The organism is Dactylosporangium sp. CS-033363, assembly GCF_050942475.1.
GTDB lineage: Bacteria > Actinomycetota > Actinomycetes > Mycobacteriales > Micromonosporaceae > Dactylosporangium.
Window position 1 is genome coordinate 9,618,193 of record NZ_CP192032.1, and the last position, 54,286, is coordinate 9,672,478.

General features: G+C 72.3%; 59 protein-coding genes, 1 pseudogene and 2 riboswitches (2 of these 62 running past the window's edge). Of the genes and pseudogenes, 34 read left to right on the forward strand and 26 right to left on the reverse strand.

Features of this window, described 5'->3' with window-relative positions:
• Positions 1–1,091: the 3' portion of a polyprenol phosphomannose-dependent alpha 1,6 mannosyltransferase MptB gene (gene mptB / locus ACQPZ4_RS44315; protein ID WP_433050520.1), read on the forward strand. Its footprint begins 244 nt before the window's first position; 1,091 of the gene's 1,335 nt are visible here — the last part of the coding sequence; its start codon lies beyond the left edge, outside the window; it ends in the stop codon at positions 1,089–1,091.
• Here mptB and ACQPZ4_RS44320 read toward each other — a convergent pair.
• Together ACQPZ4_RS44320 and dnaG are read right to left on the reverse strand one after the other, a co-directional pair.
• Positions 1,068–1,607 (reverse strand): hypothetical protein, encoded by a 540-nt coding sequence (locus tag ACQPZ4_RS44320; protein WP_433066954.1) that lies wholly within the window; start codon positions 1,605–1,607, stop codon positions 1,068–1,070. The two genes, mptB and ACQPZ4_RS44320, sit on opposite strands and share 24 nt — an antisense overlap.
• A 27-nt stretch (positions 1,608–1,634) precedes the next feature.
• The gene (dnaG, locus tag ACQPZ4_RS44325; RefSeq protein WP_433050523.1) at positions 1,635–3,485 is read right to left on the reverse strand and encodes a DNA primase; all 1,851 of its coding nucleotides are present in this window, start codon (positions 3,483–3,485) and stop codon (positions 1,635–1,637) included.
• 105 nt (positions 3,486–3,590) lie between these two features.
• Between dnaG and ACQPZ4_RS44330 the strand changes: the two genes are divergently transcribed.
• From ACQPZ4_RS44330 to ACQPZ4_RS44340, 3 genes are all read left to right on the forward strand, one after another.
• Positions 3,591–4,304 (forward strand): SanA/YdcF family protein, encoded by a 714-nt coding sequence (locus tag ACQPZ4_RS44330; RefSeq protein WP_433050526.1) that lies wholly within the window; start codon positions 3,591–3,593, stop codon positions 4,302–4,304.
• Positions 4,305–4,505: 201 nt separating this feature from the next.
• A complete protein-coding gene (locus ACQPZ4_RS44335; protein WP_433050529.1) occupies positions 4,506–5,783 on the forward strand; it encodes a polyprenyl synthetase family protein in 1,278 nt (425 codons plus the stop codon).
• A 95-nt stretch (positions 5,784–5,878) separates the two neighbouring features.
• The gene (locus tag ACQPZ4_RS44340) at positions 5,879–6,418 is read left to right on the forward strand and encodes a SigE family RNA polymerase sigma factor (protein ID WP_433050532.1); all 540 of its coding nucleotides are present in this window, start codon (positions 5,879–5,881) and stop codon (positions 6,416–6,418) included.
• 34 nt (positions 6,419–6,452) lie between these two features.
• Here the strand turns inward: ACQPZ4_RS44340 and ACQPZ4_RS44345 are convergent, their stop codons facing one another.
• The 3 genes from ACQPZ4_RS44345 to ACQPZ4_RS44355 all read right to left on the reverse strand — a co-directional run bounded on the left by ACQPZ4_RS44345 (position 6,453) and on the right by ACQPZ4_RS44355 (position 10,339).
• Entirely contained in the window at positions 6,453–7,091 is a 639-nt protein-coding gene (locus ACQPZ4_RS44345; protein ID WP_433050535.1) for a hypothetical protein, read from the reverse strand.
• 241 nt (positions 7,092–7,332) lie between these two features.
• A riboswitch (cyclic di-AMP (ydaO/yuaA leader) is annotated at positions 7,333–7,475 on the reverse strand.
• Positions 7,476–7,545: 70 nt separating this feature from the next.
• Positions 7,546–9,084, reverse strand: coding sequence for a diguanylate cyclase domain-containing protein (locus ACQPZ4_RS44350; protein ID WP_433050538.1), 1,539 nt, complete (start codon positions 9,082–9,084; stop codon positions 7,546–7,548).
• 79 nt (positions 9,085–9,163) lie between these two features.
• Positions 9,164–10,339 (reverse strand): FAD-dependent monooxygenase, encoded by a 1,176-nt coding sequence (locus tag ACQPZ4_RS44355; RefSeq protein WP_433050541.1) that lies wholly within the window; start codon positions 10,337–10,339, stop codon positions 9,164–9,166.
• Positions 10,340–10,406: 67 nt separating this feature from the next.
• On the opposite strand from ACQPZ4_RS44355, the gene ACQPZ4_RS44360 reads away from it, so the two are divergent.
• From ACQPZ4_RS44360 to ACQPZ4_RS44385, 6 genes and pseudogenes are all read left to right on the forward strand, one after another.
• The gene (locus ACQPZ4_RS44360; protein WP_433050544.1) at positions 10,407–11,321 is read left to right on the forward strand and encodes a TetR/AcrR family transcriptional regulator C-terminal domain-containing protein; all 915 of its coding nucleotides are present in this window, start codon (positions 10,407–10,409) and stop codon (positions 11,319–11,321) included.
• Positions 11,322–11,331: 10 nt separating this feature from the next.
• Complete coding sequence (locus tag ACQPZ4_RS44365; RefSeq protein ID WP_433050547.1) at positions 11,332–12,159, forward strand: aldo/keto reductase; 828 nt, start codon at positions 11,332–11,334, stop codon at positions 12,157–12,159.
• A 62-nt stretch (positions 12,160–12,221) separates the two neighbouring features.
• Positions 12,222–13,664, forward strand: coding sequence for a hypothetical protein (locus ACQPZ4_RS44370; protein ID WP_433050549.1), 1,443 nt, complete (start codon positions 12,222–12,224; stop codon positions 13,662–13,664).
• Positions 13,665–13,851: 187 nt separating this feature from the next.
• Positions 13,852–14,256, forward strand: a complete 405-nt coding sequence (locus ACQPZ4_RS44375) for a hypothetical protein (RefSeq protein WP_433050552.1) — start codon at positions 13,852–13,854, stop codon at positions 14,254–14,256.
• A gap of 176 nt (positions 14,257–14,432) precedes the next feature.
• Positions 14,433–14,809: pseudogene (locus ACQPZ4_RS44380) on the forward strand (type II toxin-antitoxin system RelE/ParE family toxin).
• Entirely contained in the window at positions 14,806–15,141 is a 336-nt protein-coding gene (locus ACQPZ4_RS44385; protein ID WP_433050555.1) for an XRE family transcriptional regulator, read from the forward strand. The pseudogene ACQPZ4_RS44380 and the gene ACQPZ4_RS44385 overlap by 4 nt, the downstream one beginning before the upstream one ends.
• Before the next feature lie 45 nt (positions 15,142–15,186).
• Here the strand turns inward: ACQPZ4_RS44385 and dusB are convergent, their stop codons facing one another.
• A complete protein-coding gene (gene dusB, locus ACQPZ4_RS44390; protein ID WP_433066957.1) occupies positions 15,187–16,248 on the reverse strand; it encodes a tRNA dihydrouridine synthase DusB in 1,062 nt (353 codons plus the stop codon).
• A 284-nt stretch (positions 16,249–16,532) separates the two neighbouring features.
• On the opposite strand from dusB, the gene ppdK reads away from it, so the two are divergent.
• Complete coding sequence (gene ppdK / locus ACQPZ4_RS44395) at positions 16,533–19,184, forward strand: pyruvate, phosphate dikinase (protein ID WP_433050558.1); 2,652 nt, start codon at positions 16,533–16,535, stop codon at positions 19,182–19,184.
• 106 nt (positions 19,185–19,290) lie between these two features.
• On the opposite strand, the gene ACQPZ4_RS44400 is transcribed toward ppdK, so the two are convergent.
• The 4 genes from ACQPZ4_RS44400 to ACQPZ4_RS44415 form a co-directional block, all read right to left on the reverse strand.
• Positions 19,291–19,662, reverse strand: a complete 372-nt coding sequence (locus tag ACQPZ4_RS44400) for a hypothetical protein (RefSeq protein WP_433050561.1) — start codon at positions 19,660–19,662, stop codon at positions 19,291–19,293.
• A gap of 89 nt (positions 19,663–19,751) precedes the next feature.
• The gene (locus ACQPZ4_RS44405; protein WP_433050564.1) at positions 19,752–20,180 is read right to left on the reverse strand and encodes a roadblock/LC7 domain-containing protein; all 429 of its coding nucleotides are present in this window, start codon (positions 20,178–20,180) and stop codon (positions 19,752–19,754) included.
• Between the two features lie 28 nt (positions 20,181–20,208).
• Complete coding sequence (locus ACQPZ4_RS44410) at positions 20,209–21,168, reverse strand: ADAM 12 protein (protein WP_433050567.1); 960 nt, start codon at positions 21,166–21,168, stop codon at positions 20,209–20,211.
• Positions 21,165–21,551, reverse strand: coding sequence for a hypothetical protein (locus ACQPZ4_RS44415; RefSeq protein WP_433050570.1), 387 nt, complete (start codon positions 21,549–21,551; stop codon positions 21,165–21,167). The genes ACQPZ4_RS44410 and ACQPZ4_RS44415 overlap by 4 nt, the downstream gene beginning before the upstream one ends.
• 266 nt (positions 21,552–21,817) lie before the next feature.
• On the opposite strand from ACQPZ4_RS44415, the gene ACQPZ4_RS44420 reads away from it, so the two are divergent.
• Genes ACQPZ4_RS44420 through ACQPZ4_RS44445 form a run of 6 tightly spaced genes read left to right on the forward strand, consistent with a single transcriptional unit; the run spans position 21,818 to position 26,692 of the window.
• Positions 21,818–22,171: a VOC family protein gene (locus ACQPZ4_RS44420; protein ID WP_433050573.1), complete on the forward strand. Its 354-nt coding sequence runs from the start codon at positions 21,818–21,820 to the stop codon at positions 22,169–22,171.
• Positions 22,168–23,268: an AI-2E family transporter gene (locus tag ACQPZ4_RS44425; protein WP_433050576.1), complete on the forward strand. Its 1,101-nt coding sequence runs from the start codon at positions 22,168–22,170 to the stop codon at positions 23,266–23,268. The genes ACQPZ4_RS44420 and ACQPZ4_RS44425 overlap by 4 nt, the downstream gene beginning before the upstream one ends.
• Positions 23,265–24,488: a deoxyguanosinetriphosphate triphosphohydrolase gene (locus ACQPZ4_RS44430; RefSeq protein WP_433050579.1), complete on the forward strand. Its 1,224-nt coding sequence runs from the start codon at positions 23,265–23,267 to the stop codon at positions 24,486–24,488. Before ACQPZ4_RS44425 ends, ACQPZ4_RS44430 begins: the two co-directional genes overlap by 4 nt.
• Before the next feature lie 13 nt (positions 24,489–24,501).
• Positions 24,502–25,758: an NAD(P)/FAD-dependent oxidoreductase gene (locus tag ACQPZ4_RS44435; RefSeq protein ID WP_433050582.1), complete on the forward strand. Its 1,257-nt coding sequence runs from the start codon at positions 24,502–24,504 to the stop codon at positions 25,756–25,758.
• 53 nt (positions 25,759–25,811) lie between these two features.
• On the forward strand, positions 25,812–26,135 hold the full coding sequence (locus tag ACQPZ4_RS44440; protein WP_433050585.1) for a hypothetical protein: 324 nt from the start codon (positions 25,812–25,814) through the stop codon (positions 26,133–26,135).
• A gap of 11 nt (positions 26,136–26,146) precedes the next feature.
• Entirely contained in the window at positions 26,147–26,692 is a 546-nt protein-coding gene (locus tag ACQPZ4_RS44445; protein ID WP_433050588.1) for a pyridoxamine 5'-phosphate oxidase family protein, read from the forward strand.
• A 179-nt stretch (positions 26,693–26,871) separates the two neighbouring features.
• Here the strand turns inward: ACQPZ4_RS44445 and ACQPZ4_RS44450 are convergent, their stop codons facing one another.
• Together ACQPZ4_RS44450 and ACQPZ4_RS44455 are read right to left on the reverse strand one after the other, a co-directional pair.
• Positions 26,872–27,624, reverse strand: a complete 753-nt coding sequence (locus ACQPZ4_RS44450; protein WP_433050591.1) for a zf-HC2 domain-containing protein — start codon at positions 27,622–27,624, stop codon at positions 26,872–26,874.
• A gap of 43 nt (positions 27,625–27,667) precedes the next feature.
• The gene (locus ACQPZ4_RS44455; protein ID WP_433050594.1) at positions 27,668–28,663 is read right to left on the reverse strand and encodes a TetR family transcriptional regulator; all 996 of its coding nucleotides are present in this window, start codon (positions 28,661–28,663) and stop codon (positions 27,668–27,670) included.
• 63 nt (positions 28,664–28,726) lie between these two features.
• Here ACQPZ4_RS44455 and ACQPZ4_RS44460 point away from each other — a divergent pair, with 63 nt between their 5' ends.
• Entirely contained in the window at positions 28,727–29,740 is a 1,014-nt protein-coding gene (locus ACQPZ4_RS44460; protein ID WP_433050597.1) for an aldo/keto reductase, read from the forward strand.
• On the opposite strand, the gene cobF is transcribed toward ACQPZ4_RS44460, so the two are convergent.
• From cobF to ACQPZ4_RS44485, 5 genes are all read right to left on the reverse strand, one after another.
• Positions 29,688–30,446 (reverse strand): precorrin-6A synthase (deacetylating), encoded by a 759-nt coding sequence (cobF, locus tag ACQPZ4_RS44465; protein WP_433050600.1) that lies wholly within the window; start codon positions 30,444–30,446, stop codon positions 29,688–29,690. The genes ACQPZ4_RS44460 and cobF overlap by 53 nt on opposite strands.
• A gap of 28 nt (positions 30,447–30,474) precedes the next feature.
• Complete coding sequence (locus ACQPZ4_RS44470; protein ID WP_433050603.1) at positions 30,475–31,530, reverse strand: ABC transporter ATP-binding protein; 1,056 nt, start codon at positions 31,528–31,530, stop codon at positions 30,475–30,477.
• Positions 31,527–32,297 (reverse strand): ABC transporter permease, encoded by a 771-nt coding sequence (locus tag ACQPZ4_RS44475; RefSeq protein ID WP_433050606.1) that lies wholly within the window; start codon positions 32,295–32,297, stop codon positions 31,527–31,529. The genes ACQPZ4_RS44470 and ACQPZ4_RS44475 overlap by 4 nt, the downstream gene beginning before the upstream one ends.
• Before the next feature lie 68 nt (positions 32,298–32,365).
• Positions 32,366–33,175: a molybdate ABC transporter substrate-binding protein gene (gene modA, locus ACQPZ4_RS44480; RefSeq protein ID WP_433050609.1), complete on the reverse strand. Its 810-nt coding sequence runs from the start codon at positions 33,173–33,175 to the stop codon at positions 32,366–32,368.
• Positions 33,172–33,579: a TOBE domain-containing protein gene (locus tag ACQPZ4_RS44485; protein ID WP_433050612.1), complete on the reverse strand. Its 408-nt coding sequence runs from the start codon at positions 33,577–33,579 to the stop codon at positions 33,172–33,174. The genes modA and ACQPZ4_RS44485 overlap by 4 nt, the downstream gene beginning before the upstream one ends.
• Before the next feature lie 91 nt (positions 33,580–33,670).
• On the opposite strand from ACQPZ4_RS44485, the gene ACQPZ4_RS44490 reads away from it, so the two are divergent.
• Positions 33,671–34,645 carry a class I SAM-dependent methyltransferase gene (locus tag ACQPZ4_RS44490; RefSeq protein WP_433050615.1) on the forward strand — a complete coding sequence of 325 codons (975 nt, stop codon included), beginning with the start codon at positions 33,671–33,673 and terminating at the stop codon, positions 34,643–34,645.
• Between the two features lie 44 nt (positions 34,646–34,689).
• Here the strand turns inward: ACQPZ4_RS44490 and ACQPZ4_RS44495 are convergent, their stop codons facing one another.
• Complete coding sequence (locus ACQPZ4_RS44495; RefSeq protein WP_433050618.1) at positions 34,690–35,166, reverse strand: YcxB family protein; 477 nt, start codon at positions 35,164–35,166, stop codon at positions 34,690–34,692.
• A gap of 115 nt (positions 35,167–35,281) precedes the next feature.
• Between ACQPZ4_RS44495 and ACQPZ4_RS44500 the strand changes: the two genes are divergently transcribed.
• Positions 35,282–36,040 (forward strand): potassium channel family protein, encoded by a 759-nt coding sequence (locus ACQPZ4_RS44500; RefSeq protein ID WP_433050621.1) that lies wholly within the window; start codon positions 35,282–35,284, stop codon positions 36,038–36,040.
• Here ACQPZ4_RS44500 and ACQPZ4_RS44505 read toward each other — a convergent pair.
• From ACQPZ4_RS44505 to ACQPZ4_RS44515, 3 genes are read right to left on the reverse strand one after another with little or no spacing between them, the layout of a single operon-like run.
• Entirely contained in the window at positions 36,013–36,729 is a 717-nt protein-coding gene (locus ACQPZ4_RS44505) for a histidine phosphatase family protein (protein WP_433050624.1), read from the reverse strand. The genes ACQPZ4_RS44500 and ACQPZ4_RS44505 overlap by 28 nt on opposite strands.
• Positions 36,730–37,419 carry a TIGR03943 family putative permease subunit gene (locus tag ACQPZ4_RS44510; RefSeq protein WP_433050627.1) on the reverse strand — a complete coding sequence of 230 codons (690 nt, stop codon included), beginning with the start codon at positions 37,417–37,419 and terminating at the stop codon, positions 36,730–36,732.
• 17 nt (positions 37,420–37,436) lie between these two features.
• Positions 37,437–38,435, reverse strand: coding sequence for a permease (locus ACQPZ4_RS44515; RefSeq protein WP_433066959.1), 999 nt, complete (start codon positions 38,433–38,435; stop codon positions 37,437–37,439).
• Positions 38,436–38,512: 77 nt separating this feature from the next.
• Here ACQPZ4_RS44515 and ACQPZ4_RS44520 point away from each other — a divergent pair, with 77 nt between their 5' ends.
• Positions 38,513–38,980, forward strand: a complete 468-nt coding sequence (locus ACQPZ4_RS44520) for an XdhC family protein (RefSeq protein WP_433050630.1) — start codon at positions 38,513–38,515, stop codon at positions 38,978–38,980.
• Here the strand turns inward: ACQPZ4_RS44520 and ACQPZ4_RS44525 are convergent.
• The 3 genes from ACQPZ4_RS44525 to ACQPZ4_RS44535 all read right to left on the reverse strand — a co-directional run bounded on the left by ACQPZ4_RS44525 (position 38,977) and on the right by ACQPZ4_RS44535 (position 41,429).
• Positions 38,977–40,359, reverse strand: coding sequence for a glycine--tRNA ligase (locus ACQPZ4_RS44525; RefSeq protein ID WP_433050633.1), 1,383 nt, complete (start codon positions 40,357–40,359; stop codon positions 38,977–38,979). The genes ACQPZ4_RS44520 and ACQPZ4_RS44525 overlap by 4 nt on opposite strands.
• A 181-nt stretch (positions 40,360–40,540) precedes the next feature.
• Positions 40,541–41,065: a hypothetical protein gene (locus ACQPZ4_RS44530; RefSeq protein ID WP_433050636.1), complete on the reverse strand. Its 525-nt coding sequence runs from the start codon at positions 41,063–41,065 to the stop codon at positions 40,541–40,543.
• A gap of 40 nt (positions 41,066–41,105) precedes the next feature.
• Positions 41,106–41,429: an antibiotic biosynthesis monooxygenase family protein gene (locus ACQPZ4_RS44535; RefSeq protein WP_433050639.1), complete on the reverse strand. Its 324-nt coding sequence runs from the start codon at positions 41,427–41,429 to the stop codon at positions 41,106–41,108.
• 27 nt (positions 41,430–41,456) lie between these two features.
• Here ACQPZ4_RS44535 and ACQPZ4_RS44540 point away from each other — a divergent pair, with 27 nt between their 5' ends.
• From ACQPZ4_RS44540 to ACQPZ4_RS44565, 6 genes are read left to right on the forward strand one after another with little or no spacing between them, the layout of a single operon-like run.
• Positions 41,457–41,705, forward strand: a complete 249-nt coding sequence (locus tag ACQPZ4_RS44540; RefSeq protein ID WP_433050642.1) for a DUF6703 family protein — start codon at positions 41,457–41,459, stop codon at positions 41,703–41,705.
• A 32-nt stretch (positions 41,706–41,737) separates the two neighbouring features.
• Positions 41,738–42,484 carry a metal ABC transporter ATP-binding protein gene (locus ACQPZ4_RS44545; RefSeq protein WP_433050645.1) on the forward strand — a complete coding sequence of 249 codons (747 nt, stop codon included), beginning with the start codon at positions 41,738–41,740 and terminating at the stop codon, positions 42,482–42,484.
• Positions 42,481–43,347 (forward strand): metal ABC transporter permease, encoded by an 867-nt coding sequence (locus ACQPZ4_RS44550; RefSeq protein WP_433050648.1) that lies wholly within the window; start codon positions 42,481–42,483, stop codon positions 43,345–43,347. Before ACQPZ4_RS44545 ends, ACQPZ4_RS44550 begins: the two co-directional genes overlap by 4 nt.
• Positions 43,337–43,630 (forward strand): ArsR/SmtB family transcription factor, encoded by a 294-nt coding sequence (locus ACQPZ4_RS44555; RefSeq protein ID WP_433050651.1) that lies wholly within the window; start codon positions 43,337–43,339, stop codon positions 43,628–43,630. Before ACQPZ4_RS44550 ends, ACQPZ4_RS44555 begins: the two co-directional genes overlap by 11 nt.
• Entirely contained in the window at positions 43,614–44,381 is a 768-nt protein-coding gene (locus ACQPZ4_RS44560; protein WP_433050654.1) for a hypothetical protein, read from the forward strand. The genes ACQPZ4_RS44555 and ACQPZ4_RS44560 overlap by 17 nt, the downstream gene beginning before the upstream one ends.
• Before the next feature lie 27 nt (positions 44,382–44,408).
• Entirely contained in the window at positions 44,409–45,005 is a 597-nt protein-coding gene (locus ACQPZ4_RS44565; protein WP_433050657.1) for a hypothetical protein, read from the forward strand.
• Positions 45,006–45,056: 51 nt separating this feature from the next.
• Here ACQPZ4_RS44565 and ACQPZ4_RS44570 read toward each other — a convergent pair whose 3' ends face one another.
• A complete protein-coding gene (locus ACQPZ4_RS44570; RefSeq protein WP_433050660.1) occupies positions 45,057–46,961 on the reverse strand; it encodes an acyl-CoA dehydrogenase family protein in 1,905 nt (634 codons plus the stop codon).
• 56 nt (positions 46,962–47,017) lie between these two features.
• On the reverse strand, positions 47,018–47,839 hold the full coding sequence (locus ACQPZ4_RS44575) for an alpha/beta fold hydrolase (RefSeq protein ID WP_433050662.1): 822 nt from the start codon (positions 47,837–47,839) through the stop codon (positions 47,018–47,020).
• 52 nt (positions 47,840–47,891) lie between these two features.
• Positions 47,892–48,008: riboswitch (TPP riboswitch) on the forward strand.
• A 74-nt stretch (positions 48,009–48,082) separates the two neighbouring features.
• On the opposite strand from ACQPZ4_RS44575, the gene ACQPZ4_RS44580 reads away from it, so the two are divergent.
• The 7 genes from ACQPZ4_RS44580 to ACQPZ4_RS44610 all read left to right on the forward strand — a co-directional run.
• Positions 48,083–48,667 carry an ECF transporter S component gene (locus ACQPZ4_RS44580; RefSeq protein ID WP_433050665.1) on the forward strand — a complete coding sequence of 195 codons (585 nt, stop codon included), beginning with the start codon at positions 48,083–48,085 and terminating at the stop codon, positions 48,665–48,667.
• A gap of 10 nt (positions 48,668–48,677) precedes the next feature.
• Complete coding sequence (locus ACQPZ4_RS44585) at positions 48,678–50,006, forward strand: ABC transporter ATP-binding protein (protein ID WP_433050668.1); 1,329 nt, start codon at positions 48,678–48,680, stop codon at positions 50,004–50,006.
• Positions 50,003–50,710, forward strand: coding sequence for an energy-coupling factor transporter transmembrane component T family protein (locus ACQPZ4_RS44590; protein ID WP_433050671.1), 708 nt, complete (start codon positions 50,003–50,005; stop codon positions 50,708–50,710). The genes ACQPZ4_RS44585 and ACQPZ4_RS44590 overlap by 4 nt, the downstream gene beginning before the upstream one ends.
• A 78-nt stretch (positions 50,711–50,788) precedes the next feature.
• Positions 50,789–52,516, forward strand: a complete 1,728-nt coding sequence (locus tag ACQPZ4_RS44595; protein ID WP_433050674.1) for a PHP domain-containing protein — start codon at positions 50,789–50,791, stop codon at positions 52,514–52,516.
• Complete coding sequence (locus tag ACQPZ4_RS44600) at positions 52,516–52,899, forward strand: hypothetical protein (protein WP_433050677.1); 384 nt, start codon at positions 52,516–52,518, stop codon at positions 52,897–52,899. Before ACQPZ4_RS44595 ends, ACQPZ4_RS44600 begins: the two co-directional genes overlap by 1 nt.
• 51 nt (positions 52,900–52,950) lie before the next feature.
• Positions 52,951–53,838, forward strand: coding sequence for an aminotransferase class IV (locus ACQPZ4_RS44605; RefSeq protein WP_433050680.1), 888 nt, complete (start codon positions 52,951–52,953; stop codon positions 53,836–53,838).
• Positions 53,822–54,286: the 5' portion of a sigma-70 family RNA polymerase sigma factor gene (locus ACQPZ4_RS44610; protein WP_433050683.1), read on the forward strand. 372 nt of this gene lie beyond the right edge of the window; 465 of the gene's 837 nt are visible here — the first part of the coding sequence; it begins with the start codon at positions 53,822–53,824; its stop codon lies off the right edge, out of view. Before ACQPZ4_RS44605 ends, ACQPZ4_RS44610 begins: the two co-directional genes overlap by 17 nt.

Consider the following 54,286-nt stretch of genomic DNA (forward strand, 5'->3'; position numbering starts at 1 on the left):
ACGTGTACGCGTACGCCTGCCAGGGCCAGCTCTTCGACGCCGGGCTCAACCTCTACGAGCACGGCCCGGCCGCGCTGCCCTGCACCTGGTTGAACGAAGTGCCGCCGCTGTGGCGCGACACGCCGACGCCGTACGGGCCGCTGTGGTTCGCCCTCTCCGGCGGCGTCGCCTGGCTGGCGCACGGCCATCTGCTGGTCGCGGTCGGCCTGTTCCGCCTGGTCGCGGTGCTGGGCCTGGTCCTGTGCGTCGCGGCCGCGCACCGGATCAGCGACGGCAACGTGGCGCTCGCCGCCAGCCCGCTCGTCCTGGTGCACGTCGTCTCCGGCGTCCACAACGACATCCTGGTCGCGGGCCTCATGCTGACCGGGTTCGCGTTCGCCACGCGCCAGCGGGCGGCCCTCTCCGGCCTCGCGTTCGGCCTGGCCGCGGCGGTCAAGATCACTGCGCTCATAGGTGCCCCGTTTGTGGTACTGCTCGTGCTCACCACCCGCGCCCGCGCCGCGTTCGTGGGGGCGATGGTCGCCACGTACGCCGTCCTCGCCGCGCTGACCGGCCACGGCCTGGGCTTCATCGGCGCCCTGGGGGCCACGGCGGGACTGGTGCAGTGGCTGTCGCTCCCGAGCGGGGTCGGCATGGCCGTCGGGTACGTCCTGCGCTGGATCGGGTACCCCGGCGCGTTCGGCACCGCGGTCGCCGTCGCGCGGGCGGTGGGGTTCGTGGCACTGGCGGTACTGCTGGCGGGGTTGTGGCTTCGAACGTTGCGGGACGTCCGGCGGGACCCGGCGGGGGCGACCGATCGGGTCCTGACCGCGGCCGGGCTGGCGCTGCTCGTGACGGCGGTGCTGGGGCCGGTGTTCTACGCCTGGTACGCGCTCGCCGGGATCGCCGTCCTGGCCTGCACGCAGCTCACCGGCAAGCTGCGCACGGGCGTGCACGTGGCCGTGGTGGCGCTGCCGTTCCTCACCCTGCCGGACAGCCTCGGCCTGGCCACGAAGACCAAGGTGCCGGGCGCGTTCCTGGACGTCGCCCTGATCGTCGCTCTTGTCGTGCGCCTCGCCAGGCGGCGCTCACGCGACCGTGCCGACGCCTGACTTGGCCCAGTCGACGAGTTCGCGGGTGTGCTCGGCCACGCCGGGCGCGGACGTGTCGACGCCGTCGTCGTAGCGGACGGTCCAGCGCAGGCCGTTGACGCCCGGCACCCGCCGCCCGACGACGCGCACGCCCCCGCGCGCCCCGGTGAGCTCCTCGAGCGGGTGGTGCGAGGTGTGCGCGATCGACTTGTTGACCCGCACCCGCACCTGCTCGGGCACCCGGTCGGGGTCGAGCAGCGTGACGACGATCGGCGGGAGGTCCTCCATCACCGCGTACGCGTCGTCGCCGACCGGCACCTCCCGCGCCGCGACGACCTGCAGCTGGCGGCCCGACCAGGTGGCCTTGTGGATCTCGTGCCAGCCCAGCCGCTCGGGCGCGCCGGGCAGCCACAGGCCGTGGTTCGTCGCCACCACCACGTTGTCGCCGGTCGCCCCGGCCCAGGCCACGACCCGCTCGTCCTCGCCCAGCTGGGGGCGGCGGCCGGCGGGCAGCTTGCGGCGCTTCAGAAATCCCAGCACGAACCCATACTCCGCTTCACCGGTCTACCAACGACTCGCGCCCCGGTCGCGCAGGGCCCGGGCGTGCTGCTCCAGCGACACCAGCTCGCTGAACAGCCGCAGGTGCTCCTCCGGGTTCGTGACCGGGTTGATGCGCTGCAGCTTCGACTTCAGCTCGGCGATCGTCCGGTTGAGGGCCATGAGCTGGAGGCGGTTGATGGTCACCTCGACGTACCGCGGATCCGGGTCCCCGTCCAGGCGCAGCGGCTCCACCGCCAGCTCGGCCACCATCGCGCCCGCCGTGAGGTCCAGGCAGGCCTCGCGGACCTGCTCGATCCAGACGGCCCCGCCGGTCGCGGTCGAGGCGCCGCCCGCCTCCAGGACCGCGGTGCGCAGCGAGGCGTAGGTCGGGTGGGTGTACATCTCGGGGCCGATCGCGTCGAACACCGGCCCGGCGAGCGCCGGCTGCTGCAGGGCGAGCTTCAGCGCCTCCCGCTCGACCAGGGCCTCGGCGCTGTCGGGGGCGAGCACGCGGCGCTGTTGCGGGGGCGGCATCGGGTCGATCACGCCCTTGGCCGCCGAGGCGACCGCGCGCTGGACCGTCTCCAGCTCCATGCCGAGGTCGCCGGCGAGCTTGCGCGCGTACTCCGGGCGCAGCGTCCGGTCCTTGATCTTGGCGACCAGCGGCGCGGTGGCCCGCAGCGCGCCCACGCGGCCCTCGGCGGTGTCGAGGTCGAAGCGCTGGCGGACCGAGCGCAGCGCGAAGTCCAGCAGCGGCTGGCGGTCGGCCACGAGGTCCCGGACCGCGGCGTCGCCCTTGGCCAGCCGCAGCTCGCACGGGTCCATGCCGTCCGGGCCGACCGCGATGAAGGTCTGGGCGACGAAGCGCTGGTCGTCCTCGAACGCGCGCAGGGCCGCCTTCTGCCCGGCCGCGTCGCCGTCGAAGGTGAAGATGATCTCGCCGCCGTAGCCGTCCGCGTCCATGAGCAGCCGGCGCAGCACCGAGATGTGGTCGCCGCCGAACGCGGTGCCGCAGGTGGCCACGGCGACCGGGACGCCGGCCAGGTGGCAGGCCATCACGTCGGTGTACCCCTCGACGATCACGACCCGGCTCTGCTTGGCGATCTCCCGCTTGGACTGGTCGATCCCGTACAGCACGTGCGACTTCTTGTAGAGCGGGGTCTCGGGCGTGTTGAGGTACTTCGGCCCGTCGTCGTCGTCGAACAGCTTGCGCGCGCCGAAGCCGATGACCTCGCCCGAGATGTCCTTGATCGGCCACAGCAGCCGGCGCCGGAACCGGTCGATCAGCCCCCCGCTGCGCCCCTCGCGGCACAGGCCGGCGGTGATGAGCTCCTGCGCGGAGTACCCCTTCTGGCGCAGGTACTTCGCCAGGTTGTCCCAGCCCTCGGGCGCGAAGCCGCAGCCGTAGCGCTCGGCCGCCTCCTTGCTGAACCCGCGCTGGGCCAGGAACTCGCGCGCCTTGCGGGCCCCGGGCGTGCCGAGCTGCTCGGCGTAGAAGCGGGCGGCCTCGGCGTGCGCGGAGACCAGGCGGTGCTTCTGGCCACTGGGCCGCACGGGGGCGCTGCCGGCCTCGACGTAGTGCAGCTGCAGCCCGGCCTTGGAGGCCAGCCGCTCGATCGACTCCACGAACGTGAGGTGATCGTGGTCCATCAGGAACTTGATCGCGTCGCCGCCGGCCCCGCAGCCGTGGCAGAAGTACACGTTGCGGGCCGGTGAGACGTTGAACGAGGCCGTCTTCTCGTCGTGGAACGGACACAGCCCCTTGAGGTTGCCCCCGCCCGCCGAGCGCAGCGTGACGTGCTCCGAGATCACTTCCTCGATCGACGTGCGCTCCCGGACCAGGGCGATGTCCTCGTCCTTGATCTTGCCGGCCAACCGCCACCTCCATGCAGTCCGACGACCTACATCCTGCCTCGCGGCTACGACAATCTACGACTCGGCGGGGCATCGAAGCTTGCCGGGCCGTGCGATCCTCGCGACATGTCCACGCCCACCGAGGTGAAGGAAGCGCCGAAACCCCCGAAGCGCCGCCGGCGTCGGGCCCTATGGCGCCTGGCGATCGCCGCCGTCGCGCTCGCCGCGATCGTCCTCACGCCGACCGTGTGGGTGCGCGCGAGCTCCTCCGGCCGCATGGTCACGGTCGAGCAGGCGCCGGTGGCCGACGTGGCGATCGTCTTCGGCGCCGAGGTCGCCCCGGGCGGCCAGGACCCGATGCCGTTCCTGCGCAACCGGCTCGACAAGGCGGCCGCCCTGGTCACCGCGGGCAAGGTCAAGGCCCTGCTGATCTCCGGCGACGCGCACGGCGGCTCGGGCAACGAGGTCCGGGTGATGAGCGACTACCTCGCCCGGCACGGGGTGGAGCCGTCCCGGGTGGTGCTGGACCCCTATGGCCTCGACACCTACGACACCTGCCGGCGCGCCCACGATGTCTACGGCGTCGACCGGGCCCTCCTCGTGAGCCAGGATCTGCACTTGTACCGTGCGGTCACCCTCTGCCGCCGCGTCGGCGTCGACGCCTGGGGCGTGCCGTCGGGGTGCGAAGGCTGCCGAACCGTGACGATCTGGAAGAACCAGGCCAGAGACGTCGCCGCCGCCTGGAAGGCCGCATGGGATGCGGTGCGGTTGCGGGCACCGGCGGTACAGTCGCAGCCTGATCCTGCTCTTGCCAACGCGGTGTCGGCGCACACTCCATAGTGGACCGGCGGTCGCGACACGCCGAATTTCGGGCGACACGCACCCTTCGGGCGACTGCCGTTTTCGCCACACGGCCCGTCCCTTGCGGAATCCGGCATGCGCACCCGGCCGCCCCGGCATACTTGACCAGGTTCTCGGCGGCTTGCTTGTCGTCCTCGGCGGCTTCCTGGTCGTTCTCGGCGGCTTACTTTTTCTGCGAGGGTGGTGCGACCGCGGGTGGTCATCGTGCTGCGGACCACGGACGACGTCCTGCGCTGGGCCGGCCGCCTGGTCGACCCGCCGCTGCGCACGGCGATCGGCCGCCTGCCCGAGCCGTCCCGCGAGGTGGCCGAGCTGCAACTCGGCTGGCACCTGGGCGACGACGTCCCCGCCGCCTCCCTGCGCAGCGCCCTGACCCTGGTCTGCGCGGACGCCGTGGGCGGCGACCCCCACGACGCCGTCCCGGGCGCGGTGGCGGTCGAGCTCATGCACCACTGGTCGGCGATCAGGCGCGATCTCGTTGACGAACGCGCCGACGGTACCGCCTGGAGCGTCCTCGGCCCCGAACCCGCCTCGCTCGGCGGGGAGGCGCTGCTGGCCCTGGCCTTCGACGTGATCGCGACCGGCGACCCGACCCACCACGCGCCCGCGCGGCCGCGGCAGCGATCCGGACAGGCGGGCCCCGACCGGGCCATGCTGCGCGTACTGGGCGACACGGTGCAGGAGTTGTTGCACGGGCAGCACGCCTCGCTCGCCCTGCGCGACAGCCGGACGTCGCGCGCTTCGTCGCAGGTCGCTTCACGCGATGCGCAGGCCTCGTCGGGCGTTGCTTCACGCGGTCCGCAAGCCTCGTCGGGGGTCGCTTCACGCGACGGGCAGGCCTCGTCGGGCGTCGCTTCACGCGATGCGCAGGCCTCGTCGGAGGTCGCTTCACGCGATGCGCAAGCCTCGTCGGGGGTCACGGCGCGTGGCGCGCGGGCCTCGTCGGGGGTCACGGCGCGTGATGGGCGGGGTGAGGTCGTCGGCGAGGAGCGCACGGACCTGTTGCGCGACTGCCTGGCCATGGTCGAGCAGCGCACCGGCGCCCTGTTCGGCTGCGCCTGCGCCCTGGGCGCGGTGGCCGGCGGCGGCGACGCGGCCCAGGTCGAGCGGTTGCGGCTGTTCGGCGTACGGTTGGGCCTGGCCGTCCAGTTCATCGAGGACCTCGGCAGCCTCGGCTCCGACCTGCGCCGCCGCCGGCGCTCCCTGCCCGTGGCGGCGGCGATCGCGGCCGGCGCCGACGAACTGGCCGACCTGTTCGACACCCGCACCCGCATCGGCGACGCCGACGTGGAACGCGCCGCGAAGACGATCGAACAGTCGGGCGCCCGCGACTGGTGCCGCCGGCAGGCCGAGGAACTGCTGTCCCAGGCCCTCCTCGCGCTCGACCTCGCCTCCCCACCGGCCGCGGTGGCCGAACTGGTCTCCCTCGCCCGCCGCGCCACCGCGACTCCGCGCTGAGCGAAACGATGCCGGGCACGGCAACGCCTCGATAACGGGCGAAACGGTTCCCGGCCCGGTTGCGCCCAAGGGGGTGACAGCCGGGAGGGACCACCGTGGCGGACCCCGTCGAGGACGAGTTCCACGAGTTCGTGCGGTCGCGCCTGCCGGGCCTGCGCCGCGCGGCCTACCTGCTCTGCGGCGACTGGACCCGGGGCGACGACATCGTGCAGTGCGCGCTCACCGATGTGTACCTGCGCTGGCGCCGCGTCCGGCGGGCCGACAACGTCGACGCGTACGTGCGGCGGGTCCTCGTCCACCGCTTCATCGACGAGCGAAGGCGCGGCTGGGCGGCCCGGGTCGCCCTGGTCGACCGGCTGCCGGACCGCCCGCAGGAGGACGCCGCGCTGCAGGGCGTACCGGCCGGGCTGGACCTGCACGGCGCCCTCGCGCGGCTGCCCCGGGGCCAGCGGGCGGTCCTGGTGCTGCGCTTCTTCTACGACCTGTCGGTCGAGGACACCGCCGCCACGCTCGGATGCGCGGCCGGCACGGTCAAGAGCCAGACCTCGGCCGCGCTCGCCACGATGCGCCGCCTGCTCAACGAGGCCGACGCCGACGCCGATGCCGCGAAAGGAGCATCGGCGCCGGGGAGATGAGCACCGACGAACGGCGAGCGCGGTGGGTGGCAGGTCAGGCGATCGCGGCCACGACCTGGGCGGCGCGGTCGGCGTGCTTCTGGTACGCGCTCGGGTACGCCGACCGCTGCACCGCCTGCGCCGCCCCCGTCACGCTCATCGACTGCCAGCCGCGGATCTGGGCCAGCGCGTTGTAGAACAGCATCGCCGAGTGGGCCGGGTCCATGAGCTCCGGCACGCTGCCCCACCCCTGGCTCGCCCGCTGCTGGAACAGCCCCACCGAGTCGTGGTCGGTCGAGACCGCGTCGTGCGGGAGCTTCAGTGAGGACGGCACCGCCGGGCTGGCCACGTTGTACAGGTCGCTCTCCTGCATGGCGGTGGCGACCGCGACGACGAGGCCCTTCTCCGGCACGCCCTGCGCCCGGCCCTGCTTGACGATCGCGATGGCGTTGTTCATCTGGGTCTGGTCGAGCCCGGCGACCGGGCGCGGCGGGGCCGGGGGCGCGGGCGCGTCGGCGAGCGCGGCCCACCCGTACACCGGAGCCTCGACGACAAGCGAGGCATCAGCGGCAAAAAGCGGCGAAGCAGGCGAAGCGGTGGACGCGACCGGCGGACGGGCCGGACCGGCCGAAGGCGCCGACGCTCCGGCCGAACCGGAGGCGAGCAGCGTGGCGGACAGGACGACGGCGGACACGGCCGCCGGTTTCACGGGCTGCAGAGCCCGGCGATGTCGCGGCCGGAACTGGCGCGGCAAGGGTTTCAGCAAGGTCAATCCTCGGGAGATCTGGGCGCACGCCATCGGCACGATCCCGTGGTGCACAAAGGGATCGCGCGGCGGCAGGTGCGGCGGTCAGCGGGTGTGACGGGCCAGGATCAGGGTCCCGGCGATCACCCGTCCGAGGAGTTGACGGCGATGGCGTCGAAGAGCACGAGCTGTCTCCTTCCGGTGCCGCCTACCGGGTTAGCTGACGGGTTCGGACGGGAGGATTCGCCCTACCGTGACTCGGTCACGGATACACCCCAAGGACTGCGATGGGTCCCCGGCCCGCGACGCTGAAAGGTGCGGCGCGGCTCGACGGCGCCTGTCCGGTGTCCCCGCGATTCGGGGCGCGTCGCCCGGAGCAGACCACCCGACAGTACTGGGCGGTTTAAGGCTCGGCCAACCAGAGCAACGGGATACCACCCGGCGCACCGGAACGCTCACCGTGCGCTGTCACCCGTTCGGTCATCCCCAGGGTGTGTCGATGGCCTTTCACCTGGTACATCGCCCGGTCGGCCATCCTCAGGGCGGCGCCCGCATCCTGGCAGGTGGCATCGATCACGGCCGCCCCGACGCTGGCCCGCACGCGCAGCACGTGCCCGTCGTGCACCACCGGCGCGGCGATGGCCCGCTCGACCCGGTCGAGCAGCGCCGCGGCGTCGGTGCCGGCCAGGTCCTGGGCCAGCACCACGAACTCGTCGCCGCCCAGGCGGGCCACGGTGTCGCCGGGGCGGACCAGCCCGCAGAGCCGCTGGGCCACGGCCACGAGTACCGCGTCGCCAGCGTCGTGCCCGCGCGTGTCGTTGACGACCTTGAAGTCGTCGAGGTCGCAGAAGAGCAGCACACTGTCGCCGAGGCCGGCGTGGGCGCGGCGGATGGCGGCGGCGAGCGGCGGGGCCAGGGCGTCGCGGTTGGCCAGGCCGGTGAGCGGGTCGCGGGAGGCCCGGCGCACCAGGTCGGCCTCGGCCGCCTTGCGCCCGGTGATGTCCTGGACCTGCAGGATGCCGAAGGCGGGCGGGCCGGCCACGAGCGAGAGGGTGGTGGAGACCCAGATGACGGTACCGTCGCCGCGCACACACCGGATCTCGTAATCCCGCACCGGCGTGCCCTTGCCCGTCGTCGCCGCCGCGAACGCGAGCCGGGCCAGGTCCAGGTCGTCCGGGTGCAGCACGTCGGCGATGCGCAGCTCCAGCAGCTCCGTCTCCGAGCGGCCGAGCAGCTCGCACAGGGCGGGGTTGACGCGGGTCATCCGGGCCTGGGAGACGCCGGTGAGGCCGAGCATGCACATCCCGGTGCCCGCACCGGTGAATGCCAGCCGGAAGGCCTCCTCACTGGCCGCGAGGTGCCGCCGCTCGCGCTGCAGGGCCTCCACCAGGTTGGCGTTGTTGATCGCGATGCCGGCCTGGGCGGCGAGCATCTCCAGCAGCTCGCGTTGCAGCGGGCCGGGCCGGCGCCCGTCGGAGGGCAGGTCGACGCCGAGGATGCCGACCAGCTCGCCGCTGGGCGCGCGCAGCGGGGCGAACAGGGCGTCGAGGGGGTGCCAGCGCTCGTCCTCCGGCACCTCGTCGCCGCCGGGCACCGCATCGGGTACCCACGAATGAATGTGGGTGCTGTGCCGCTCGTGCGGCAGGTACCGCAGCTGCCCCCACACCTCCGCCCGCTCGAGGTACTCGTCCAGCTCGGCCGCCGGGTAGCGGGCCCCGAGCAGCGTCTCCCCCGCCTCCTCGGAGCCGGCCAGCGCGACCGCCTCGTAGACGCCCTCGGGGTGCAGGTAGTTGACGACGGCCACGGCGAACCCGGTGCCGTCGACCACGGCGTCCACGATCAGCTGCAGGGTCTCGGCCAGGGTGCTGCCGGTGTTGATCCGGCCGGTGATGCGGTACACGGAACGGATCGCGGCCATCGCCGTGTCCCGATCACGCTCCATCGCACGCCTACCCAGTTCCGGCCGACCTTGCACCCCTACATCGACGCATCAAACCGGATATGAAGTAAACCCTTTGGTGTCACAAGATTGCTACGGGCAGGGTCAGCGCCCCGGCCGCGCGCCGCGCCTCGCGCATCATCGCCGAGATCACGAGGTTGCGTCCAGGCATGTACGGCATCATCCGGATGCTCAGGTTCTGCATTCGGGCAGCGAGTTCGTTTTTCGGCGCGAACCCGCGCGCGGGTCCCATGGCCGCGCGTTGATTGACGTCGACGAACTCCCGCAGCTGCCGATCATATTCGCGCAGATCGCCCGAATCGGCGATGATCAGGCCCAGCAGGTACGCCCCGACGAGCGCCATCCCGCTGCCCTGGCCGGTCAGCGAGGAGGGCGCGTAGCCCGCGTCGCCGATCAGCGCGACCCGGCCGGCCGTCCAGCCCGGCATCCTGACCTGCGCGTTCGGCGCCACGTAGAGGTCCGGGGCCTGCCGCATGTGCTCCAGCAGCCGCGGCACGACCCAGCCGGACCCGGCGAACTTCTGCTCGATCTCGCGCATCCGCGCCGCGCGGTCGCGCGGGGGCATGGACCCGCCGTAGAGCAGCGTCACCTTGACCGTTTCCGAGCCGCGGTCCGTCTTGATGCTGATCACCCGGCCCGGCATCGATCGGACCAATTGCCAGCGCTCGATCCCGAGCTCATTCGGCGCGGTGAAGACCGCGCTGTTGCTGCCGAGGTGGTGGACGTACGGCTGCGGCGGTTTCGGAAATGCCAGCTCCCGGATGCGCGAATGGATGCCGTCGGCCCCGACGACGTAGTCGAACTCGCGCGCCCCGCCGGATTGCAGCGTGACGCGCACGCCGCCGCCGTGCTGTTCGAGCGATTCGACCGTATTGCCGAACATCCATTCCACGCCCGCGGGCACCCCGGCGTGCAGCAGCCGCGTGAGGTCGCCCTTCATGATCTCGATGTCGGCCGGGTCGAGCACCCCGAACCCGAGCGGCAGCGTCGCCACCCTCCGGCCGTTGGCGTCGACGAAGCTGGTGCCCTCGGTGTCGGTGCGCAGCTCCCGTGCCTGCGCCGCGACGCCCGTGCGCTCCGCGACCTCGAGCGCGACGCCGCGGATGTCCACCGCGTAGCCGCCCGGCCGGATCGCCGGCGCCCGCTCGACGACGGTGACGGAGCAGCCGCGCCGCGCCAGCCCGGCGGCGAGCGCGTTCCCGGCGATGCTCGCGCCGGAGATCAGAACCTTGGTCATGCGTACACCGTACGAACACCGGCACGCCGCGCTCCACGATGCGCGCGGGTGAGTAGGGTGTGCACTAGTGCAGCACGCTTCCGAGCCCCCGTTTCAGCGCATCGTCACGCGCATCCGGGCCGCCATCGCCGCGGGTGAACTCCGCCCCGGCGACCGCGTCCCGTCGACCCGCGAGCTGATGCGCACGTACGGCGTGGCCATGGCCACCGCGACCAAGGCGCTCACCGCGCTGCGCACCGAGGGCCTGGTCGAGCCGCACCCCGGGATCGGCACCGTGGTCGCCCGCCGCCGGCCGCAGCCGCGCGCCGTCGACGAACCCGCCCCGGTGGACCGGCTGGTCGCCACCGCGATCCGCCTGGCCGACACCGAGGGCCTGGCCGCCCTCTCCATGCGCCGCCTGGCGAGCGTGCTCGGCATGCCGACGATGACGCTGTACCGGCACGTCACCAACAAGGACGAGCTCCTTGTGCTGATGACGGACGCCGCGTTCGCCGAGGCCCCGATCCCGCCCCCGGAGCGCCTGTCCGGCTGGCGGGCGAGCCTGGCCACGTCGGCGCGGCTGCAGTGGGGCGTGTACCGCCGCCACCCGTGGGTCGCCGAGGTGATGTCGTTCACCCGTCCCCCGATGGCCGAGCACGCGATGGCGCACACGGAGTGGAACATGGCCGCGCTGGAGCGGGCCGGCGTGCCGCTCCCGCTCGCCATGCAGGCCTCGATGATGCTGGCCAACCACGTCCGCGGTACGGCCGTCAACCTCGAGTGGGAGGCCAACGCCGAGCAGGACACCGGCGTGGACAACGTGGAGTGGTTCACCGCGCAGGAGGCCCGCTTCGCCCGCATCGTCGCGGGCGGGGCGTTCCCGGCGCTCACCCGGCTGGCCGCCCTGGGCGGGGAGGCGGTCGAGTACGACCTGAACACGATCTTCGAGTTCGGCCTGGAGCGGCTGCTGGACGGCCTCTCGGCGCTGATCGACGGTGCGTAGGGTGGGTCGTATGAGCATCCCGACCGTGAAGCTGAACTCCGGGCCCGACATGCCGGTCGTGGGCTACGGCACCTGGCCGCTGCAGGGCCGCCCCGCCACCGACGCGATGCTGGCCGCGATCGCCTCCGGCTACCGCCTGCTCGACACCGCCGCGGCGTACGGCAACGAGGACGCCGTCGGCGCCGCCGTGCGCGAGTCCGGCCTGCCCCGCGCGGAGCTCTTCGTCACCACCAAGCTGCGCGGCTCGGACCAGGGCCGCGGCTCGACCCGCGCCGCCCTGGAGGCCTCGCTCGAGCGCCTCGGCCTGGACTACGTCGACCTGTACCTCATCCACTGGCCCCTGCCGCGGGTCGCGCGCTACGTGGAGTCGTACGCCGAGATGGCCGACCTGCACCGCGAGGGCCTGATCCGCTCGCTCGGCGTGTCCAACTTCCTGCCCGAGCACATCGACGCCGTGGTCGCCGAGACCGGCATCGTGCCCGCGGTCGACCAGCTGCAGGTCTCCCCCTCGCACGCCCGCCCCGACCTCGTCGCGGCCGTGCAGGCCAAGGGCACCGTCGTGCAGGCCTGGAGCCCCCTCGAACGCAACACGGGCGTCCTGGAGCACTCCGGCATCGCCGCCGTCGCCGAGCGGCTGGGCGTGACGCCGGCGCAGGTGGTGCTCCGCTGGCTGCTGCAGCGCGACCTGACCGTCGTACCGCACTCCGGCAGCCCCGAGCGCCAGCGCACCAACGCCGACCTGTTCGGCTTCGAGCTCACCCCCGCCGACCTGGCCGCGTTCGACGAGGTGCCGCAGTCCCCGGTCAAGCAGGACCCGGCGACCTGGGAGGAGTTCTAGGCCCCCGTGCGGCATGACCTGCTGCCGCTGCGGGCGTCGTCGGCGATGGCAGACTGACCGGTGTGCCGAATGTGAACCCGACCGGTGTGGTCATTCCCAGCGTCGAGGGCCGGGCCAGCACGTCCGCGCTCGGGCGGGCCGTGGTCGCCGACGCGCTGCGCGAGGTCGATCCGGTCGGGGCCCGGGGCGCGGAGGCGTCGACCGACTGGCGGCGCGACTACCTCGTGCACTTCCGGCGGCTGGTCGAGGCCGGGCTGCCGTCGCGAGCGGCCGCGCTCACGATCGCGCGGCAGGGGCTGGCGTCGTTGCATGAGCGGATGCGGTACCGGCGGCATGCGGAAGGCGACGAGGAACCGCTCGAGGCCGCGTTCGACCCTGCCGGGGAGCCGCTCGCCACCGTCACCGTCGAGGGGCGGGGGGAGGCGGAGCCGGAGCTCGTCGTGCCGTACAAGGGGAGGAACCTGCGCGGCGAGGAGCTCGACCGGCAGCTGGAGCGCTGGGTCGCGGCCGGGACGGTCGAGCGCTCGTGCGCGGACACGATCCGCACCGTCGCCGCGCATCCCGAGTGGCTGGCGCTGCCCGGACGGCGCGTGGTCGTGCTCGGCGCGGGGGCGGAGATGGGGCCGCTGCGCGCGCTGCTGCGCTGGGGTGCGGACGTGGTCGCGGTCGACCTGCCGCGGCCGGCGATCTGGCAGCGGCTGACCGAGCAGGCCGAGCGGTACGCCGGGCGCCTGCACATCCCCGCCGCCGGCGAGCAGCGCGGCGCGGACCTGCTGCACGACCTGGGGCGGGTCGCGGACTGGATCGAGGGCCAGGACGGGCGGCTGGTGCTCGGCAACTACGTGTACGCGGACGGCGCGCTCAACGTCCGCGTCGCGATGGCCGTCGACGCGCTCACCGTGCGGCTGCGGGAGCGCCGGCCGGACCTGGGGCTCGCGTTCCTGGCGACGCCGACCGATGTGTTCGCGGTACCGGACGATGCCGTGGATGAGGCGACGAGGCGCTACCAGGAGGCGACCGGCATCGGGCGGGTCCGGCGGCCGCTGCGCCTGCTGAGCGCGGGGCGCCTGCTGACGCGCAACTATCCGCCGGGCCTCTATCCGGGGATCAACGATTCGCTGGTACCGCAGCAGGGTCCGAACTACGCGCTCGCCAAACGGCTGCAGCGCTGGCGGGCGGCCGAGGCGCGCGCCGCGGGGATGCCCGTGTCGCTGGCCGTCGCGCCCGCCACCCGCACCCGCAGCGTGGTCAAGAACCGCCTCCTGGCCGCGGCGTTCGCGGGCGCGCACCGGTTCGGCATCGAGATCTTCGAGCCGGCGACCAGCAACACGCTGATGGCCGCGCTGCTGGTGCACGACCTGCACGCTTCGCGGCCGGCGCACGATCACCCGTGGCAGGACGAGGCGTTCGCGGCCGCGCACGGGGGGCTGTGGCGGCAGCCGTACTCCGCCCGCAGCGCCCTCGGCATCGCCGTCCTCATGGGCATCGGCGGCGCCCGCGGCTGAGCGGCCCGCAGCCGAGACCGCGCCCGCAGCCGAGACCGCGCCCGCAGCCGAGACCGCGCCCGCGGCTGAGCGGCCCGCAGCCGAGACCGCGGCTGATGTCAGCGGCCGTGTCAGGGCGCTGGCGGGGCGGTGTCAGCCGCGGCCGCGAATGTGGTGGCACAACAACTTCCACGAAGGAGTTCCCACCATGAACGTCACCCTCACCGACCAGGACAAGCACACCATCCGCATCGCCGCGTACGGCGCGATCACCCTCCTGTCGGCCGCCGGCGCCGCGGGTGGCTCGCCGCACCGCATCGCCACCAACGGCAGCCTGGCCCTGGGCTCGTCGACGGGCGTGGTGGGGCACGTGCTCGCGGAGTACCCGAAGAGCAAGGACCTCAACGGCAAGTCCGTCGCCGAGATCGCCGACCGGGTGCTGCCCGCCCTGACCGCCGCCGCGGCGCTGCTCAAGGCCCAGTCCCCGGACGAGGCGGCGAACTTCCGCGGCACCGTGCTCACCGCGATCGAGGCCGCCACCGGCCCGGACGCCCCGAGCCCGGTCGTGGCCGACATGATCCGCAAGATCACCGCCGCGATGGACAACGCCTGACGATCGTCCTCGCCCGCACCGCCGCGGCCCGCCTCGTCGCACTGTTCGCAGCCGACGTGGCGGCCCGCGGCGCGGGCGGCGCCGAACAGCACCCGTTCCCGCTCACCGGCCTCCGCCGCGACTCCTGACGCTCCCGGCGGGTGGCCGACAACTTAACCCCTGCGTTAACATGAGTCGTGAGCGCGTGGCAGATCCTGCTCGTCGAGGAGGTCGCGGAATGGTTCAACGACCTGACCAAGAACGATCCCGGCAGCGCCGACCTCATTGAGGACGCCGTCGACCGGCTCGCCGCCGACGGTCCGACGCTCGGCCGGCCGCTCGTCGACCGCATCACCGGTCCCGGCATCACAACATGAAGGAACTCCGGCCAGGCTCAACCGGCTCGAGCGAGATCCGTATCCTGTTCGCCTTCGATCCGGTGCGACGGGCAGTGCTGCTCGTCGCCGGCGACAAGGCCGGCAACTGGCGTGGCTGGTACGACACCGCCATCCCGCTCGCCGACGACCGCTACGACGCCCATCTGGCCGAACTGGAAACGAGGGACTACGCATGACCGTCAGCTGGGACGAGGCCAAGCGCCGCGCCGAAGAGACCCGTCGCGCGGCCGGTCACCCTGTGCGCAGTGAGGCCGAGCGCGCCGCCGGGCAGCGGCGGCTCGATGACGAGGTCCGCGCCTTCCGGCTCGCCGAGGTCCGGCGCAACCGGTCACTGACCCAACGGGAGGTCGCCGACGCCATGGGGGTTTCCGGGCCCCGCATCTCCGACGTCGAGCGCGGCAAGCTCGACGTCGTCTCCATCTCGGTCCTGCGCGCCTACGTCGAAGCGCTCGGCGGCCGGCTCAAGGTCACCGCGGAGTTCGACGACTCCAGCTATCTCGTGGCGTAGAGAACGCGAATTCGCATCGATTGGTGACGATCTGGAAACGGAGGATCAGCCGCCGGAATCGTCGAGTTCGGCGCCTTCCGGGACGAGATCGGAATCACGGTCGTTCAGCCAGCCCTCGGGCAGGACGACCCGGCCGGGTGTGCCGGTGCGGCCGCGCGGCTGGCCCAGGATCTCGCGCGGGAACGGGGCCTCGTGGTCCAGCTGGGCCAGCAGGTCCGCCAGTTCGGCCAGGGACGAGGACATCGCCAGGGCGCGGCGCACCTCGCCGCCGGCCGGGAAGCCCTTCAGGTACCAGGCGACGTGCTTGCGGAAGTCGGTCACGCCGTCGCGTTCGGTGCCCAGCCAGGCGGACAGCAGCTCGGCGTGGCGGTACATCAGGGCCGTCACCTCGCCCAGGGACGGCAGGCTGCGCGCGTCCGAGCCCGCGAAGGCGGCGGCCAGGTCGGCGAAGAGCCAGGGGCGGCCCAGGCAGCCGCGGCCGATCACCACGCCGTCGCAGCCGGTCTGGTCCATCATGCGCAGGGCGTCCGCAGCCTCCCAGATGTCGCCGTTGCCCAGCACCGGGATGTCCAGGGCCTGCTTCAAAGAAAGAATGGCGTCCCAGTGGGCCGTGCCCGAGTAGCGCTGCGCGGCGGTGCGGGCGTGCAGGGCGACCCAGGCCACGCCCGCGTCCTGGGCGATGCGGGCGGCGTCCAGGTACGTCTCGTGGTCCTCGTCGATGCCGATGCGCATCTTCACCGTGACCGGGCGGCCCTGGGCGGCCTCCACGGCGGAGGAGACGATCGAGGCGAACAGGCGGCGCTTCCAGGGCAGGGCCGAGCCGCCGCCGCGGCGGGTGACCTTCGGGACCGAGCAGCCGAAGTTCATGTCGATGTGGTCGGCGAGGTCCTCCTCGACGACCATTTCCACGGCCTTGCGGATCGTGGCCGGGTCGACGCCGTAGAGCTGCAGGCTGCGCGGGTGCTCGCCCTCGGCGAAACGGATCATCGACATGGTCTTCGAGTTGCGCTCGATCAGGGCCCGGGTCGTGATCATTTCGCAGACGTAGAGGCCGGCGCCCTGCTCGCGGCACAGCTGACGGAACGCCACGTTGGTGATGCCCGCCATCGGGGCGAGCACGACGGGCGGGTCGACGACGTACGGTCCGAGCTGCAGAGCCACGCCCCCATGGTCGCACGCGGCGCAGGTGAAATCGAAAAGGAAAAGAGAGCGCTCTCCCGAAGCGCGTGCGTATTTGTGCGCGTGGTACCGCTCCCAAATGCATTGGAAATCGAGGGTCGTGCCGTTTCTTGTCAGACTTGTCACCCGCCATGGCGACCACCCGAAAACAAGCCTTACGGTGACCCGCACACCCAGGACCTAAACGAGGGCTCAGTGGGTATGGAGGCGTTGTGCAGAAGTTCGTGTACGACTTCGAAGAGGGCAACCGCGATCTGAAGGACCTGCTCGGGGGCAAGGGCGCCAACCTGGCCGAGATGACCAACCTCGGCCTGCCCGTGCCGCCCGGCTTCACGATCACCACCGATGCCTGCCGCGCCTTTCTGGAGTCCGGCGAGGTGCCGGGCGGGGACGAGATCTCCGAGCACCTGGCCGCGCTGGAGCACAAGATGGGCCGCCGCCTCGGCGACGCGGCCGATCCGCTGCTCGTGTCGGTCCGCTCCGGCGCCAAGTTCTCGATGCCCGGCATGATGGAGACGGTCCTCAACGTCGGCCTCACCGACGCCAGCGTGGCCGGTCTGGCCGCGCAGGCGGGCGGCGACGAGCGCTTCGCCTGGGACTCGTACCGCCGCCTCATCCAGATGTTCGGCAAGACCGTCTGCGACGTGCCGGGCAGCGAGTTCGAGCACGCCCTCGACGACGCCAAGCACGCGGCGGGGACCCGCGACGACGTGGGCCTGAAGGCCGGGCATCTGCGCGAGCTCGTCGGGGAGTACAAGAACATCTTCCGCACGCACACCGGCCGGGACTTCCCGCAGGACCCGCGCGAGCAGCTGGACCTCGCCATCGGGGCGGTGTTCCGGTCCTGGAACGCGGACCGCGCGGTGCTCTACCGGCGCCAGGAGCGCATCCCGTCGAGCCTCGGCACCGCGGTCAACGTGGTCGCCATGGTCTTCGGCAATCTGGGTGCGGACTCCGGTACGGGCGTGGCGTTCACCCGCGACCCGGCCACCGGCGAGCGCGGCGTCTACGGCGACTACCTCGCCAACGCCCAGGGCGAGGACGTCGTGGCCGGCATCCGCAACACGATGCCGCTGCAGGACCTCGAGCAGCGGGACAAGGCCAGCTACGACGAGCTGATGTCGATCATGGCCACGCTCGAGGAGCACTACAAGGACCTGTGCGACATCGAGTTCACGATCGAGCGCGGCAAGCTGTGGATGCTGCAGACCCGGGTGGGCAAGCGCACCGCGGCCGCCGCGTTCGTCATCGCCACGCACCTCGTCGACGAGGGCGTCATCGATCTCGACGAGGCCGTACAGCGGGTCACCGGCGCCCAGCTCGCCCAGCTCATGTTCCCCACGTTCGACCTGTCGGAAGCGCCCGAGCAGCTCACCCGCGGCGTCGGCGCCTCGCCGGGCGCGGCCGTGGGCAAGGCGGTCTTCGACGCCCAGCACGCCGTGGCCATGGCCAAGGAGGGCGAGCAGGTCATCCTGGTGCGCCGGGAGACCAACCCGGACGACCTGCCGGGCATGATCGCGGCCCAGGGCATCCTGACCAGCCGCGGCGGCAAGACCTCGCACGCCGCCGTGGTCGCCCGCGGGATGGGCAAGACGTGCGTGTGCGGCGCCGACGAGCTCAACGTGAACCTCCACAAGGGACAGTTCTCGGTCGACGGGCACGTGGTCTCCGAGGGCGACGTCATCTCGGTCGACGGCACGACCGGCCGGGTCTACCTCGGCGAGGTGCCGGTGCAGCCGTCGCCCGTCGTGCAGTACTTCGAGCGCACCCTCGACCCCGAGGCCGACGCGCTCGTCTCGGCGGTGCACCGCATCCTCACCCACGCCGACGAGCGCCGCGCGCTGCGGGTGCGCACCAACGCCGACACCGGCGAGGACGCGGCCCGGGCCCGCCGCTTCGGCGCGCAGGGCATCGGCCTGTGCCGCACCGAGCACATGTTCCTCGGCGAGCGCCGCGCGCTGGTCGAGCGGCTGATCCTGGCCCGCGGGGCCGAGCAGCGCGACGCCGCGCTGGCCGAGCTCCTGCCGCTGCAGCGCAGTGACTTCGAGGACCTGTTCCGCGAGATGGCCGGGCTGCCGGTGACGGTGCGCCTGATCGACCCGCCGCTGCACGAGTTCCTGCCGCCCCTCGAGGACCTCGCGGTGAAGGTGGCCGTGGCCGAGGAGCGCGGCGAGGACCCGGGGCGGGACAAGGACCTGCTCGACGCCGTGCGCCGGATGCACGAGGAGAACCCGATGCTGGGCCTGCGCGGCGTACGCCTCGGCCTGGTCATCCCCGGCCTGTTCGCGATGCAGGTGCGCGCGATCGTGGAGGCGGCCGCGGCGGTGCCCGACTCGCACCCGGAGATCATGGTGCCGCTGGTCGGCGCGGTGCAGGAGCTGGAGACGATCCGCGCCGAGGCCGAGAAGATCATCGGCGAGTTCGCCGTCGACGTGAAGATCGGCACGATGATCGAGGTGCCGCGGGCCGCGCTGACCGCCGGCGACATCGCGCAGGCGGCCGACTTCTTCTCGTTCGGCACCAACGACCTGACCCAGATGGGCTGGGGGTTCTCCCGCGACGACGTCGAGGGCGCCTTCTTCTGGCGGTACCTCGAGCTCGGCATCTTCGGCGTCTCGCCGTTCGAGTCGATCGACCGCGACGGAGTGGGCCGGCTGGTCCGCATCGCCGTCGACGAGGGCCGCGCCGCCCGCCCGGACCTGCACTTCGGGGTCTGCGGCGAGCACGGCGGCGACCCCGACTCCGTGCACTTCTTCCACGAGGTGGGGCTGGACTACGTGTCCTGCTCGCCGTTCCGGGTGCCCGTGGCGCGCCTGGAGGCCGGTCGTGCGGCCATCGAGTCCACCGGATCCGACTCCCGATGACGCGGGTCGGCACGAGGTGACAGTTCACCGGGTTTCGAGTCCCCGGTGAGCACTGAGAAGGCCGGGGCAACGGCGCCCCGGCCTTCTTCTCAGGTGGCGCGGGAACTCAGACCTCGAGCTCGTCCTCGACCCGCCCGAGCTGGTGCCGGGCCAGGGCCAGGTTCGCCCGCTGCCGGTTGAGCGCCAGGTACAGGAACAGCCCCTTGCCCGAGCGGCCGGTGACCGGGCGGATCAGGTGGTACTGGCCGGCGAGGGTGATCAGGATGTCCTCGATGCCGTCCTTGAGGTTCAGCATCTCGATCGTGCGCATCTTGGCCCGCACCACGTCGGTGTTGCCGGCCGCGGCGACGGTCAGGTCGAGGTCCTTGGACCCGCCCAGGACGCCGAGCGCCATCCCGCTGTTGTAGTCGACGAGCGCGACGCCGACGGCGCCGTCGATCTGCATGAGTTCCTTGAGCGCAGTCTCCATGTCCGCCATGGCTACCTCCGAGAGTCCGTTGCTGGGGGAAGAAGGGGAAGCAGGTTCGGTTGTTCGTCTGGGTCTACGGTGCAGCCCACCGTTACGGCTCACCATGCCGCCGGCTCCGGCACGGATTCGGCGAAGCTCAGGGCGGCGGCGTCGACCATCACCTTGGACACCAACGCGGTCGCCCGGCGGGCCTCGTGGTGCAGCCGCGCGACGTTCGCGTCGGACCGCGCCAGCAGCACGAGCACGGCACCGTGGCCGGCCATGTACATCGCGACGTGCCCTCCCGTGCTGCTGATGAGCACCTCCCGAAAGTCCTCGTGACCGGCGCTGTCGGCGATCCGCTGGCTCACGCCGAGGCAGGCCGCCGCGAGCGCCGCGACGCCCTCGACCACCAGCGCCTGGGCGTCGTCGGCGATGAGCAGGCCGTCGGTGCTGGCGACCAGGCAACCGCTGATCTCCGGTACCGCCTGACGCAGCCGTCCGAGCTCCGCCAGCAGTTCGCCGCGCAGCTCGGCGTCGGTCCTCATCGAGCGTTTCCTCCTTTCCACGCAGCCCCTAACGCAGGGACTGCAGCGCCGCCCGGATCCGTTTGAGCAGCGTGTCGTCCGGCGACTTGTCGATCGCCCCCGGCAGCACGGCCAGCGCGCTGACCCCCGCCGGGAGCTCGCGGCGAGCGGGCGACGGGGCGGGATCCTCGAACGTGAAGGTGCCGGGGACGCGCTGGGGCAGCGAATCCTCCGGGGGCTCGGGCGGTGGGGGTGCGGGCTCGTGCGGTACCGCTGCGACGGCTTTTGCAGTTGCTTCTTGCTCCGGCGGCGTGATCAGCCCCGCTGCCGCCAGCCGGCGCACGTCCAGCGTCACGGCGTAGGCGGAGCGTCCCAGCAGGCCGGCCAGCTCCTGCGGGGTGCGCTCACCGTCCGCGTGCAGGACGATCTCCCACTGCAGCCCGGACAGCAGCACCCGGTCGAGTCCCGGCCGGAGGACCGGCACGACCGGTGCGAGGTCGGTTGCGTCGGAGGGGTGCACCTCGTCGAGCATGCGCCGCTGGCGGACGACGTGGTCGCACACCTGGTCCGACGTGACCGTGCCGTCCGCGCCGAGCCAGTGCTCGATGCCCGCATCGAAGCGCATTTCCGCCTTGGCCGTGCTGAGCACGAAGAACGCGGCGTCGTAGAGGGCCTGCAGGGCACACAGCTCGATCTCGGCCGCGGTGACGTGGCCGCCCTCGACCAGCGCGCGGGCGGGCCGCGACGGGATGGTCTCCCAGACCCGCTCGGCCACCTTGCCGCACGCGGTCAGCAGCCGGTCGACGCCGGGCGCGGCCGGCGACTCGCAGCCGTTGACCAGCCCGTCGCGCAGGAACACCACGCCGCCGGGCTCGCCGTGCACGGTGAGGGCGCCGGTGGCCTTCTGGGCCGCCAGCTGGATGAGCGCCTTGACGGGCGAGGTGCCCTTCGGGAAACGGGACTGTTTGCCGGGAGCGCTCGCCTTCGCCCCCACCGCGACCGCGTTCACGCGAGGTCGTCGGCCAGCGAGCGGACGCGGCGGCGCGCCATGGCCAGGTTGCCCTCGTTCCGGTCGAGCCAGACGTAGAGGACCAGTCGCGAGTCGAAGCTGGTGCGTACCGGCCGGATCAGGTGGTACGCGGCCGAGGTGCTGATGATGACGTCCTCCACCGTGTCGCCGGGCACCGCCGGGGCATAGGCCGCGGTCTGCATCGCGGCATGGATGACGCTCGCCGTGCCGAGCGCCGCCGCGGTGGGGTCGGCGTGCGGTGCGACGTCGTCCTGGCCGCCCTCCAGGCCGAGGGTCTGGCCGGTGGTGTAGTCGATGAGGCTGGCTCCGATCGCGCCCCGGATGGTCATCGCGCGGCGGAGGCATTCATCGATAGCAGGCAACACGTGCTCCTGGTGCTTCGCGACTCACGGCGCGCGGCATCACCACGCGTTCACGGCAAGTTACCAAGTGCTCATTGATCGATCACTCCGTGCGTTCGGACAGGAACCTCTGGCTGATCGTCTTTTGAGTTTTGCAATTTGCACGTTTGGGTCACGAGCCGGCCGGAAAGGTACTAAGCTGCCCAACCCACCCGGCGTCGCGGGCGACTGCGGCGGTGGTCGGTGCGGCGTATGGTGGGTCCCCCGGTTCACCGTGGAGGTGTTGGATGGGGAGTCGCTGGTACGCCCTGATCGTCGACGCGGTCGACCCGGAGCGGCTGGGTCGCTGGTGGGCCGAGGTGCTCGACCACCGCGTGGAGAGCGTATCCCCGCGCGAGGTCGTCATCGGCCCGGCGCTGGACGGCCATCCCCGGATCGTCTTCGCCCTGCACGACGGCGAGGAGCTGCCGCGCAACCGGCTGCACCTCGACCTGCGCCCCGACGACCTCGACGCCGAACTCGAACGGCTGGTGAACATGGGAGCCCGGCACGTGGACATCGGTGCGCCCGAGCATGCCGCGTGGGTCATGCTCGCGGACCCCGAGGGCAACGAATTTTGCATCATCCGGCCAAAACGATGACCTTCGCAAAAACCTACCGGCTGGCCATCGCGGCCGGGCTCGGCCTGCTGACGGTCGGCGCCGGCGCGTTCGCGCTCTACTCGGTGCGCCAGGTCCTCGTCCAGGTCGTCATCGCGCTGTTCGTGGCGGTGAGCCTGGATCCCGCGGTACGGCTGCTGATCCGGCACGGCGTGCGCCGCTCGATCGCGGTCGGCATCATCGGCGTGCTGGTGCTGCTGGTCCTGGCCGGGTTCGTCTGGTCGCTGGTGCCGCCGCTGGTCGGGCAGGCCGGGCAGCTGCTGGACAACGTGCCGCACTACCAGCAGGTGCTGCAGGACCGGTCCCGCACGTACCGCGAGGTCGCCGACCGCTACGGCCTGACCGAGAAGCTCACCGACTTCGCCGCGAGCCTGCCCGAGAAGATCGGCGGCGGCGCCCTCGGCGTGGTCACCGGCATCTTCAGCGCGATCGTCAACGTCCTGCTGGTCACGGTGCTGACCATCTACTTCATGGCCGACCTGCCGCGCCTGCGCCGCGGGCTGGTCCGGCTCGTCCCCCGGCCGAGCCGCCCCCGCGCCGCCCAGGCCATCAACGTGGTCGTCGACAAGGTCGGCGGCTACATGATCGGCAACCTGATCATCTCGCTGTTCGCCGGCGTCTCCTCGTTCATCTGCCTGTTCGCGCTCGGCGTGCCGTTCGCGCTGCCGCTGGCCGTGTACGTCGCGCTCACCGACCTGATCCCGATGATCGGCGCCACCGTGGGCGCGGCCGGCTGCTGCATCGTCGCGCTGGTCACCGGCGACGTGACGTCGACCGTGGTGCTGATCGTGTTCTTCCTGCTGTACCAGCAGCTGGAGAACTACCTCATCGCCCCGCGGGTGCTGCGCAACACCGTGGACATGTCCTCGGTCGCGATCCTGCTGGCCGCGCTGACCGGCGGGGCGATCCTCGGCCTCGTCGGCGCGCTGATGGCGATCCCGGTCGCGGCCGCGGTCAAGGTGCTCATGACCCCGGTCGTCGAAACCCTGAACGAGCCGCCCGCGCGGGAACCCCCCGCCGAACCCCCGGTGCCGATCCCTGCGCCCCGGGATGAGGACTCTTCTAAGCTCGACCCGTGACCTCCGCAGATGTCGAGCGTTTCGTCCCGGAGCCGCAGAAGGACACCTACACCACGGCCGCCGACAACGGCCGCACGCCCTTCCAGCGCGACCGCGCGCGGGTGCTGCACTCCGCGGGCTTCCGCCGGCTGGCCGCCAAGACCCAGGTCCACACGGCCGGCACGGACGCGTTCCTGCGGACCAGGCTCACCCACTCGCTGGAGGTCGCCCAGATCGGCCGCGAGATGGGCGCCCGGCTCGGCTGCGACCCGGACGTGGTCGACACCGCCGGGCTCGCCCACGACCTCGGCCACCCGCCGTTCGGGCACAACGGCGAGGACGCGCTCGACGCCGTCTCGGAGGCGTGCGGGGGCTTCGAGGGCAACGCGCAGACGCTGCGGGTGCTGACCCGGCTGGAGGCCAAGGTCCCGGGCGCCGGGCTCAACCTCACCCGCGCGGCGCTGGACGCGGTCTCGAAATACCCCTGGTTCCGGGAGCCTGGAAAGCGCAAGTTCGGCGTGTACCCCGACGACGCCGCCGTCTTCGCCTGGCTGCACGCGGACGCGGGGACCGGCCGCTGCCTCGAGGCGCAGGTGATGGACTGGGCCGACGACGTCGCCTACTCCGTGCACGACCTGGAGGACGGCATCCACGGCGGCTACGTGCACCTGGCCCCGCTGCGCATCGACGCCGGCGAGCGCGGAGCGCTGTGCGCGGACGTGGCCGCCGCGTACTCCCACGAGTCCGCGGCCGACCTGGAAGCGATCCTGCTCGACCTGCTGGCCGATCCCGTGTTCGAGCCGCTGGACGACTACGACGGCAGCCATCCCGCCCAGATCGCCCTCAAGCGGATGACCAGTGTGCTGACCGGCCGGTTCGCGGCGGCGGCGGTCACCGCGACCCGGGAGCGCCACGGGCCCTCCCCGTTGCGCCGGTACGCCGCCGACCTCCTCGTGCCGCCGCCCGTGCGGGCCCAGTGTGCGCTGCTCAAGGGGATCGCGTTGCGGTACGTCATGCGGCGGCCCGGCTCCTCCCAGCGCTACGCCGACGAGGTGGGGATCCTGCAGACACTGGTCAAGGCCCTGCTCGCGCGGGGCGACGAGGCGCTCGACCCGGTCTTCGCCCCGATGTGGCGGGCCGCCCCCGACGACGCGGCCCGGCTCCGGGTGGTGATCGACCAGGTGGCGAGCCTGACCGACCAGTCGGCCGTGGCGTGGCACGCGCGCCTGGCCGGTTCGTGACAGGCTTGGTGCCATGGCTGATGAGCGCACGTTTGTGATCGTCGGGGCGGGCCTGGCCGGCGCGAAGGCGGCGGAGACGCTGCGCGCCGACGGCTTCACCGGCAAGATCATTCTGATCGGCGAGGAGACCGAGCGCCCCTACGAGCGGCCCCCGCTGTCCAAGGACCACCTGCACGGCAAGGAGGGCGCGCGGGAGAAGGCGTTCGTGCGCGAGCCCGGCTGGTACGCCGAGCACGACGTCGACCTGCGCCTGGCCACGCGCGTCACCCACCTTGATATTTCGTTGAAGAAGATCGTTCTGGACGGCGTCGACGAGCTGCACTACGACAAACTCCTGCTGACGACCGGCTCCCGGGTGCGCACCCTGGACGTGCCGGGCGCCCAGCTGCCGGGCGTGCGCTACCTGCGCACCGTCGACGAGTCCGACGCCCTGCTCGACCACCTCAAGCGCGCGGCGAACGTGGTCGTCGTCGGCGCCGGCTGGATCGGCCTGGAGACCGCGGCCGCCGCCCGCCACCACGGCGCCGAGGTGACCGTGGTGGAGCTGGCCGACCTGCCGCTGCAGCGCGTCCTGGGCGACGAGGTGGCCACGGTGTACGCCGAGCTGCACCGCGCCCACGGCGTGACCTTCCGCTTCGGCGCCAAGGTCGCCTCCTTCAAGGGCAGTTCCGCGCTGGAGAGCGTCGTCCTGGACGACGGCACCGAGCTCCCGGCCGACCTCGCCGTCGTCGGCGTCGGCATCCAGCCCAACACCGAGCTGGCCGTGGACGGCGGCCTGGCCGTCGACAACGGCATCCTGGTCGACGCGGGCCTGCGGACCTCGGCCCCCGACGTGTACGCCGCCGGCGACGTGGTCAACCTCGACCACCCCCTCCTGGGCCGCCGGGTCCGGGTCGAGCACTGGGCGAACGCGCTGAACGGCGGCAAGGCGGCGGGCAAGGCCCTGCTGGGCGAGGACGTCACCTACGACCGCGTGCCCTACTTCTACTCCGACCAGTACGACCTCGGCATGGAGTACAGCGGCTACGCTTCCCCGGGCGAGTACGACCAGGTCGTCTTCCGCGGCTCGCCCGCGATCGCCGACGGCAAGGCCCCGGAGTTCATCGCCTTCTGGGTGCGCGACGGCCGCGTCCTGGCCGGCATGAACGCCAACGTCTGGGACGTGACGGACCCGATCCAGGCCCTGGTCCGCGCCGGCCACCAGGGCCGCGCGGTGGACCTGGCCAAGCTGGCCGACCCCGCGGTGCCGCTGGACAAGTTGCTCGACTGATCTGCACGGCGGGCCCACAACTCCTGCACAGTCGCGGCCTAGGCTTCGTGCTCGTGTCGCGACTCAGCGGCTTGTGGGCCTGCACCGTGGGGTTCATCGGCCTTCTGCTGCTGCTCTGGTACCTGCACCCGATCGCCGACCAGCGCCAGTGCCCCAACTGGGGGGCGAACGGCAACGCGAGCGCCTTCGCGGACGAGCGGTGGGACTTCCGGCTGCCCCTGCTGATCGCGGCCTGGCTGGCGGCGGTACTCGTGGAGCAGCTCCTGCCGCCGGCCCGCCGCTCCCCGGCCCGCGGGGCGCGCGCCCTGGCCGCCGTCCTGGTGACCGCCGTGGCGGGCTGCTGCGGCGTCTTCCCGTTCCTCGTCGTGTGCCGCTGAACATTTTTGGCGTGGGTTTGTCGAGAACGGCCGGGCGGCTCCGTCCCCGGGGCATGGAGACGCACGAGATCGCCGAGATCCTGAACCGTCCGATCAGCCGCGAGCTGCTGGCCCGCGACCTGACCCGGCTGGCGTACGTGGCCCTGGACGGGACGCCGCGCAGCATTCCGATCGCCTTCACCTGGAACGGCGCCGAGATCGTGCTGTGCACCACGAAGAACGCGCCGAAGCTGCCCCACCTGCGGGCCAACCCGATGGTCGCGTTGACCATCGACACCGAGGTCCACCCGCCGAAGATCCTGCTCCTGCGCGGCCGGGCGGCGCTGGACGTGGTGGACGGCATCCCGGACGAGTACCTGCAGATGAACGGCAGCTACGAGATGACCGACGAGCAGCGGGTGGAGTGGGAGGCCGAGGTGCGCTCGCTCTACGACGGGATGGTGCGGATCGTGATCACCCCGACGTGGGCCAAGCTGATCGACTTCGAGACCACCCTGCCCAGCGCCGTCGAGGAGCTCGTGCGGCAGCGGGCCGAGCGGCAGAACGCCGTCGCCTAGGCGGCGCGGCGTCTCGGGGTGTCGTCGACGCGGGCCTGGCGCCTGGGCGGCACGGCGCGTTGGCGTGTCGTGCCGCGGGCCTGGCGCCTGGGCGGCGCGGCGTCTCGGGGTGTCGTCGACGCGGGCCTGGCCCTTGGGCGGCGCGGCGTCTCGGGGTGTCGTCGACGCGGGCCTGGTGCCTAGGCGGCGCGGCGCGTTGGGGTGTCGTTGACGCGGGCCTGGCCCTGGATCAGGCGCAGGCGGGCCGGGGCGGGGGCCGGGGGCTCCTCGTCCAGCGCCGCGGGGCGCCGCCACTGCCAGGGCGGGCCCTGTCGTCCGGCCGGCGGGCGGCCCGGGTCGAGGGCGGGGCGGGACAGGGCGAGGACGATCCCGTAGCCGGCCAGCACGAAGCCGTGCGAGATGAGGCGGGTCGTCTCGACGGTACCGTTGAGCAGGTCGCTCGTGCTGAGCAGGGCGAGCAACGCCACGAACGCGGTCAGCATCGGCAGCGCCCCGGCGGGGGTGGCCCGGCGGGTGGCGATCCACGCGAACCCGGCGCCGATGGCCACGTTCCAGGCCGCCGACTCGTGGAACACGTGGCCGGACCCGTGCAGGTGGTTGGCGCTGGCCGCGCTGGCCGCCTGGGCGATCCCGAGGAAGAACTGGGCCAGCCCGAACAGGCCGAGCAGCACCCGCAGCGCGAGCACCACCCGCCGCTTGTCGACCAGCTTCCGCTTCGCCGGCTTGAACCCGGCGAGCAGCGACTCCACCGTGGGCGGCGTACCGGGCACCGGCTGCAACCGCACGAGCCGGGTCACCGCCGACGCCTCCCGCTCCCACTGACGGCAGGCCGGGCAGACCGCCAGATGCGCGTCGACCAGCGCCGGCGCGATCGCTTCGTCCTCGCCGTCGAGCCGGGCCGACAGCGCCTCTCGGTACCGCTCACACTCCACAGTTGGATTGTCGCCGCCCAGCCCCGGATAGTTCCACCGGCGGTCAGGCCCGTTCTGAGAGTGCGGACGTCCAGACGTGGGTCAGCGTGTCGACGAGCACCTCCCGGTCGTCGAACGGCGGCACCCCACTGGCGGCCAGGTAGTAGAGCCGCTCCCCCAGCCAGGTCAGCGACGCCGCCAACGCCGGCCGGTCGACTCCTTCCAGCCGCGGGTCGTCGGCGATGCGGGCCAGGGTGGCCTCGGTGAAGGTGGCCATCTGGCTGAGCCAGAGCTCGCGCAGCTGGGGGTCGGCGCCCCAGCTCTCCACGATCGCGCGCAACACCCCGGCGTTGGCCAGCCACAGGTCAGCCCCCGCGGCAATCCCGTGCCGAAGCGCGTCTCGGGGGCTCATCGCCTGGTCCCGCACCCCGTCCTGAGCCCCGCCGCGCGTCGGGTGCGGCACACCGTCCCGCGTCGCGTTCGGCGCCCCGCCGGGCGACCCGTCCTGCGCACCGCCGCGAGTCGGGTGCGGCACACCGTCCCGCGTCGCGTTCGGCGCCTCGTCCGGCGCATCGGCCTGCGCCTGGTCCGGAACCCCATCCCGCGTCTCGTCCCGCGCTTGGGCCGCCGCCGGCCGAGTGGACGGCGACTCAGCGGACGGCACCGCCGGCTGAGATCCCGGCCTCGACCGCTGAGCGGCGAGCGGAGGGGACGGCTGTGCGGACGGCGGCACCGCCACGGACGGCGTCTCAAACGGAGCGGACGGCACCACCGCGGACGGCGCCCCCGGCTGAACGGCGGACGGCCCGGGCGAGGCCAGCCACGGCTCGGCTGCCTGGTGCCCGGCGCCCACGGCCCGGCGGACCAGTTCGGCCAGTGCCGCCTGTTTGCCCGGGAAGTAGAAGTAGAAGCTGGCCCGCGACACCCCGGCGGCGGCGATGATCTCGGCCACGCTCAAGGAGTCGAAGGTGCGCTCGTCGAGCAGGTGCCGCAGCGCCTCCAGGATGCGTTCGCGCAGCTCCGGGCTCGGTCCGGCGGGTTCGTCGCGGCGGGCGTTCACGGCTCACACAGTACAAGATGCGGCGTCTGGACAGTGTGACCAGACAGCTTGTATGGTCGATGCATGAGGTATCAGACCTTCGGCCGGACCGGCCTGCGTGTCTCCGAGCTCGTGCTGGGTGCCATGACCTTCGGCGAGCAGGGCGGGGTCGGCGCGCCGATCGAGGAGTGCCGGCGCATCCTCGACGCGTACGCCGACGCGGGCGGCAACATGCTCGACACCGCGATCAACTACCGCGGCGGCGCCAGCGAGGAGATCGTCGGCGAGCTGCTGCAGGGCCGGCGGGAGCGGTTCGTCCTTTCCACGAAGTACACGGTCACGCGCGACGCCACCGACCCCAACGGCGGCGGCAACCACCGGCGCAACCTGCGCCGCTCGCTGGAGACCAGCCTGCGCCGGCTGCGCACGGACCACATCGACGTCTACTGGGTGCACATCTGGGACCGGCACACGCCGATCGAGGAGACGATGCGCGCCCTCGACGACGCCGTCCGCGCCGGTCAGATCCTGTACACGGGCATCTCCGACGCCCCTGCCTGGCTCGTGTCCCGCGCCAACACCCTGGCCGAGTGGCGCGGCTGGACCGGGTTCGCCGGCCTCCAGGTCCCGTACAGCCTGATCAACCGCGACGCCGAGCGGGAACTGCTGCCGATGGCCGACGCCTTCGGGATGTCGGTCACGGCCTGGAGCCCGCTCGCAGGAGGAATTCTATCCGGCAAGTACGACAATTCCGCGGCGGTGAACGCGGCGGCCAAGGCCCGCCTGGACCGCGCCTCGATCAGCGAGCACGACCTGGCCGTGGCCCGCGCCGTCCGCACGATCGCCGACGAGCTGGGCGCCACCCCCGCTCAGGTGGCTCTGGCCTGGACCCGCCGCCGCGCCCGCGTCCTGCCCATGCTCGGCGCCCGCACCGTGGACCAGCTCCGCGACAACCTGGGCTGCCTGGACATCGCCCTGACCCCGGAGCAGGCGGAGAAGCTGGAGGCGGCCACCGAGTTCAAGGCCGGCTTCCCCACCGACTTCATCAATCAGACGGAGCAGTGGGTGCTAGGCGCCGCAGCAAATACGTATCCATGATCCAGCCCTTGCGCTCCCGCGCGTCGGCACGTACCCGGGCGATCTCGTCGATGACGTCGCCGAGCCGGCCGCTGAGCAGGATCTCGTCCGGCGTGCCGAGGTACGCGCCCCAGTAGATGTCGATGGCCTCGTCGCGGTACCGGCGGCAGGCCAGCCCGGCGTCCAGCATCACGACCACGTCGTCGCAGCCGGCGGGCCACTGCGCCGCCAGCCGCCGCCCGGTCGTGATGAGCACGGACCCGGCCACGCGGTTGAGCGTCACCCGGTGCCGGGCGGTCAGGATCTGCACGCTGCTGATCCCCGGCACCACGGTGAAGTCCACGCCGAGCTGGTCCAGGATGCGGATCGTCCCGTCGTACAGGGCCGGGTCGCCCCACGCCAGGATCGCCCCGACGCCGTCCGGCCCGAGCTCGCGCTCGATCGCCTCGCCGAGCAGCCGCGCCCGCTCGTCGCGCCAGTCGCGCACCGCGCCCTGGTAGTCCGCCGCGGCCCGGTCCCGCGGCGGGTCGGCGATCACGACCGTGCGGGAGCCGGCGCGGGTGACGTACCGCTCCAGGAGGGCCCGCCGCGCCTCGGTCAGCTCGGCCGCCTGCTCCCCCTTGTCGAGCACGAAGAACACGTCGGCCTCGTTCATGGCGTCGATCGCCTGGACGGTCACCTGCTCCGGGTCGCCCGCCCCGACACCAATGATCAACACCCTGCGCATGCGGCCATCGTAGGAGCCGCGCGGGACGTCACGCCGGGTAGGCCCTGGTCTCCGTGGCCTTGACCGCCGCCCACACCTCGCGCCCGGGCGTCAGCTCCAGGTGCGCGGCCGCCGCCGGCGTGACGTCCGCCGCCGCCCGCAGCGCCCCGTCGAGCTGGATCCGCAGGTTGTCCCCGTGCCGCTGCATGCCCGCGATCGTCGCCGGCCACGTGTTGCGCGGGCTGCCGTCGGGCCGCGACGCGTGCAGCGCCACCGCCGACGGCGCGAACGCCACGAACGCGTCCCCCTGCAGCGCGTCGGCCGCCGTCAGCACGATCCCGCCGACGTCGATCGCGTGCCCGTCGGCCCGCCCCCGGTACAGGTTCAGCCCCACCAGCCGCGCCACGTACTCGGTCCGCGGCCGCGCCGTGATCTCGGCCGCGTCCCCCTCCTGCACGACGCCGCCGTCCTCGACGATCACCAGGCGGTCGGCCAGCACCAGCGCGTCGAGCGGATCATGGGTCACCAGGAGCGTCGCACCTGGATGCCCGGCCAGATGGCGCTGCAGCTCGGCCCGCGTGTCGGCCCGGGTCCCGGCGTCCAGCGCGGCGAGCGGCTCATCAAGCAGAAGCAGCGCCGGTTGTACCGCCAGTGCTCTCGCCAACGCCACCCGCTGCGCCTGCCCGCCGGAGAGCTGCCGGGGTTTGCGCCGCGCGAAGTCGCCCAGCCCCACGCGGCCCAGCCACGCCGTCGCCTCCGCGCGCGCCGTCCTCCGGTCCCGCCCGTGCCGCCGCGGCCCGAACGCCACGTTGTCGAGCGCGGTCAGGTGCGGGAACAGCAGGTACTCCTGGAACACCACCCCGACCGACCGCCGCTCCGGCGGCACCCAGACCCGCCGCTCCGGCCGATCGAGATCCTTCCCGTCGAGCGCGATGTGCCCGTCGGTCAGCCCGGTGAGCCCGGCCAGCGCCCGCAGCGCCGTGGTCTTCCCGGCCCCGTTCGGCCCGAGCAGCGCCACCACCTCGCCGGCCGCGATCCGCAGCTCGACGTCGAGCCGAAACGTGCCCCGATCGACGACCAAGTGGGCGTCCAGGTAGTCGCTCATGCGGCGGAGATCCATTTGTCGCGCAGGGAGGCCAGGATCGCGACGGACACGGCGAGCAGGATCAGGCTCAGCACGATGGCGGCCTGGATGTCGGTCTCCAGCGCGAGGTACACCTCCAGCGGCATCGTCCGCGTCCGCCCCGGGAAGCTGCCCGCGAACGTGATCGTCGCGCCGAACTCGCCGAGGGCGCGGGCCCAGCACAGTACGCCGCCGGCCGCGATGCCCGGCGCCACCAGCGGCAGCGTCACGTGCGTGAAGGTCGTCCAGCGCCCGGCGCCGAGGGTGGCCGCCGCCTCCTCGTAGCGGCTGTCCGCCCCGCGCAGCGCGCCCTCCACCGCGATGATCAGGAACGGCATCGCCACGAACGCCTCGGCCAGTACGACGGCGCTGGTGGTGAACGGCAGCGTGATGCCGAACGCGCGGTCCAGGTACTGCCCCAGGATGCCCCGCCGCCCGAACACGAGCAGCAGCGCCACGCCCCCGACCACCGGCGGCAGCACCAGCGGCACCGTCACGATGGCCCGCACGATCCGCCGGCCGGGGAACTCCACCCGGGCGAGCAGCCAGGCCAGCGGTACCCCGAAGATCAGGCACAGGACCGTGGCGAGGGTCGCGCTCTGCAGCGACAGCCGCAGGGCCGTCAGCACCCCGGGCTGCGCGATCCGCTCCGGCAGCGTGGTCCAGGGCGCGCGGATCAGCAGTCCCGCCAGTGGCAGTACCAGAAACAGCAGACCGATGCCGGCGGGCAGCAGCAGCCCCAGTGGCACCCGTCGCTGCCCTGCCGGGCCGGCACCCCTCGCGAGGCGCCGGCCCGTCGAACCGGGGACGCGGTCGGTCACGGAGCCTGGAAGCCGGCGTCCGCGAGGACCGCCTTGCCCTTGTCCGACAGCACGTAGGCGACGAAGGCCTTGGCCCCCGCGGCGTTCGGGGCGTTCTTCAGCACCACGATCGGGTAGTTGTTGATGGCGCCCGCGGACTCCGCGAACTCCACGCCCTCGACGTTGGCGGCGGCGGCCTTGGCGTCGGTGCGGTACACCAGGGCGGCGTCCACCTCGCCCAGGGTCACCTTGGACAGCGCCGACTTCACGTCCTGCTCCAGGGTCACCGGGGTGAGCTTCACGTTCGCCGCGGTCAGGGCGGTCTTCGCGGCCGCGCCGCACGGGACCTGCTCAGCGCACAGGGCCACCTTCACGCCCGGCTTGGTCAGGTCGGCCAGGCCCTTGACGCCCTTGGGGTTGCCCTTCGGCACGGCGATCACGAGCTGGTTCTTGACGAACGTGGTCGGGTCGCCCGAGTTGTTGCCGGCGTCGGTCACGGTCTTCATGTTCGCGGGCGCGGCCGAGGCGAACACGTCGGCCGGGGCGCCCTGGTTGATCTGGGTGGCCAGCGCCGAGCTGCCCGCGTAGTTGAAGGTGACCTTGCTGCCGGGGTTGGCCGCCTCGAAGTCCTTGCCGATCTTGTTGAACGACTCGGTCAGCGACGCCGCCGCGAAGACGTTGATAGTGCCCGTGACGCCCGGCGCCGCGCCCGAGGTCGGGGCGGCCGGCTGGTTGTTCGTATCGCTGGTGGAGTCGTCCCCGCAGCCGGCCAGGCCGGTCAGCCCGACCGTGACCGCCACGAGCCCGGCCAAGAACGCACGCCTCATCGATGTCCCCTCTCCATAACCCGCTCCACCACCACGGTGGTCGACTTGATCACGGCGACGGCCACCGATCCGACCTGTAGGTCGAGCTCGTCGGCGGCCTCCCGGCTCATCAGCGACACCACCCGGAACGGCCCGGCCTGAATGTCGACCTGGGCCATCACGGTGTCCTTGACCACGGCGGTGACGATCCCCCGCAGCCGGTTGCGCGCCGACGAGCCCTCGGCCCCCGCGTCCGCCTCGGCCGCCTGCGACCGGGCGAAGCCGGCCAGGTCGACGCCGTCGATCACGCGGTGCCCGTTCTCGTCGCGCCCGGCCGCCACCCGGCCGGCGTCGACCCACCGCCGGAGCGTGTCGGCGCTGACGCCGAGCAGCTCGGCCGCCTCGCCGATCCGGTACGTGGTCATGGTCGAAAGCCTATATCTCGCAGTTGCGAGGGCGAATCGGTCTCCAGGCTGGTATCTGCCCAACAAAACGCTACCGAGGCATGATGGACCCATGACGCAGCGCTGGTCCGAGGTGCTCAGCCTGGTGACGTACGCGGTGGCGCCGGGTCCGTCCACGGTCGTAGTCGACGGCACGGACGCCGAGGTCGTGGCCGACACCGCCGACCGGCTCGCCGCCACGCTGCGGGAGGCCGCCGCCGTACGCCGCGAGGGCGCCACCATCGACGTCGAGGGCGGCGGCCCGCGCGTGGTCGTGTGGCTGCGCACGTCCCGCGACCGCCACGCCGAGGAGGCGGCCCGCGGCGACCACGCCGACATCGTGGTCGACCTGCACGACCGCGCCTGGCCGGTGGTCCGCCACGTGGCGCCGCACCTGGCCGAGCACCAGCACTGGTACCTGCGGGAGTCCCGGGCCTTCTTCGGCGTCCGCGCGGCCACGTGGGACACCAAGTTCGGCGACGACGCCCCGGCCTACGCGGCCGCCGTGTGCCGGGCCGGGCTCCCGATCGGCGGCACGGTCCTCGACGCCGGCTGCGGCACCGGCCGCGCCCTGCCCGCCCTGCGCGACGCGGTCGGGCCGGCGGGCACCGTGATCGGGCTGGACGTGACGGCGGAGATGCTCGACGTGGCCCGTACCCGAGGAGAACATCTCGTGATGGGCGACGCCCGCCGGCTGCCGTTCGCCACCGGCGCCCTCGACGCGATCTTCGCCGCCGGCCTCGTGATGCACCTGCCCGACGCCGCCGAGGGACTGCGCGAACTGGCCCGGGCGACCTGCCCCGGCGGCCGCCTGGTGCTCTTCCACCCCTCGGGCCGGGCCCGCCTCGCCGCCCGCCACGGCCGCACGCTGCGCCCGGACGAGCCCCTCGCGGTTGGACCGCTCACGGCGGCGTGCGAGGCGTCCGGCTGGGCCTTGACCGACTACGACGACGGCGAGGACCGGTTCTTCGCGCTGGCCGTGCGCCACGCCCGACCCCGGGAGACGCCGCGACCAGCGCCGCAAGCCGAGCATGGCGTTAAATCGTGATATGTCCGAAATATCCGGGGAGGAACGAGCCGGATATTTCGTGACTAAACCGGCGTGAGCAGACCGCGTTCCGAGAGCAGATCGCGCACCTTGCGCTCCTCCGGCTCCGGCAGCAGCGTGAACGGCAGCACGAACAAGCCGTTCCCGCCGACCACGACGATCCAGAACTCGCCGTTGTCCTCGACGCGCTCGACCGCCGACCACTCGTACCCGGTGCGCATCGAGGGCGTGAAGACCCGCACGCCGGTGTCCGTGATCTCGTAGGTGGCCGTCTCCGCGAACACCCCGGTCCGCGCCTTCGCCGCCGCCCGGGTCAGCAGCCACGGGCCGACCAGGATCACCACGCCCGGGGTCAGCAGCAGGCCCGCGCCGATCGGGAGGCCGAGGATGAGGGCGCTGAGGCCGGCGACCGACAGACCCCCGCCGATCATGTTCCACGAGCGCAGGCTGCCCCGCATGCGCGCCCGCAGAGCCCTGCGCGTCCGGCCGCGGTCCGGCTGGACCGTCAGCGTGATCAGCATCAGTCCCCGTTCATCGATTGCTGCCGTAGGGTACGCCATCCGAGCCGGATGGGGAGAGCGGGCCCGGGGCGAATCCTGACCTTGCGACCCGGCCGATCGGGTGCATGCTGTGGCCATGAACATCCGCAGTGACCAGCGCGCCGACGCCTGGGAGCGGCGCACCGCGGGGCCCCTCACCGCGCTCGCCGTGGTGTTCCTCCTCGCGTACGCGGTGCCGATCCTGCACCCGCAACTGCCCCGGACCTGGCACGACGCCTGCGAGGCGGCCAACATCACGATCTGGGCCCTGTTCGTGGGCGACTACGTGGTCCGGTTCCTGTTGCATGTCGAGCGGATCCGGTTCGTGCGCGGGCATCTGTTCGATCTGGCGGTACTGCTGCTGCCGGTTCTTCGCCCTTTGCGCGTCCTGCGGCTGTTCACGGCGGTGCTCGTGCTGACCCGGCGCACGGAGGCGTGGGCGCGCGGGCGGCTGGCGCTGTATGTGGGCGCGACGAGCATCCTGCTGATCTTCGTGGCGGCGCTGGCCGTGCTCGACGCCGAGCGGGCCAACCCGGACGCGAACATCACCAGCTATGCCGACGCCGTGTGGTGGGCCTGCGTGACGATCACGACGGTCGGCTACGGCGACCACTTCCCCACCACCACCGACGGCAAGCTGGTCGCGGTCGGGCTGATGATGGGCGGGATCGGCCTCATCGGTTTCGTGACCGGCTCGCTGGCCACCTGGATCGTCGACCGGATCTCGGTGAAGGACGACGACACCCAGGACGCCACCAAGAGCGACATCGCGCAGGTCCTGGCCGAGGTCAAGGCCCTGCGCGAGGAGGTCGCGGCGCTCAAGCAGGCTCAGGTGGCCGAGCCGACCGTCCAGTAGACCCGGTTGTAGTCGACGAGCTCCAGGCGGTCACCGGCGTCCCGGTACGTCGTGATCCCGCAGTTGGCCGGCGCCTGCCCCTCGGGCCACCGCTGCGCCTGCGCGTACGTCCAGCCCTCGAGCAGGAAGCGGAAGCAGCGCAGCGTCCCGCCGTGGGTGACGATCATGATCTTCTTGCCGGGGTGGTCGCGGAACAGCGTGTTGATGAACTCGTGCACGCGGCCGGTGACGTCGGCCAGGCTCTCGCCGCCGGGCGGGCGGGCCATGAAGCCGCCGAACGTCTGCCAGTACTCGTTGAGCCACGGGAACGCCGCCTCCGCCTCGGCGGTCGTCATGTCGTAGGCGAAGCCCGGGTCCCGCTCGCGGATGAACAGGTCGGCCTTCACCTTCATCCCGGCCCGCTCGGCCGTCGGATACGCGGCCAGCACGCCCTCGGCGGTCTGCTCGGTGCGCGCGTACCCGCTGGTGAACACGTAGTCGAAGGCGCCGAAGCGCTCCCGGACGGCGTGCCCGGTCTGCTCGGCCTGCTTGCGCCCGTCGGCGGTCAGCTCGATGAGATGGTCCGGCACGCCGCGGACCACCTGGCGGGCGGCGTCGTCGGCGAAGTACACGCTGCCCTTCTTGGCCTGGTTGCGCGCCGACTCGGCGTGCCGGACGAGGACCAGCAGGGCTGGGCGAGAGGTGTCCACCTACGACTCGTACTGCTCCTGCGGCACCGGGATCAACGTGACCTCCGACACCGAGATGAACGGGATCGCCTCGCCGTTGACGTCGTCGGTGATCTCGCGGCCGCTGTACTTGCCCGTGACCTGCACCCACTGCTGGTCGGCCAGGCCGTCGGGCAGCTCGCCGTCGAGCGCGACCTTGACCGGCCGGGCGTCGGCCGCGCAGCAGCTGACCATCATCCGGGCCAGCAGCCACTGGTCCTGCGGCCCGCGCATCGCGAAGCCGGTGAGCTGGATGCGCCGCTCGCCGAGCGACACGCCCTTGTCGAACACGGCGCGGGAGGCGTAGTCGAGCATCGTGAGCGAGAGCGGGTCGCCGGCGGGCAGCGGCGCGTACTCCGAGCGCGCGGTCACCGCCGAGCCCGAGCGACCGGCCGCGTAGGAGCCGAGCGCGGGCGGGGCGAACAGCAGCAGCCCGAGCACCGGGGCGAGCAGCAGCCAGGCCACCTTGGGCCCGTGATGCGCGTGGCCGTGGCCGTCGTCGTCGTGGCCCTTGTGTCCGCGCAGCTCGTACCACAGCGTGAACAGCCCGGCCAGGACCAGGATGCCGCCCGCCGTCACCAGGTACGGCTGCAGGCCCGGCTTGACGTAGTTGAGGTACTGCCCGCTCAGCGAGGCCCGCAGCACGGCCCCGCCGATCAGCAGCAGGATCACAGCCTGAGCCTGCTTGTTCACAACAGCACCGGTCCCAGGATCGCGGAGACGAGGATCGCCACGACGAACGTGACGGGGGCGAAGCGCATCGCGAACGAGCGGCCGAAGATGCCCGCCTGCATCGCGAAGAGCTTCAGGTCGATCATCGGCCCGACGACGAGGAACGCCAGCCGGGCGGTGAGCGAGAACTGGGTCAGCGAGGCGGCCACGAACGCGTCGGCCTCGGAACAGATCGACAGCAGTACCGCCAGCAGCCCCAGCGTCACGATCGCCAGCACCGGGTTGGCGGCGACGTGCTCCAGCCAGCTCTTGGGCACCACGACCGAGATGACGGCGGCGCAGGCGGCCCCGATCACGAGGAAGCCGCCGGCGTGCAGGACGTCGTGGCGTACCGAGGCCCAGAATGCCGGCCACTTGCCCATCCCGTCCAGGTGCGCCCGCGACGGCATCTTGAGCCAGCTGCCCTTGCCGAACGCCTGCCAGAGCCAGCCCATCAGGCAGGCGACGACGAGGCTGGCCACGGCCCGGCCGACCACCATCTGCGGCTGACCCGGGAAGGCGACCGCGGTGGAGACCAGCACGACGGGGTTCACGGCGGGCGAGGCGAGCAGGAACGCGAAGGCGGCGGCGGGCGTGACCCCGCGGCGCACGAGCGCGCCGGCCACGGGCACGGACGCGCACTCGCAGCCCGGCAGCACGACACCGGCCACCGATGCCGTCGGTACCGCGAGCGCCGGGTGCTTCGGCAGCGCCTTGGCGAAGAACGACGGCGGCACGAACACCGCGATGATCGCGGAGAGCACGACGCCGAAGACGAGGAACGGGATCGCCTGGGTCAGCACCGAGACGAACACGGTCAGCCAGGTCTGCAGCGCGGGCGCGGCGAGCGAGCGGGTGATCGGCTCGCGCAGCAGCACCACGAGCACCAGCACGACCGCGAGCACCTCGACCGACCCCGGGCGCCAGCCCCGTTTCGGTTCGGCCTCCGCCTCGGGAGCCGGATGTTCCTCGGTCACCGTCACGCCCAGGAGGCTACCCCGTCGATTGGTACCGTCGGCATGAAGCGCCGACGAACACTTCGGAGAGTGAACCCATGTTCGACTCGCAGGCGTGCGCGCTGGCCCACGGCGCCGTCGACCTCGCCCCGGACGGCCGGGCGGTGGTGGCGGTCTTCGACTCCCCGGTCGCGACCCAGCTGCTGCACTTCGCGGCGACGCTCGGCTACCGGGTGGCGCTGGCCGAGCCCGGCCTCGACGGCATCACCGTCGACGCGAACACCGACATCGTGGTGTGCGACCACGACCGGCCCGAGCTGGGCCCGGTCCTGCGCGACGCCTTGCAGACGCCCGCGCGCTGGATCGGCGTGATGGGCAGCCCGCGCCACGTCGGCCCGCACATCGAGGCGCTGCGCAAGCTCGGCGTCACCGACGAGGACATCGCCCGGGTCCATCGACCCATCGGCCTCAACATCGGCTCGCGCACGCCGGCCGAGATCGCCCTCGCGACCCTCGCCGGGCTGGTCGCCGATCGCAACGACCGGCCCGGCGGGTTCGCGTTCTAGCAGCCGGGAAGGCGCTCGATCAGGTACGTCTCCACCTGGTCGATCGAGACCCGCTCCTGGGTCATCGTGTCGCGGTCGCGGACCGTGACGGCGTTGTCGTTGAGCGTGTCGAAGTCGACGGTCAGGCAGTACGGCGTGCCGATCTCGTCCTGCCGCCGGTAGCGCCGGCCGATGCCCTGGGCGTCGTCGAAGTCCACCGTCCAGCGCTTGCGCAGCTGGGCGGCGAGGTCGCGGGCCTTGGGCGAGAGGTCGGCGTTGCGCGACAGGGGCAGCACCGCCGCCTTGACCGGCGCGAGCCGCTTGTCGAAGCGCATGACCGTGCGGGTGTCCACCGAGCCGCTGGTGTTCGGCGCCTCGTCCTCGTCGTACGCCTCGAGCAGGAACGCCAGCACGGCCCGGGTGAGGCCGGCGGCGGGCTCGATGACGAACGGCACCCACCGCTCCTTCTTCTCCTGGTCGAAGTAGGACAGGTCGACACCGGAGTGCTTGGAGTGCGTGGTGAGGTCGAAGTCGGTGCGGTTGGCGATGCCCTCGAGTTCGGAGAACTCCTGGCCACCGAAGCGGAAGCGGTACTCGATGTCCACCGTGCGCTTCGAGTAGTGCGAGAGCTTCTCCTTGGGGTGCTCGAAGAAGCGCAGGTTGTCCTCGGAGATGCCCAGGTCGATGTACCAGTTCCAGCGCTGCTGCAGCCAGTACTCGTGCCATTCCTCGTCGCTGCCCGGCTCGACGAAGAACTCCATCTCCATCTGCTCGAACTCGCGCGTGCGGAAGATGAAGTTGCCCGGGGTGATCTCGTTGCGGAAGCTCTTGCCGATCTGCGCGATGCCGAACGGCGGCTTCTTGCGCGCGGCGCCCGCGACGTTGTTGAAGTTGACGAAGATGCCCTGCGCGGTCTCGGGCCGCAGGTAGTGCAGGCCCTCCTCGTTCTCCACGGCGCCCAGGTAGGTCTTCATGAGGCCGTTGAACATCCGCGGCTCGCTGAAGGTGCCCTTGTTGCCGCAGTTCGGGCAGTTGATCTCGCCGAGCACGAACGGCTTCTCGGTGCCGTTCTTCTCGACCCAGGCCTCTTCGAGGTGGTCGGCCCGGAAGCGCTTGTGGCAGGACGCGCACTCGGTCAGCGGGTCGACGAACGCGTCGACGTGGCCGGAGGCGACCCAGACGTCGCGGGCCAGGATCACCGCGGAGTCGAGGCCGACGATGTCGTCGCGCTGCTGGACCATCGTGCGCCACCACTGGCGGCGGACGTTCTCCTTGAGCTCGACGCCGAGCGGGCCGTAGTCCCAGGCCGAGCGGGTGCCCCCGTAGATCTCGCTGGACGGGAAGACAAAGCCGCGGCGCTTCGCGAGGCTGACGACGGAATCGATGCGATCTGCGGCCATGGGTTCCTCCTAAGCCTCACGGCGACTGGCTGTCGGCAAGGCTGGTCGTGTTTGGTCGGGTGGTGTCCTGCGTGGTGTTCACCCGGGCAAACCGTCAACGTCACGTTCGACGGTACGGTTACGCCGCGTCGAGCCGCACCAGATTAACGGGCGCGCCGCGCGGCCCGGCGCGGGCGGTGGGTCAGTCGATCCCGCCGCAGATCACGTACCGCGTGCCGGCCTGTTCCATGACGTACTGCTTCTCCACCCACGTCGTCTGCTCGCGCACCCGCGCCGGCACGGTGATCGCGTTGCTGATCGTGACGTTGTCCGCGTCGACCGTGAAGTCGGTGACCGGGGTGGCGCCGAAGTGGTCCTCGAACCAGCCGAGCGAGTGGGTGCGCTGTTCGTCGTCGCAGAGCTGGCGGCGGGCGGTGGCGAAGTCCTCGTCGCGGACCGCGGTCAGGTAGTCCTCGACCACCGCGGCGACCTGGCCCTTGCCGACCCGGTCGGCGTACGGCAGCAGCAGCGTCACCCCGACGACCCCGCCGATGCAGCACAGCACCACGATCAGCCCGCCGATGCCCAGCCCCCACCACAGCCCGCGCAGGTCGCGGTCGCGCGGCGGCGAGGCGAACGGCGCGACCACGCCGGGCCCGCGCGGCGGTGGCGGGACCTCGTCCGGCTGCTCCCAGAGGGGTGGCGGGCCGACCTGCGGCGGCATCATGCCGATCAGCCTATCCAAACGCCACGGCGATCACTCGCGCTCAGGCGCGGTCACTGCTCGTGACCGTGAGTTCACCGCCCGGCGCGGTCTCGGCCAGCACCTCGAACGCCGAGGGCTCGTCGAGCGACTGGGCCAGCAGCGGGGTGGCGTGCATCTTCACGTCGAAGTTGGACAGGGCGCGGCGGTACGCGCCGACCGACTCCCACTCGGTGACGATGCTCCAGTGGCTCGGGTCGTCGTACGCGCGCCCGAGGCGGCCGCGCAGGTACCCTTTGCAGGCCGCGAGGGCGGCGAGCGCGGCGTGTGCGCGCCCGGCGAAGCCGTCCGCGTCGTCCTCGACGACGAACCTGGTCATCACGAGCATGCCGCCGAGCATACGGAAGGACCCCGCATGACCGAGCACGTGCTCCAGCGGCTCGCCCGCCTCAACAAGACCCTGGTGTTCCTGGTGGCCGCGGCGCTCGTGTTCCTCGGCCTGTTCCTGCCGGGAATCGTGGGTTCCGCGGTACTGCTGGTGCTCGCGGCGGGGCTGCTGTGGCTGCTGACCAAGACGTGGCCCGTGACTCCCCCCGCTGCGCGGCTGCCGCGCGTGCTGATCCTCACCCTGCTGATCGCGGTGGCGGCCTTCAAGGCAAGTTGACAACGATTCCCATTATCAGGCACGCTCGAAGGGTGGTTCTCCAGGTCGAACGGGCGGTCGTCGCCTACGGTGGGCGGCCCGTGCTCGACGGGGTCTCGCTCGACGTGCGCGCGGGCGAGGTCGTGGCCATCCTCGGCGCCAACGGGTCCGGCAAGTCCACCCTGGTGAAGGCCGCGATGGGCCTCGCCCCGCTGGCCGCCGGCGAGGTGCGGCTGTTCGGCACCCCACTGCGCAAGTTCCGCGGCTGGCACCGCATCGGCTACGTCCCGCAGCGCGTCGGGGCCGGCGCCGGCGTGCCCGCCACGGTCGGCGAGGTCGTGGCCGAGGGCCGGCTGGCCCGCCGCGGCTTCCTGCGCCCCGCCTCCGCCGCCGATCGCCAGGCGGTCACCGACGCCCTGACCGCCGTCGGGCTGGCCGACCGCGTCCGCGAGCCGGTCTCGGTGCTCTCGGGCGGCCAGCAGCAGCGGGTGCTCATCGCCCGCGCCCTGGCCGGCGCCCCCGAGCTGCTGGTCCTCGACGAGCCCACGGCCGGCGTCGACGCGGTCAGCCAGGAGCTGTTCGCCGGCTGCCTGCGCAGGTTCGTCGGGCAGGGCGGCACGGTCGTGTTCGTCGCCCACGAGCTCGGCCCGCTGCGCCCGCTGATCACCCGGGCCGTCGTGGTGAACCGCGGCGAGATCGTGCACGACGGCGCCCCGCCCGCGCACGACAACGACCACGTGCACCCGCACGCCGACCACGCGACCGACCACGTCGCCGGGCCCGAGCGCGCGGCCGCATGAGCATCTTCGCGTACGACTTCATGATCCGCGCTCTCCTCGGAGCGCTCATCACGGGTGCGTCCGCACCCGCGATCGGCACCTATCTCGTCCAGCGCCGGCTCTCCCTGATCGGCGACGGCCTCGGCCACGTGGCGCTCACCGGCGTCGGGCTCGGCCTGCTGCTGCACCAGTCCCCCGTGATCATGGCGGTGCTCGCCGCCGCGGCCGGGGCGGTCGTCATCGAGCTGGTCCGCGAGCGCGGCCGCACCTCCGGCGACATCGCGCTGTCGATGCTGTTCTACGGCGGCATCTCCGGCGGCGTGGTCCTGGTCAACCTCTCGGACGAGCAGAGCAGCCGGAGCCTGGTGACGTACCTGTTCGGCTCGCCGCTGACCACGAACCGCCAGGACCTGACGGTCATGCTGATCCTGGGCGTGGCCGTGCTGGCGGTCGCGATCCTGCTGCGGCCCTGGCTCTTCGCGGTGTGCCACGACGAGGAGTACGCGCGCGTCTCCGGCCTGCCGGTGCGCACCCTGAACCTGGTCCTGGCCGTCACCACCGCGGTCACCGTCACCGTGGCCATGCGGGCCGTCGGGCTGCTGCTGGTCAGCGCGCTCATGGTGGTGCCCGTCGCGACCGCGCAGCAGATCACCCGCGGCTTCCGGGCCACCATGCTCGCCGCCATCGGGCTCGGCCTGCTCGTCTCCGGCGCGGGCGTGTGGCTGTCCACCGCGATCGACACGGGCCCCGGCGCGACCGTCGTCCTGCTCGCGATCGCCGGATTCTTCTTCGTGACCGTGGGCGTTTCGACGGTACGGGCGGCAAGACGCTCACGGCACCGCACGCCCGACCCCGCGCCGAAGGTCGAAGCCGGTGTCACCTGAGCCCCAGGACGGCTACGAGGCGGCGGGCGAGCTGCTCAAGGCCCTGTCGGCGCCGCTGCGCATCCGGATCGTGACGGAGCTCGCCACCGGGCCGCAGTGCGTGCACGAGCTGGTGGAGACGCTGGGGGTACCGCAGCCGCTGGTCTCCCAGCACCTGCGCGTCCTGCGCGGCGCCGGCGTCGTGCGCGGTTCCCGGCGCGGCCGCGAGATCGCCTACGCTCTGATTGATGAACACATCGCGCACATCGTCGCGGACGCCGTCAGCCATGCGCGCGAGGGCTGACCGCCTGGCCGCAGTGGCGCTGGCCGCGGTGCTGGCGCTGACGGGCTGTACCAGCGGCGGCAAGGAAACCTCCCCGGAGCAGACCCCGACCCCGGCCGGCCCGGTGGCGACCGACCCGGCCTCGGTGTTCCGGGCCGCGGTCGCGAAGACGAACCAGGTCCCGCTGTCGTTCACGATCGACTCCGACCTCGGCACGATCGGCACCATGACCGGCGACGGCGCCTCCGACCCCAGGCAGAAGGCGACCGCGTACAAGGCGCAGCTGCTGACCGCCGACCGGAAGATCGACATCGCCGCCGTCCTGGTCACCCCCGACCTGTACCTCCAGGTCACCGGCCTGACCACGGACCGCTGGGCGCACCTGATCACCACCAAGGTCAAGTCGCTGGCCAAGCTCGGCCTCGACCCCACCGGCAGCCCGACCGGCCTCGGCTCCCTCGCCGACGAGATCGTCACCGTCCAGCAGACCGCCCCCGGCTCCTTCAGCGGCACCCTGGACAAGTCGAAGAGCCCGCTGCTGGCGAGCGCGAGCCCGACCGACGCCCTGAAGGCCGTCCCGTTCGAGGCCACGGTGAACTCGGACGGGTACATCACGCAGCTCGTGACCCACACCCCGGCCGTGGGCTCCGCGCCCGCCTCGACCAGCACCGTCAAGTTCGCCAACTTCGCCAGCAAGACCATCAAGGTCGAGCGCCCCGACTCCTCGACGGTCGAACAGGCCCCCGACGCGTTCTATTCAGCACTGCAGTAACCGCCCGGATACGCGACGCTGGGAGCCATGAAGCTCTATGCCGACCGTGCCCCCGTCGCCATCCGGCAGCTGCTGACCGACGTGCTCGTGGTCGTGTGGGTGTACGCCTGGGTCAGACTCGGGATGGCACTGTTCGACCTGATCCAGAAGCTGGCCGCCCCCGGCCGCAAACTGGAGGACGCCGGCAACGGCCTGGCCTCCAACCTCAACGGCGCCGGCGACCGCATCAACAAGGTCCCCGGCGTGGGCGACAACATCGCGGCCCCCTTCCGCGACGCCGCCAACGCCGCGGGCTCCCTGGCCAACGCGGGCCGCGAACAGCAGGAGATCGTCAACGACCTGGCCTGGATCCTCTCGCTCGTCATCGTGATCCTGCCGGTCCTGCTGGTCGTCGCCGTCTGGCTGCCGCTGCGCATCCGCTGGTCCCGCCGCGCGGGTTCGGCAGCCCGCCTGCGCGGCGTCACTGCCGGCCGCGACCTGCTGGCCCTGCGCGCCCTGGCCACCCAGCCGCTGAAGCGCCTCCTCAAGGTCGACCCGGAGGTGGCCGCCCTGTGGCGCCGCGGCGATCCCGAAACGGTCGAGGCCCTGGCCCGCCTGGAACTGCGCTCCCTCGGCCTGCGCTGAGCATGCGAACGGGCCCCGGGCAGGTCAGCCCCGGGGCCCGCCAGCACAACATCAGAACCGGCGGCGTACGTCCTCAGCCGTGGATGGCCCAGGCTCCCAGGTCGCCGTCGAGGGGCCGTCGGCCGGGGCCGGCACGACGCCCTCCTCCAGGGACAGGTAGCGGCCGGCCAGCACGCGCTTGGCGGCGGCCATCTCCACCGAGTCGGCGTTGGTCCACAGGTCGTGGAACAGCGCCTCCGCGCGCAGCGTGGCCTGGCGGCAGAACAGGTCCGCCAGCTCCACGCCCTCCGGCCGCGCCGCGAGTTCCGTCCGCGCCTTCACGCAGGCCGCCGACATCGCGAACAGCTCCGCGCCGATGTCGACCACGCGGCCCAGGAAGCCCTGCTTCTGCTCCAGCTTCCCCTGCCAGCGCGCCATGGCGTAGAACGTCTCGCGAGCCAGGCGGCGCGACGCCCGCTCCACGTAGCGCAGGTGTACCGCCAGCGGGCCGAAGTCGCCGAAGCCGCTCGGGAGCTGGCCCTTCCCGGCGACCAGGGTCGGCAGCCACTTGGCGTAGAAGCCGCCGGCCTTCCCGGCCGCCTTCGCCTTGCGGCCCAGGCCGGCCTCGGGGTCGATGATGTCGCCGGCGACCGAGAGGTGGGCGTCGACGGCCTCGCGGGCGATGGCCAGGTGCATGATCTCCGTGGAGCCCTCGAAGATGCGGTTGATCCGCAGGTCGCGCAGGATCTGCTCGACCGGGATGGCCCGCTCGCCGCGGGCGGCCAGGGACTCCGCCGTCTCGTAGCCGCGGCCGCCGCGGATCTGGACGAGTTCGTCCGCGACCTTCCAGGCCAGTTCCGAGGCGTACAGCTTGACCAGGGCCGCCTCGATGCGGATGTCGTTGCGGTTGTCGTCGGCCAGGCGGCAGGAGACCTCGAGCATGGCCTCCATGCCGTACGTGGAGCCGGCGATGAAGGCGATCTTCTTGGCCACCGCCTCGTACTTGCCGATCGGGCGGCCCATCTGGACCCGCTCGGCGGCCCACTCGCGGGCCACGCCCAGGCACCACTTGCCGGCGCCCACGCACATCGCGGGCAGGGACAGGCGGCCGGTGTTCAGGGTGCTCAGGGCGATGCGCAGGCCCTGGCCCTCGCCGCCGATCACGTTCTCCTTCGGGATCCGCACGTTGTGGAAGCGGGTGACGCTGTTCTCCAGGCCGCGCAGGCCCATGAAGGCGTTGCGCTTCTCGATCGTCACGCCCTCGGCGTCGCCCTCCACCACGAAGGCGGTGATGCCGCCCTTGTGGCCCTCGCTCTTCGGGACCAGGGCCATGACCACGAGCAGGGTGGCCAGGGTGCCGTTGGTGGCCCACAGCTTCACGCCGTTGAGCAGGTAGTCGCCGTCCTCGGTGGGCACGGCGGAGGTGCGCAGGTTCGCCGGGAACGAGCCGACCTCCGGCTCGGTGAGCAGGAACGCCGACACCTCCCCGGCGGCCAGGCGGGGCAGGAACCGCTGCTTCTGCTCGTCGTTGCCGACCAGCTTGAGCGGCTGCGGCACGCCGATCGACTGGTGCGCCGAGAGCAGCGCGCCGATCGAGGGGTTGACCGAGCCGACGAGCATGAGGGCGCGGCAGTAGTCGAGGTTGGTGAGACCGAGCCCGCCGTACTTCTGGTCGATCTTCATCCCGAAGGCGCCGAGCTCGCCGAGCGAGCGCAGGACGTCGTCGGGGATGCGTGCCTCGCGCTCGATCTGCTGCCCGTCGACCTCGGCGGACATGTACGCGGCGAGCTTCTCGCGGAACTCGGAGCCGCGCGCCTCGGCGGCGGGGTCGAGCTCCGGCAGTGGGTCGATGAGATCGAGGCGGAACCGGCCCAGGAAGAGCTCCTTGCCGAAGCTGGGCTTGCGCCACTCGGTCTCGCGGTTCTCCTCGATGACCTTGCGCGCCTCCCGTTCCGCGCGCGCCGACGTCGCAACCATGGACACCCCCAGGTAGACGCTCCTGAAGCCAGGTTATTACCCGCGAGTAGCCATGGCTATGCCTGAACGCCGGTCCGGGCCAGGATGGCGTTCGCCACTTCGGATGGCGCCTCATCGGGAATCCAGTGGCTGATCCCCGCAAGCGGGACGAACCGGTAGTCCGCCGCGACGAAGTCCGCGCAGGCCCGGGCGGCCGTCGGGCCGATCGCCACGTCGCCGTCGCTCCACAGGTAGGTCGTCGGGACCGTCGCCGCCCCGAGCCCGACCAGGTCGAGCGAGCTCATGGCGCGATACCAGTTCAACGCGGCCGTCAGCGCGCCCGGAGCAAGAAGTGGATCAATATACTGCTCGACCGGGGCGAGCGGGGCGAAAAGCCCACGCAGCCGCCGGGCATCGTCGTCCAGCAGCACCGACTCGGCCTTCCCGGGCTGTCGGAAGAGTTTGATGTACGCCGACCGCTCCTTCTGATCCGGATCGTTGGCATAGGCGTAGGCCGAGGCGTGCGGATGCGGCACCGAAACCGCCGTGAGCGTCCGCACCCGGTCGGCGTGGCGCAACGCCACGTGCCAGGCGCAGATGGCGCCCCAGTCGTGCCCCACCAGGTGTACCGACGAAATCTGGAGCGCATCGAGCACGGCCACGACGTCCAGCGCGCACTCGGTGATCCGGTAGTCCTCGACCGAAGGCGGCCGGGCGCCCGGCGAGGTCCCCCGCTGGTCGAGGGCGTAGGTCCGCAGCCCGGCCGCGTGCAGCAGCGGCGTCACGGCCGCCCATTCGCCGCTGTGCTGCGGGAAGCCGTGCAGCAGCAGGACCGGCTCGCCGTCCTCGGGCCCGCCGGCGACGACGTCGAACGTGAGCGAGCGCGCCGTGATTTTCATGACCCGAGACTACGAGCAAGCGACGTTCACTGTTACCTTCAGAAAACAACTGCACATCCGACAGGGGAGCGCACAGCGCTGAGAGTGCGGCCGCCGTGGACCACGGCGCCGCAGACCCTCGAACCTGATCTGGGTAATGCCAGCGCAGGGAGCTCGGTCACCTCATGCCAGCACCGCCATGCCGTCACCGGCCTGGCGGTCGCGTCTCCTTCTGGTTCGCCTGAACTGGGAGGTATCGAGATCATGGAAGCCCAAGCCGCAGAGACACGGTGGCGGACCGTCGACATCGTCGTCGCGTCCATCATCGCCGTCGCGTTCGCCGGGGTGTTCTACGCCTGGAACAACCTGTGGAACGCCCTGGAGAGCTTCGCGCTGCCGTGGCGCGCGGTCATCTACGGCATCTGGCTCATCCCGGCCGTCCTCGGCCCGCTCGTCATCCGCAAGCCCGGCGCCGGCCTCTACACCGAGCTCGTCGCGGCGATCGTCTCCGCGCTGTTCGGCTCGGCCTGGGGGCTCACCGTCGTCGTGTCCGGCCTGGTGCAGGGCATCGGCGGCGAGTTCGGGTTCGCGGCGACCGGCTACAAGAAGTACAAACTGGTCAATGCCCTGGTCGCGGGCGGGCTGTCCGGCCTCGGCGCGGCGCTGTTCGACCTGAGCGTCTACTACGGCGACACGTTCAGCGCCGGGCAGAAGTGGACGTACGCGGCCCTGGTCGTGGCGAGCGGCGCGGTCGTGGCCGGCGCCGGCAGCTGGGCCCTGCAGCGGGCGCTGTCGCGCACGGGCGTCCTGGACCGCTTCCCCAGCGGCCGGGAACGGGTCGCGGTCTGAACCGGCACCATTGAGTACGGTCGAATTCCGCGGATTCGGGTGGCGGCACGCCGGGCGCAAGGCCTGGGCGGTCCGCCACCTCGACCTGCGCATCGAGCACGGCGAGCGGGTCCTGCTGCTCGGCGCCTCCGGGGCCGGCAAGTCCACCCTGCTCGCCGCGCTCGCCGGCCTGCTCGCCGAGGACTCCGGCGAGCAGGAGGGCCAGGTCCTGATCGACGGCGTCCCGGCCCGGCAGGCCCGCGGGGAGACCGGGATCGTCTTCCAGGACCCGCAGACCCAGCTGGTGATGAGCCGGGCCGGCGACGACGTGGCGTTCGGGCTGGAGAACCGGGGCGTGCCGCGGGCCGGGATCTGGCCGCGGGTCGACGCCGCGCTGAGCGCCGTCGGCTTCCCGTACGACCGGGACCGCAGCACCGCCGCGCTCTCCGGCGGCGAGCAGCAGCGCCTGGCCATCGCCGGCGTCATCGCGCTGCGGCCCGGGCTGCTGCTGCTCGACGAGCCCACCGCGAACCTCGACCCGGAGGGCGCCCAGCTGGTCCGGACCGCGATCGCCAAGGTCATCCAGGACCTGGACGCCACCCTCATCCTGGTCGAGCACCGCGTCGACGAGGCCCTGCCCCTGGTGGACCGGACCATCGTCATCGGCGACGATCCCGACGCGGTGTGGTCGCCGGGCGCCCCGCTGCCGTCCCGCCTGGCCAAGGCGGCCCCGGGCCAGGCCCTGCTGACCGCGGAGGGGCTGGCCCTGCCGCACACGAACAACACGATCGACGAAGGTGTACTGGAAGGTCAGGCGCTCGCCGTCGAGGGCCCGAACGGCGCGGGGAAGACCACCCTCGCCCTGCTGCTCGGCGGCCTGACGAGACCGGCCCGGGGCCGCGTGGTCGCCGCGGCCGCGCTCGCCGGACGGGACGCGGGCCGCCCGCCGCACCGCTGGCGCGCGAAGGCCCTGGCCGCGCGGATCGGCTCGGTGTTCCAGAACCCGGAGCACCAGTTCGTCACCGACACGGTCCGGGCCGAGCTCGCCCTCGGCGGCGCGTCCGACAGCACGGTCGACGAGCTCCTGCAGCGGTTGTACCTCGACCGCCTCGCCCTGGCCAACCCGTTCACGCTGTCCGGGGGCGAGCAGCGAAGGCTCAGCGTCGCCACCGCCCTCGCGGCCGCGCCCCGGGTGCTGGTGCTGGACGAGCCGACGTTCGGCCAGGACCTGCGCACGTGGCGGGAGCTGGTGACCCTGCTGGCCGACCTGCGCGACGAGGGCCGCGCCCTGGTGCTGGTCACCCACGACCCGCAGCTGGTCACGGCGATCGGCGACCGCCGCCTGGAGCTGACCCGATGACCTGGCTCGGGCGCCGCGACGCCGTGGCGAAACTCCTCGCGGCGCTCCTGGTCACCGCGGCCGTGGTCACCACCCTCGAGCCGGTCGCGTCGCTGACCGTCATCGGCGCGCTGCTGATCCTGCTGCCGTTCACCGGGGTCGGCCTGGGCACCCTGTGGCGGCGGGGCTGGCCGATCCTGCTCTCCGCCACCGGCATCTTCCTGTTCACCGTGCTGCTCGGGGCCAAGGACTCGCCGGTCGTGGCCCACGTCGCCGGGCTGGACGTGCGGGAGAACGCCATCGGGTACGCCCTGCGCCTCCTCGCCGTCGGCCTGCCCGGCTTCGTGGTCTTCGCCACCATCGACCCGACCGACCTCGCCGACTCCCTCGTCACGCACCTGCGGGTGCCGCCCCGGTTCGCGATCGGCGCGCTGGCCGCGTTGCGCCTGGCCCCGCTGCTCGCCGGGGAGTACCGGCTGATCCGGCTGGCCCGGCGCGCCCGCGGTACCAAGGCGGGCCCTTTCTCGACGCTCTTCGGGCTCCTCGTGGCGGCCATCCGGCGCGGGATCCGGCTCGCCACGGCCATGGAGGCGCGCGGGTTCGACCGCGGCAACCCCCGCACGATCGCCCGCGAGACCCGCTTCGGCTGGATGGACCTGCTGGTGGTGGCCCTAGGCCTTACCCTCGCGGCCACGGTGATCTTGCTGAAGTTCGCGTGCACATAGGCATATCGCTACCTGTTGTTCGCTCGCGCCATCGAGGGTCGGCGGTTAGGACCACCTAACAGCTGAGGAGTGCCTTCCATGGGCCACGGCCACGGCCACCACCATCACCACGCGGACATGCCGGCGACCACCGGCGACGTCCCCGCGGTGCTCGACGCGTCGATCCCGGACAGCGAGCTCTCCCCCGGCGACGTCTCCCGCCGCGGTTTCCTGCGCCGCGCCGGCCTGCTCGGCGCCGCTGCCGCCGCGGGCGGCGCGCTGGCGAACGCCGGTGTCGCGCACGCGCACGGCGATGACGACCACCACGACTTCGACGGCTGGGACCGCCACGGTCACGGCCGTCCGTCGAACAACAACCTCAAGTGGCTGGCGGGCGACCACCACATCCACACCCAGTTCTCCAGCGACGCGATGTACCGGGTCGACGACCACGTGAAGCACGCGTCGGCGTTCGGCCTGGACTGGATGGTCATCACCGACCACGGCAGCGTCAACCACGCCAAGATCGGTGTCGACAAGGTCAACCCGGGCATCCGCGCGGCCCGCGAAGACTACAAGGACATGCTGGTCTTCCAGGGCCTGGAGTGGAACATCCCGGCCGCCGAGCACGGCACCGTCTTCGTGCACCCCGGTGCCAACGAGGTCGCCGTCCTCAAGGAGTTCGAGAACACCTTCGACGGCTCGGTCCAGGGCGCGGTGAACCCGGCCAACGTGACCGAGGCCCTCGCCATCGCCGGCATCAAGTTCCTCGGCGACCAGGTCACCAAGCGGCGGGTCCAGGACGCCCTGTTCCTGGCCAACCACCCGGCCCGCAACGGCATCGACTCGCCGCACGAGATCCGCGGCTGGCGCGACGCCAACCCGCGCATCGCGATCGGCTTCGAGGGCGCCCCCGGCCACCAGGCCGCCGGCATCGCCAAGCCGCTCGGCGGCGGCGCGGGCCGCGGCTTCTACGAGAACGCCCCCAACGCGAACTCGTACCAGGGCTACCCGCTGGAGAGCTACCGCACCTGGGGCGGCTTCGACTGGATGACCGCCACCGTCGGCGGCCTCTGGGACAGCCTCCTGGCCGAGGGCAAGGCGTGGTGGATCACCGCGAACTCGGACTCGCACGTCGTGTACGAGGAGACGGCGAAGCGCCCCGACAACACGGACTTCAACACCAACGGCTACCACTTCGACCCGGTCTACGGCCAGCCGACCAGCCTCACCCCGGGTGACTTCTGGCCCGGCTACTACAGCCGCACCCACGTCGGCTCGAGCAACTTCAGCTACGCGGCGGTCATGGACGGCATGCGCAACGGCCGCGTGTGGGTCGACCACGGCGGCCTGATCGACGGTCTCGACGTGCAGGTGCGCGTCAAGGGCTCGCCGGTCGGCACCACCCTGGGCGGCTCGCTGCAGCTGCGCCGCGGCCAGCGCGCCGAGCTGGTCATCAAGATCGACCTGGCCGCCAAGGCGAACTGGGCGAACTTCGTGCCGAAGCTGGCCCGCGTCGACGTCATCCGTGGCGCCGTCAAGGGCGCCGTGTCCGACAAGGACACGTTCAAGGCCCCCGACACCAAGGTCGTGCAGTCGTTCGAGGTCACCAAGACCTCGGGCTCGGTGTCGTTCACCTACGACCTGGGCGTGGCGGACCAGCCGTTCTACGTCCGCGTCCGCGGCACCGACGGCAACCGCACCGCCCCCGGCTACCTGGGTGCGGCCATCGACCCGGTCGGCCCCGCGATCGACGTCCTCGGCGACGCCGACCCGTGGAAGGACCTCTGGTTCTACGCGAACCCGATCTGGGTTCTCCCCCGGTAATGCCGTTCCCCGACGTCCAGGCGGCCGACCATCACATCCTGACGGAAGGCCGCCCCGCGTTCACGTACTTCTCCGGCGGGCAGGTCGCCGTCGGCACCGAGGCGGAGCAACCCCCGGAGGGCGCCCGCCAGGTGGTGTTCGAGGGTCACGCGGCCCTCAAGGGCACCATCGCGGTGTCGGCGATCCTGGCCGGCTCGGCGATCGAGAAGGTCGTGATCCTGGGCGGCATGACGGCCGTACCGGAGATGCTGGTCGACACGCGCGACTTCGTGCGGCCGATCTGGCGCGACGGGGCGCTCACGCTGGTCACCCAGTTCGGCCGGGGCGGCGTGCTGGTGCCCTTCGAGCCGCCGAACAACCGGCCCTGCTGCGCGGACCACTGAACGCGGATCACTGAACCTGTTGCGGCGTGCCCCCGGGCTAGTCTCGGGGGCATGCTGCAGCGGTACGACGAGCGCAACGCCGACGTGAAGTACTGGGTCAACGGCACGCTCCGGCATCGGGACGAGCCGGGCCTGTCCCCGTTCGACTCCGTGGTGCAGGGCGGCGACGCGGTGTGGGAGGGGCTGCGGCTTTACGACGGCGGCGTCTACGGCCTGCACGAGCACCTCGCCCGGCTGCGGCGCTCGGCCGTCGCCCTGGGCTTCGAGGGCATCCCGGCCGACGCCGACGTGATCGCGGCCCTGCGCGCGACGCTCGCCGCCAACGACATGCGCGACGGCGTGCACGTGCGGCTGACCCTGACCCGCGGCGTGAAGGTCACCAGCGGCATGGACCCGCGGCTCAACCGCTCCGGCTGCACGCTGATCGTGCTCGCCGAGTTCAAGGCGCCGGTGTACGACACGAGCGGCCTGACCCTCGTCACGAGCAGCGTCCGCCGGCCCGGCCCGGACGTGCTCGACCCGCGCATCCACCACAACAACCTGCTCAACTCGATCCTCGCCAAGCTCGAGGCGAACGTGGCCGGGGCCGACGACGCGATGATGCTCGACGCGCGCGGCTTCGTGGCCGAGACCAACGCCACCCACCTGTTCGCGGTGGCCGGCGGCGAGCTGCTGACCCCGCGCGCGGTCGCCTGCCCGGAGGGCATCACCCGCGACACCGTGCTGCGCATCGCGCCGGTGCCGGTGCACGTGCGGGATCTGGCGCAGGTGGAGCTGTACACCGCGGACGAGGTCTTCTGCACCGGGACCATGGGCGAGATCGCGGGCGTCGTCGCCATCGACGGCCGCCCGATCGGGGACGGGAAGGTCGGCCCGGTGACGAGCCGGATCGCGGAGCTGTACCGCGAGCACGCCCGTACGAATGCCGTCCCCGTCTGAGTTCGAGGCGCTCACCGGCCCGCTGCGGCCGCAGCTGCGCGCGCACTGCTACCGGATGCTCGGCTCGCTCGACGACGCCGAGGACGCCGTGCAGGAGACGCTGCTGCGGGCCTGGAAGAGCGCCGGGCGCTTCGACGCCGCCACGGTGCGGCCGTGGCTGTTCACCATCGCCACCAACCGCTGCCTGACCATGCTCAAGGGCCGCCGGCGGGCGCCCGAGTGGCCCGAGCCCTACCCGGTCCCGGCGGCCGAGGCGGCGGTCGTCGCGCAGGAGGGCATGGAGCTGGCGTTCGTGGCCGCGCTGCTGCGCCTGACCGCCCGCCAGCGCGCCGTGCTGCTGCTGCGCAACCTGCTCGGATTCTCCGCCGCCGAGACGGCGCAGATGCTGGGCACCTCCGTCGCGGCGGTGAACAGCGCCCTGCAGCGGGCCAGGCACGTGGCTCCGGCC

Bases quoted from the DNA above. Each gene is read 5' to 3' on its own strand.
- ACQPZ4_RS44525 (WP_433050633.1), bottom strand. From the start codon at position 40,359: ATGGCCGCAGATCGCATCGATTCCGTCGTCAGCCTCGCGAAGCGCCGC.
- ACQPZ4_RS44530 (WP_433050636.1), bottom strand. From the start codon at position 41,065: ATGATGCCGCCGCAGGTCGGCCCGCCACCCCTCTGGGAGCAGCCGGAC.
- ACQPZ4_RS44560 (WP_433050654.1), top strand. From the start codon at position 43,614: ATGCGCGCGAGGGCTGACCGCCTGGCCGCAGTGGCGCTGGCCGCGGTG.
- dusB (WP_433066957.1), bottom strand. From the start codon at position 16,248: ATGGCGGGCATCACCAACGTGGCGTTCCGTCAGCTGTGCCGCGAGCAG.
- ACQPZ4_RS44375 (WP_433050552.1), top strand. From the start codon at position 13,852: ATGAACGTCACCCTCACCGACCAGGACAAGCACACCATCCGCATCGCC.
- ACQPZ4_RS44350 (WP_433050538.1), bottom strand. From the start codon at position 9,084: ATGGAGCGTGATCGGGACACGGCGATGGCCGCGATCCGTTCCGTGTAC.
- ACQPZ4_RS44365 (WP_433050547.1), top strand. From the start codon at position 11,332: ATGAGCATCCCGACCGTGAAGCTGAACTCCGGGCCCGACATGCCGGTC.
- ACQPZ4_RS44520 (WP_433050630.1), top strand. From the start codon at position 38,513: ATGTTCGACTCGCAGGCGTGCGCGCTGGCCCACGGCGCCGTCGACCTC.
- ACQPZ4_RS44535 (WP_433050639.1), bottom strand. From the start codon at position 41,429: ATGCTCGTGATGACCAGGTTCGTCGTCGAGGACGACGCGGACGGCTTC.
- ACQPZ4_RS44590 (WP_433050671.1), top strand. From the start codon at position 50,003: ATGACCTGGCTCGGGCGCCGCGACGCCGTGGCGAAACTCCTCGCGGCG.
- ACQPZ4_RS44435 (WP_433050582.1), top strand. From the start codon at position 24,502: ATGGCTGATGAGCGCACGTTTGTGATCGTCGGGGCGGGCCTGGCCGGC.
- ACQPZ4_RS44550 (WP_433050648.1), top strand. From the start codon at position 42,481: ATGAGCATCTTCGCGTACGACTTCATGATCCGCGCTCTCCTCGGAGCG.
- modA (WP_433050609.1), bottom strand. From the start codon at position 33,175: ATGAGGCGTGCGTTCTTGGCCGGGCTCGTGGCGGTCACGGTCGGGCTG.
- ACQPZ4_RS44470 (WP_433050603.1), bottom strand. From the start codon at position 31,530: ATGAGCGACTACCTGGACGCCCACTTGGTCGTCGATCGGGGCACGTTT.
- ACQPZ4_RS44400 (WP_433050561.1), bottom strand. From the start codon at position 19,662: ATGGCGGACATGGAGACTGCGCTCAAGGAACTCATGCAGATCGACGGC.
- ACQPZ4_RS44485 (WP_433050612.1), bottom strand. From the start codon at position 33,579: ATGACCACGTACCGGATCGGCGAGGCGGCCGAGCTGCTCGGCGTCAGC.
- ACQPZ4_RS44595 (WP_433050674.1), top strand. From the start codon at position 50,789: ATGGGCCACGGCCACGGCCACCACCATCACCACGCGGACATGCCGGCG.
- ACQPZ4_RS44330 (WP_433050526.1), top strand. From the start codon at position 3,591: ATGTCCACGCCCACCGAGGTGAAGGAAGCGCCGAAACCCCCGAAGCGC.
- ACQPZ4_RS44355 (WP_433050541.1), bottom strand. From the start codon at position 10,339: ATGACCAAGGTTCTGATCTCCGGCGCGAGCATCGCCGGGAACGCGCTC.
- ACQPZ4_RS44405 (WP_433050564.1), bottom strand. From the start codon at position 20,180: ATGAGGACCGACGCCGAGCTGCGCGGCGAACTGCTGGCGGAGCTCGGA.
- ACQPZ4_RS44540 (WP_433050642.1), top strand. From the start codon at position 41,457: ATGACCGAGCACGTGCTCCAGCGGCTCGCCCGCCTCAACAAGACCCTG.
- ACQPZ4_RS44425 (WP_433050576.1), top strand. From the start codon at position 22,168: ATGACCTTCGCAAAAACCTACCGGCTGGCCATCGCGGCCGGGCTCGGC.
- ACQPZ4_RS44570 (WP_433050660.1), bottom strand. From the start codon at position 46,961: ATGGTTGCGACGTCGGCGCGCGCGGAACGGGAGGCGCGCAAGGTCATC.
- ACQPZ4_RS44500 (WP_433050621.1), top strand. From the start codon at position 35,282: ATGAACATCCGCAGTGACCAGCGCGCCGACGCCTGGGAGCGGCGCACC.
- ACQPZ4_RS44600 (WP_433050677.1), top strand. From the start codon at position 52,516: ATGCCGTTCCCCGACGTCCAGGCGGCCGACCATCACATCCTGACGGAA.
- ACQPZ4_RS44565 (WP_433050657.1), top strand. From the start codon at position 44,409: ATGAAGCTCTATGCCGACCGTGCCCCCGTCGCCATCCGGCAGCTGCTG.
- ACQPZ4_RS44580 (WP_433050665.1), top strand. From the start codon at position 48,083: ATGGAAGCCCAAGCCGCAGAGACACGGTGGCGGACCGTCGACATCGTC.
- ACQPZ4_RS44495 (WP_433050618.1), bottom strand. From the start codon at position 35,166: ATGCTGATCACGCTGACGGTCCAGCCGGACCGCGGCCGGACGCGCAGG.
- ACQPZ4_RS44490 (WP_433050615.1), top strand. From the start codon at position 33,671: ATGACGCAGCGCTGGTCCGAGGTGCTCAGCCTGGTGACGTACGCGGTG.
- ACQPZ4_RS44605 (WP_433050680.1), top strand. From the start codon at position 52,951: ATGCTGCAGCGGTACGACGAGCGCAACGCCGACGTGAAGTACTGGGTC.
- ACQPZ4_RS44420 (WP_433050573.1), top strand. From the start codon at position 21,818: ATGGGGAGTCGCTGGTACGCCCTGATCGTCGACGCGGTCGACCCGGAG.
- ACQPZ4_RS44385 (WP_433050555.1), top strand. From the start codon at position 14,806: ATGACCGTCAGCTGGGACGAGGCCAAGCGCCGCGCCGAAGAGACCCGT.
- ACQPZ4_RS44460 (WP_433050597.1), top strand. From the start codon at position 28,727: ATGAGGTATCAGACCTTCGGCCGGACCGGCCTGCGTGTCTCCGAGCTC.
- cobF (WP_433050600.1), bottom strand. From the start codon at position 30,446: ATGCGCAGGGTGTTGATCATTGGTGTCGGGGCGGGCGACCCGGAGCAG.
- ACQPZ4_RS44575 (WP_433050662.1), bottom strand. From the start codon at position 47,839: ATGAAAATCACGGCGCGCTCGCTCACGTTCGACGTCGTCGCCGGCGGG.